This is a genomic window from Caballeronia sp. LZ033 (assembly GCF_031451265.1).
GTDB lineage: Bacteria > Pseudomonadota > Gammaproteobacteria > Burkholderiales > Burkholderiaceae > Caballeronia.
Genome location: NZ_JARUXQ010000004.1, coordinates 754,379 through 801,642, shown reverse-complemented (window position 1 = coordinate 801,642; position 47,264 = coordinate 754,379). Strand labels below are relative to the sequence as shown.

The 47,264-nt window shown below is 65.4% G+C and carries 45 protein-coding genes; 26 read left to right on the top strand and 19 right to left on the bottom strand.

What is annotated here, in order from left to right; translation table 11 throughout:
• A partial coding sequence (locus tag QCE62_RS30865; protein ID WP_309926427.1) for a filamentous hemagglutinin N-terminal domain-containing protein occupies positions 1 to 447 on the bottom strand: 447 nt, incomplete at its 3' end.
• 262 nt (positions 448 to 709) lie between these two features.
• Here QCE62_RS30865 and QCE62_RS30860 point away from each other — a divergent pair.
• Complete coding sequence (locus tag QCE62_RS30860) at positions 710 to 1,765, top strand: NAD(P)/FAD-dependent oxidoreductase (RefSeq protein ID WP_309926425.1); 1,056 nt, start codon at positions 710 to 712, stop codon at positions 1,763 to 1,765.
• Between the two features lie 7 nt (positions 1,766 to 1,772).
• Positions 1,773 to 2,483, top strand: a complete 711-nt coding sequence (locus QCE62_RS30855) for an extensin family protein (protein ID WP_309926423.1) — start codon at positions 1,773 to 1,775, stop codon at positions 2,481 to 2,483.
• Positions 2,484 to 2,492: 9 nt separating this feature from the next.
• On the opposite strand, the gene QCE62_RS30850 is transcribed toward QCE62_RS30855, so the two are convergent.
• Positions 2,493 to 3,182, bottom strand: coding sequence for an HD domain-containing protein (locus QCE62_RS30850; protein WP_309926422.1), 690 nt, complete (start codon positions 3,180 to 3,182; stop codon positions 2,493 to 2,495).
• A gap of 244 nt (positions 3,183 to 3,426) precedes the next feature.
• On the opposite strand from QCE62_RS30850, the gene QCE62_RS30845 reads away from it, so the two are divergent.
• Together QCE62_RS30845 and QCE62_RS30840 are read left to right on the top strand one after the other, a co-directional pair.
• Complete coding sequence (locus tag QCE62_RS30845) at positions 3,427 to 4,395, top strand: DJ-1/PfpI family protein (RefSeq protein ID WP_309926421.1); 969 nt, start codon at positions 3,427 to 3,429, stop codon at positions 4,393 to 4,395.
• Between the two features lie 129 nt (positions 4,396 to 4,524).
• Entirely contained in the window at positions 4,525 to 5,001 is a 477-nt protein-coding gene (locus tag QCE62_RS30840; protein WP_309926419.1) for a hypothetical protein, read from the top strand.
• Between the two features lie 20 nt (positions 5,002 to 5,021).
• Here QCE62_RS30840 and QCE62_RS30835 read toward each other — a convergent pair whose 3' ends face one another.
• Positions 5,022 to 5,303: a hypothetical protein gene (locus QCE62_RS30835; RefSeq protein ID WP_309926417.1), complete on the bottom strand. Its 282-nt coding sequence runs from the start codon at positions 5,301 to 5,303 to the stop codon at positions 5,022 to 5,024.
• A 200-nt stretch (positions 5,304 to 5,503) separates the two neighbouring features.
• On the opposite strand from QCE62_RS30835, the gene QCE62_RS30830 reads away from it, so the two are divergent.
• Positions 5,504 to 6,160 carry an OmpW/AlkL family protein gene (locus QCE62_RS30830; RefSeq protein ID WP_409017941.1) on the top strand — a complete coding sequence of 219 codons (657 nt, stop codon included), beginning with the start codon at positions 5,504 to 5,506 and terminating at the stop codon, positions 6,158 to 6,160.
• Positions 6,161 to 6,376: 216 nt separating this feature from the next.
• Positions 6,377 to 6,919, top strand: a complete 543-nt coding sequence (locus QCE62_RS30825; RefSeq protein WP_309926415.1) for a hypothetical protein — start codon at positions 6,377 to 6,379, stop codon at positions 6,917 to 6,919.
• 50 nt (positions 6,920 to 6,969) lie between these two features.
• Here the strand turns inward: QCE62_RS30825 and QCE62_RS30820 are convergent, their stop codons facing one another.
• The gene (locus tag QCE62_RS30820) at positions 6,970 to 8,757 is read right to left on the bottom strand and encodes a PQQ-binding-like beta-propeller repeat protein (protein ID WP_309926413.1); all 1,788 of its coding nucleotides are present in this window, start codon (positions 8,755 to 8,757) and stop codon (positions 6,970 to 6,972) included.
• A 330-nt stretch (positions 8,758 to 9,087) separates the two neighbouring features.
• Between QCE62_RS30820 and QCE62_RS30815 the strand changes: the two genes are divergently transcribed.
• Positions 9,088 to 9,489, top strand: a complete 402-nt coding sequence (locus QCE62_RS30815; protein ID WP_309926411.1) for a GFA family protein — start codon at positions 9,088 to 9,090, stop codon at positions 9,487 to 9,489.
• Between the two features lie 4 nt (positions 9,490 to 9,493).
• Here QCE62_RS30815 and QCE62_RS30810 read toward each other — a convergent pair whose 3' ends face one another.
• On the bottom strand, positions 9,494 to 10,504 hold the full coding sequence (locus tag QCE62_RS30810; RefSeq protein ID WP_309926409.1) for a zinc-binding alcohol dehydrogenase family protein: 1,011 nt from the start codon (positions 10,502 to 10,504) through the stop codon (positions 9,494 to 9,496).
• A gap of 125 nt (positions 10,505 to 10,629) precedes the next feature.
• On the opposite strand from QCE62_RS30810, the gene QCE62_RS30805 reads away from it, so the two are divergent.
• Positions 10,630 to 11,517 (top strand): NAD-dependent protein deacetylase, encoded by an 888-nt coding sequence (locus tag QCE62_RS30805; RefSeq protein WP_409017958.1) that lies wholly within the window; start codon positions 10,630 to 10,632, stop codon positions 11,515 to 11,517.
• Positions 11,518 to 11,528: 11 nt separating this feature from the next.
• Here the strand turns inward: QCE62_RS30805 and QCE62_RS30800 are convergent, their stop codons facing one another.
• Complete coding sequence (locus tag QCE62_RS30800; RefSeq protein ID WP_309926407.1) at positions 11,529 to 12,782, bottom strand: aminotransferase class V-fold PLP-dependent enzyme; 1,254 nt, start codon at positions 12,780 to 12,782, stop codon at positions 11,529 to 11,531.
• Between the two features lie 231 nt (positions 12,783 to 13,013).
• Between QCE62_RS30800 and QCE62_RS30795 the strand changes: the two genes are divergently transcribed.
• Positions 13,014 to 14,696 carry a methyl-accepting chemotaxis protein gene (locus tag QCE62_RS30795; RefSeq protein WP_309926405.1) on the top strand — a complete coding sequence of 561 codons (1,683 nt, stop codon included), beginning with the start codon at positions 13,014 to 13,016 and terminating at the stop codon, positions 14,694 to 14,696.
• Between the two features lie 18 nt (positions 14,697 to 14,714).
• Here the strand turns inward: QCE62_RS30795 and QCE62_RS30790 are convergent, their stop codons facing one another.
• The 8 genes from QCE62_RS30790 to QCE62_RS30755 form a co-directional block, all read right to left on the bottom strand.
• Positions 14,715 to 15,707, bottom strand: a complete 993-nt coding sequence (locus QCE62_RS30790; protein WP_309926403.1) for an MDR family oxidoreductase — start codon at positions 15,705 to 15,707, stop codon at positions 14,715 to 14,717.
• 67 nt (positions 15,708 to 15,774) lie between these two features.
• Positions 15,775 to 16,212, bottom strand: a complete 438-nt coding sequence (locus QCE62_RS30785; protein WP_309820298.1) for a PRC-barrel domain-containing protein — start codon at positions 16,210 to 16,212, stop codon at positions 15,775 to 15,777.
• A gap of 167 nt (positions 16,213 to 16,379) precedes the next feature.
• Positions 16,380 to 16,595 (bottom strand): DUF2945 domain-containing protein, encoded by a 216-nt coding sequence (locus QCE62_RS30780; protein ID WP_309926402.1) that lies wholly within the window; start codon positions 16,593 to 16,595, stop codon positions 16,380 to 16,382.
• 67 nt (positions 16,596 to 16,662) lie between these two features.
• Positions 16,663 to 17,082: a DUF1810 domain-containing protein gene (locus QCE62_RS30775; RefSeq protein ID WP_309926401.1), complete on the bottom strand. Its 420-nt coding sequence runs from the start codon at positions 17,080 to 17,082 to the stop codon at positions 16,663 to 16,665.
• 10 nt (positions 17,083 to 17,092) lie between these two features.
• On the bottom strand, positions 17,093 to 18,004 hold the full coding sequence (locus tag QCE62_RS30770) for an aldo/keto reductase (protein WP_309926399.1): 912 nt from the start codon (positions 18,002 to 18,004) through the stop codon (positions 17,093 to 17,095).
• Between the two features lie 128 nt (positions 18,005 to 18,132).
• Positions 18,133 to 19,914, bottom strand: a complete 1,782-nt coding sequence (locus QCE62_RS30765; protein ID WP_309926397.1) for a chloride channel protein — start codon at positions 19,912 to 19,914, stop codon at positions 18,133 to 18,135.
• 27 nt (positions 19,915 to 19,941) lie between these two features.
• Positions 19,942 to 20,352 carry a MarR family transcriptional regulator gene (locus tag QCE62_RS30760; protein ID WP_309926395.1) on the bottom strand — a complete coding sequence of 137 codons (411 nt, stop codon included), beginning with the start codon at positions 20,350 to 20,352 and terminating at the stop codon, positions 19,942 to 19,944.
• Between the two features lie 28 nt (positions 20,353 to 20,380).
• Positions 20,381 to 21,535, bottom strand: coding sequence for an HPP family protein (locus tag QCE62_RS30755; protein WP_309926394.1), 1,155 nt, complete (start codon positions 21,533 to 21,535; stop codon positions 20,381 to 20,383).
• A gap of 354 nt (positions 21,536 to 21,889) precedes the next feature.
• Between QCE62_RS30755 and QCE62_RS30750 the strand changes: the two genes are divergently transcribed.
• A complete protein-coding gene (locus QCE62_RS30750; protein ID WP_309927516.1) occupies positions 21,890 to 22,483 on the top strand; it encodes a DUF3857 domain-containing protein in 594 nt (197 codons plus the stop codon).
• Complete coding sequence (locus QCE62_RS30745) at positions 22,389 to 23,519, top strand: transglutaminase-like domain-containing protein (protein ID WP_309926392.1); 1,131 nt, start codon at positions 22,389 to 22,391, stop codon at positions 23,517 to 23,519. Before QCE62_RS30750 ends, QCE62_RS30745 begins: the two co-directional genes overlap by 95 nt.
• A 9-nt stretch (positions 23,520 to 23,528) precedes the next feature.
• Here the strand turns inward: QCE62_RS30745 and QCE62_RS30740 are convergent, their stop codons facing one another.
• Complete coding sequence (locus QCE62_RS30740; RefSeq protein ID WP_309926390.1) at positions 23,529 to 25,478, bottom strand: SUMF1/EgtB/PvdO family nonheme iron enzyme; 1,950 nt, start codon at positions 25,476 to 25,478, stop codon at positions 23,529 to 23,531.
• A 373-nt stretch (positions 25,479 to 25,851) separates the two neighbouring features.
• Between QCE62_RS30740 and QCE62_RS30735 the strand changes: the two genes are divergently transcribed.
• The 9 genes from QCE62_RS30735 (at position 25,852) to QCE62_RS30695 (ending at position 38,486) form a co-directional block, all read left to right on the top strand.
• A complete protein-coding gene (locus QCE62_RS30735) occupies positions 25,852 to 26,292 on the top strand; it encodes a DUF4399 domain-containing protein (RefSeq protein ID WP_309820281.1) in 441 nt (146 codons plus the stop codon).
• A 21-nt stretch (positions 26,293 to 26,313) separates the two neighbouring features.
• Complete coding sequence (locus tag QCE62_RS30730) at positions 26,314 to 26,769, top strand: DUF4399 domain-containing protein (RefSeq protein WP_309926388.1); 456 nt, start codon at positions 26,314 to 26,316, stop codon at positions 26,767 to 26,769.
• Between the two features lie 312 nt (positions 26,770 to 27,081).
• Positions 27,082 to 27,384: a hypothetical protein gene (locus QCE62_RS30725; RefSeq protein ID WP_309820278.1), complete on the top strand. Its 303-nt coding sequence runs from the start codon at positions 27,082 to 27,084 to the stop codon at positions 27,382 to 27,384.
• Positions 27,385 to 27,664: 280 nt separating this feature from the next.
• The gene (locus QCE62_RS30720) at positions 27,665 to 29,113 is read left to right on the top strand and encodes an efflux transporter outer membrane subunit (protein ID WP_309926386.1); all 1,449 of its coding nucleotides are present in this window, start codon (positions 27,665 to 27,667) and stop codon (positions 29,111 to 29,113) included.
• A gap of 254 nt (positions 29,114 to 29,367) precedes the next feature.
• Positions 29,368 to 31,929, top strand: coding sequence for an FHA domain-containing protein (locus QCE62_RS30715; protein ID WP_309927514.1), 2,562 nt, complete (start codon positions 29,368 to 29,370; stop codon positions 31,927 to 31,929).
• Complete coding sequence (locus tag QCE62_RS30710; protein ID WP_309926383.1) at positions 31,907 to 33,280, top strand: HlyD family efflux transporter periplasmic adaptor subunit; 1,374 nt, start codon at positions 31,907 to 31,909, stop codon at positions 33,278 to 33,280. The genes QCE62_RS30715 and QCE62_RS30710 overlap by 23 nt, the downstream gene beginning before the upstream one ends.
• Positions 33,281 to 33,332: 52 nt before the next feature.
• Positions 33,333 to 34,085: a peptidylprolyl isomerase gene (locus tag QCE62_RS30705; protein ID WP_309820271.1), complete on the top strand. Its 753-nt coding sequence runs from the start codon at positions 33,333 to 33,335 to the stop codon at positions 34,083 to 34,085.
• Between the two features lie 34 nt (positions 34,086 to 34,119).
• Positions 34,120 to 37,179, top strand: a complete 3,060-nt coding sequence (locus QCE62_RS30700; protein WP_309926381.1) for a peptidase domain-containing ABC transporter — start codon at positions 34,120 to 34,122, stop codon at positions 37,177 to 37,179.
• Positions 37,176 to 38,486, top strand: a complete 1,311-nt coding sequence (locus tag QCE62_RS30695; RefSeq protein ID WP_309820267.1) for a sigma-54 dependent transcriptional regulator — start codon at positions 37,176 to 37,178, stop codon at positions 38,484 to 38,486. Before QCE62_RS30700 ends, QCE62_RS30695 begins: the two co-directional genes overlap by 4 nt.
• A 53-nt stretch (positions 38,487 to 38,539) precedes the next feature.
• On the opposite strand, the gene QCE62_RS30690 is transcribed toward QCE62_RS30695, so the two are convergent.
• On the bottom strand, positions 38,540 to 39,310 hold the full coding sequence (locus tag QCE62_RS30690; protein WP_309926379.1) for a protein phosphatase 2C domain-containing protein: 771 nt from the start codon (positions 39,308 to 39,310) through the stop codon (positions 38,540 to 38,542).
• Between the two features lie 105 nt (positions 39,311 to 39,415).
• Positions 39,416 to 39,751 carry a hypothetical protein gene (locus tag QCE62_RS30685; protein ID WP_309926377.1) on the bottom strand — a complete coding sequence of 112 codons (336 nt, stop codon included), beginning with the start codon at positions 39,749 to 39,751 and terminating at the stop codon, positions 39,416 to 39,418.
• A 461-nt stretch (positions 39,752 to 40,212) separates the two neighbouring features.
• Here QCE62_RS30685 and QCE62_RS30680 point away from each other — a divergent pair, with 461 nt between their 5' ends.
• The 3 genes from QCE62_RS30680 (at position 40,213) to QCE62_RS30670 (ending at position 42,300) form a co-directional block, all read left to right on the top strand.
• Positions 40,213 to 40,704, top strand: a complete 492-nt coding sequence (locus tag QCE62_RS30680) for a lecithin retinol acyltransferase family protein (RefSeq protein WP_309926375.1) — start codon at positions 40,213 to 40,215, stop codon at positions 40,702 to 40,704.
• A 49-nt stretch (positions 40,705 to 40,753) separates the two neighbouring features.
• Complete coding sequence (locus QCE62_RS30675) at positions 40,754 to 41,002, top strand: hypothetical protein (RefSeq protein WP_309820253.1); 249 nt, start codon at positions 40,754 to 40,756, stop codon at positions 41,000 to 41,002.
• 203 nt (positions 41,003 to 41,205) lie between these two features.
• Positions 41,206 to 42,300 carry a VOC family protein gene (locus tag QCE62_RS30670; RefSeq protein ID WP_309926372.1) on the top strand — a complete coding sequence of 365 codons (1,095 nt, stop codon included), beginning with the start codon at positions 41,206 to 41,208 and terminating at the stop codon, positions 42,298 to 42,300.
• Positions 42,301 to 42,324: 24 nt separating this feature from the next.
• Here the strand turns inward: QCE62_RS30670 and QCE62_RS30665 are convergent, their stop codons facing one another.
• Positions 42,325 to 42,771, bottom strand: coding sequence for a cupredoxin family copper-binding protein (locus QCE62_RS30665; RefSeq protein WP_309926370.1), 447 nt, complete (start codon positions 42,769 to 42,771; stop codon positions 42,325 to 42,327).
• Entirely contained in the window at positions 42,768 to 43,754 is a 987-nt protein-coding gene (locus QCE62_RS30660; protein WP_309926367.1) for a metallophosphoesterase, read from the bottom strand. Before QCE62_RS30660 ends, QCE62_RS30665 begins: the two co-directional genes overlap by 4 nt.
• A gap of 317 nt (positions 43,755 to 44,071) precedes the next feature.
• Here QCE62_RS30660 and QCE62_RS30655 point away from each other — a divergent pair, with 317 nt between their 5' ends.
• The 3 genes from QCE62_RS30655 (at position 44,072) to QCE62_RS30645 (ending at position 46,936) form a co-directional block, all read left to right on the top strand.
• Positions 44,072 to 44,752 (top strand): RNA polymerase sigma factor, encoded by a 681-nt coding sequence (locus QCE62_RS30655; RefSeq protein WP_309926365.1) that lies wholly within the window; start codon positions 44,072 to 44,074, stop codon positions 44,750 to 44,752.
• Complete coding sequence (locus QCE62_RS30650) at positions 44,742 to 45,485, top strand: anti-sigma factor (protein WP_309926363.1); 744 nt, start codon at positions 44,742 to 44,744, stop codon at positions 45,483 to 45,485. Before QCE62_RS30655 ends, QCE62_RS30650 begins: the two co-directional genes overlap by 11 nt.
• 197 nt (positions 45,486 to 45,682) lie before the next feature.
• Positions 45,683 to 46,936 (top strand): hypothetical protein, encoded by a 1,254-nt coding sequence (locus QCE62_RS30645; RefSeq protein WP_309926362.1) that lies wholly within the window; start codon positions 45,683 to 45,685, stop codon positions 46,934 to 46,936.
• Positions 46,937 to 47,264: the final 328 nt, after the last annotated feature.

The following is a 47,264-nucleotide window of genomic DNA, read 5'->3' as shown; positions in this document are numbered from 1 at the left end:
TATCAATCCGTTTGGATTGGCAACAACGACCTCGGCGCGCGGCCCGGCGACTTCAACGTACCCTCGAATCGCGGAGGGTGAAGGGCTCATCACCTGATTGACGATCACACGCGCGGAGCCGCCCGGCGCGAGGTTGGCGTTGCCGTTGATCCATCCGGCCTGCTGCGTCTGCGTGATGGCGGGCGAGTTATTGAGGATCGCGCCTTGTCGCTGAACGTCGAATTGCGAGTAATGATTGACCGACACCCCCGCGCCCGAGGGCTTGGCGATGTTCACCTGTGCGAGGCCGTTCTGCGTCTGCACGACTTGCGCGCCAGAGCCCGGGACCGCGACAATCTGCGCCCACGTCGGTTCAGTCCCGGCAAGCGTGCCGATGCACAGCTTCGCTGCACCGACAAGCGGATGCCAGACGCGTTTCAACCTTGACTTGTAAAGACGCTTGTTCATGCTCTCTTCGGGAACGAGGCGGCTTGATCGTCCCGCGAGGCGTCGCGAAGGCAAGCAACTCAGGAAAGATTGTCAGCGCTCGCCCAGCGCCGCGTAAGGAGAAAGGTCCGAAAAGCGAGCATGTCCCGAGTCCCGCCGATCCAGCACCCGGCCCAATCGCCGCTCCGCGACAAGGGCCTTCATTGCCCCATCCCCATGCTTTCTGTATCGTGGCCTGAACCGTGCTGCGCAGAACCCGCAGCCGCTACAGGAATCCCACGACATGACCCCCAGCAGCGACACCATCACCACCGACGTATTGATCATTGGCGCCGGCCCTGTGGGCCTGTTTGCCGCCTTCGAGGCCGGGGTGATCGGCCTGACATGCCAGATCGTCGATACGCTCGGGCGCATCGGCGGGCAATGCATCGAGCTGTATCCCGACAAGCCGATCTACGACATCCCCGCCATCCCGTCCTGCACCGCGCGCGAACTCGTGGATCGCCTGCTCGAGCAGATCCGCCCGTTCGACGTGCCCATCCATCTCGACCAGCGCGTGCAGTCCGTCACTCAGCGCGAGACCGATCATCGCTGGACCGTGACGACCGAAAATGGCATGCGCTTCGACTGCGCCGCGATCCTGATCGCCGCGGGCAACGGCGCCTTCGTCCCGCAGCGCCTCCAGGTGCCCGAAGCGGCGGCGCTCGAAGGCACGGACGTGTATTACAGCGTGTCGCGCGCGGCAGACTTTGCGGACAAGAACGTCGTGATTGCCGGCGGCGGAGATTCGGCTCTCGACTGGGCGCTCGCATTGAAGGACATTGCCCGGTCGCTGACGCTGGTGCATCGGCGCAACGGCTTCTCGGCGGCGGCGAATTCGGTTGCGGCGATGAAGCGCGCCGTCGAAGCGGGCGAGATGACGTTCGTGGTCGGCATGATCGACTCGCTCGATGCTCCGGCAGGCCGGCTCGAACACGTGCGCGTGAAGCAGATCGAAGGCGCGACCGAACTCGCGGCGGACAAGCTCGTGGCGCTGTATGGCCTCGTCTCGGAGCTGGGTCCTATCGCGACCTGGAATCTCGACGTGCGCGGCGGCCGCATCGAAGTGGATACGTCGAACTATGAATCGTCGCGGCCGGGCATCTTCGCGGTGGGCGATATCGCCAACTATCCGAACAAGCAGAAGCTCATTTTGTCGGGCTTCCACGAGGCCTCGCTTGCGTTGCGCAAGGCTTATTCATACGCCTATCCCGACAAGAAGCGCATGCACGTGCATTCGAGCTACGACGCGAAACTCGCGGAACGCGTGAGCGCCGCGCACGCGGCCGATCATTCCTGAGCGACGCATGGCAGGCCGGATCATCGGCTGGCTGCTGCTGGCGGTGCTCGCCGGCGCGCTGGCGTTCGGCTATGGCGTGTATTCGCGGCGCATCGCGCTGCCTGAACGCTACGATCCGTTCGCGCCGCTCGACGTGCGCGCGCCGCCCGACACGTTCACGCAGTTCAAACTGTGGCGCGCGATGCACGACCCGCAGCGTTGCGACGCGGCGCTCGCGCGCTCGGGGCTGGCCTATCGCCACATGGCGAACGCAACGGGCCAGGGCGGCTGTCCGCTGAAAGACGTGGTGCGTGTCACGCAGACAGAAGACGTGCGCTTCAGTGCGCCGTTTCTCGCCACGTGTCCGCTCGCGCTCGGCCTCGCGTATTTCGAGCATCAGTATCTGCAACCCGCCGCGCGCGAAACCTTCGGCGAAGGCGTGACGCGTATCGAGCACGTAGGCAGCTATGCGTGCCGCAACGTCAATCATCAGCAGGACACGGCGCTGAGCCAGCATGCGAGCGCGAACGCCATCGACCTGACCGGCTTCGTGCTCGACGACGGCCGCCGCATCACGCTCGCCCGCTGGGACGATCCCGCGTCACCCGACGCACTCTTTCTGCGCCGGGTCCACGCGGGCGCGTGCCGTTCCTTCAACACAACGCTCGGCCCTGATTACAACGCGCTGCACAAGACCCACTTCCACGTGGACATGGGGCCGTACAACGTCTGTCGATGAGCCTCCCGCTCAACCGTGCGCGTGTGCCGGGTTGCGGCAGCTCGCGTGATCGTGCGGATGGTCGTTCCAGGCGGAGCCGAGAATGATGCTGCAGAAATTCAGGCGCCGGTAGTTCGGGTCCTTGAGCGCGAGCACGTCGGCCTTGACGTTGCCGAAGGTCGATTCCGGCTTGTTGATCGTGCCTTGCGTGAAGGCATCGATGATGCCTTCCTTGAAGTTCGCTTCGCGCGGATGGGCCGCCACCACGAGACGCCGCTGATCGTCGGTGAACTGGTCGTAGGCGAGTCCGAGCACGTCCATTTCGACGCCCGCCGTGACCAGCGCCACCACCGGCTTCTTGTGTTGCGGAATGCCCGGCGTGGTGTGCAGCGCGATCGCGTCCCACACCTGCTCGATATCGCTCTCGCCAATGCCATGCTGATGCAGGAACGTGCGCGCCGCGTTCGCGCCATCGACTTCGAAGCGGTCATGCGGGCTGCTGTAGGCCGGCGTGAGGCCCATGTCGTGGAACATCGCGCCGATGTAGAGCAACTCCGCGTCGTACTTGAGCTGCTTGCGTTCGCCGGTCAATGCGCCGAACAGGAACACGCGGCGCGAGTGGTGATAGAGCAGGTCGGGCTCGGTGTCGCGCACGAGTTGCGTGGCTTCGCGTGCGAGGCGGCTATCGGGGATCCTGATGCCTGCGATGATTTCGTTCATGACGGAGACTCCGTGAAAGTTGATGCGGCGGCGTATTCGAAACAGGCGAAACGTGAGGAACATGAAGCCTTGGATTGCTAGAATCGCAGCAGTCGCCGCCGGGCTGGATCAGTGCGTTGCGACAGTGATCAGTCTCGGCAAAACGCGCGTCCGTCTCAATCGAAACGATGCGCCGAAGCCTGCCAAGCGCACGCCGTCTTCTGCCACACGCCTCAGCCACACGCGTCTCACGGACTCTTACCCGATGCATACCGTTGCGATAGCCATCTTCCCGGGCGTGCAGGCGCTCGATGTAGCCGGTCCGCTCGATGTCTTCGCCGAAGCGAACGGCTTCGTGCCCGCCACCGAGGGCTACGCGATCACGCTGGTCGGTCCGGAGGAGGGCGTCGTGCGGGCATCGAACGGTACGCGTCTGCTGGCCGATGTCGCCTTCGACGCCCCTGGCCAGCGCTATGGCACGGCGCTCGTCGCGGGCGGACCCGCATTGCCGACGCAGCCGCCGATTCCCGCGCTGACCCACTGGCTGACCGATGTCGCCGCGCGCTGCGAACGCTATGGCTCCATCTGCACCGGCGCGTTCGCGCTGGGCCATGCGGGCCTGCTCGACGAACGCGACGTCACCACGCACTGGCAGGACGCACGCCGGCTCGCGGATGCGTTTCCGCGTGCGCGGGTGGAGCTGGACCGCATCTACATGCGCGATGGCCGTCTCGTCACGTCGGCGGGCGTGACGGCGGGCATCGACGTGGCGCTCGCGCTGGTCGCCGAAGATCACGGTCCGCAGGTGGCGCTCGCGGTGGCCAAACGCCTCGTGGTGTTCGCGCAGCGGCGCGGCGGGCAGTCGCAATTCAGCCCGTATCTCAGCGCACCCGCCGACGACACATCACCCGTCGCAAAGGTGCAGGCGTATGTGATGGAGCACATCGGCGCGCGGCTTTCGGTGGCGCAGCTTGCGGGCGTGGCCGGCATGAGCGAGCGCAACTTTGCGCGCGCCTTCGTGCAGCTCGCGCAGATGACGCCGCATGAGTTCGTCGAGCGTGCGCGTGTCGATGCCGTGCGCAACGCGCTCGAAAGCAGCGACACGCCGCTCAAGACGGTCGCGTATGAATGCGGCTTCGGCACGGCGGATCGCATGCGGCTCGTGTTTGCGCGGCGGCTGGGTGTGTCGCCGAACGATTATCGGGCGAGCTTTCGGGCGCGCTTCGCGAAATGATCCGCGCGGCGCGCCGACGCGTCACGAAGGGTTCGCTAGAATTCAGATGATCGCGGCGCATGTAAAAAGGCGGGCACAGGACGTGCATCGCATGCCGCGCCATCCACTCTCGACATATCGGAACAGCGAATGACGAAACACGAAACCGCCATGCAGGAACCCTACGAACGCCGCGCGTTGCTGCTGCATCTGGGCGACGTACTGGAGGCAGTGTTCTGCGTAAGCCAATGCGCCGACGAATATGCAAGCATCGGCGACGCGCTGAAAAGCAATGACGCGCTGCTGGGCTTCACGCTGCTCGGCTTCATCGATCCCGACATGGCGCCGCGCGAATTCATCCGCCGCGCGTCCGGCGCCTTCTTCGTCTGGCCGAAGGCATTGCTGGATGAGACGCTCAACCGGCCGATGCTTGCGAACACGGTGAAGCACGATCTCTTCGCCGGCCGCAAGGAAGGCTGGAATGCCTATGTGCAGGAGCGTCGCAAGGAGGTGTCATGGTTCGGCGAGAATCTGCCGGATGAGGCACGCAGCGCGGCGCCGGCGCATGAGGCCGCAACGCCGGAGCTGTCGCGCTATGCCACCTGGCCCTGGCCTAACGAGTCCTGACGCGGCAGTACGCCACAGTCCTATTGCTTCTTGCCCATGGTGCTGGAGCCGGCATCGAAGCCGAGTCCGTTGGGCCGTTTCGCCGCTTCCGCCTTGCCCGCCGATTCCTTGCCAGGCCGCGTCTTCAATGCGTCGCTGGCGTTTGCGGCTGCAGCGGCGGGCGGCGTCGTGTTGTGCTCCTGGTAAGCGGGCGTGCTGTCGTACTGAAGCTTGTTCGGTTGCTGTGCGTTCGCGACCATCGCCAAGGTGCCGCCCAGCAGAATCCCCGCCATGCGTCCGAGTGCGTTGAGTGTGGGTTTCATCTGCGCCTCCCTTTGTTCTGCACTTTCCTCGATTTCAGCAAGACGCGGACCCGCTCGCGCAACACTGCCCGCACTGATTGCTTGTCGATGCGCAAGCATTGCGCGCGCAAGCCTCGGGACGTGCTGCCGGCTTGATGGTGATCAAGGGCGCAGGCTCCAACCCTCGGGAAAATCCTCATTTTCAACGCGGGAAAGCGAAAATGAGAAAGGCACCAGGGGTGGTTGCAGGCGTGATTGCACTGTCATGCGTCACGCTGTTTTCGATGCCGGCATGCGCGGGCGATGACACGCCGGCAAGCGTGCCAAGCGGCGGACTTCATGCGGGCGACCTGCTCGTGCGGCTGCGCGCGATCAGCATTCAGCCGGACGTGAAGGCGGGCGGCGCGCTGGGCACGCTCGACGCAGGCGTGAACAACGCGATCGTTCCCGAACTCGACTTCACCTACATGATTCGCGACCAGATCGGCGTGGAACTGATCCTGGCGACGTCGCGGCATCAGGTGACGTCGAATGTGGGCGGGCTGGGCGGCGTCGGCGTGCTGCCGCCCACCTTGCTTCTGCAATACCACTTCAATCACGCGGGGCGCGTGCGTCCGTATGTGGGCGCGGGCGTGAACTACACGCTCTTCTACAACGACAAGCTGAAGGCCGGCGCGACGACCGTATCGATCAATCACAGCAGCTTCGGTCCGGCTTTGCAGGTGGGCGTCGACGTGCAGGTCGCCAAGAATCTCTTCGTCAATGCGGACCTGAAGAAGATCTGGATGCGCACGAGCGCGTCGGCGGATGGCGCGGACCTTGGGTCGCTGAAGATCGATCCGTGGGTGCTCGGCGTGGGCATCGGCATGAAGTTCTGAGCCTGGCGTTTTCCGGCACCTCGCGCCTTGTCTGAAAAATGGCGGAAGAAGCCGGTGCTTCTGGCGTGGACGGTTTTGCTCGCGCGGTATCCTTGACAGCAGGCCCGGCGCAGACGCGCGCCGTCCGGATGCCGGTGCGTGCGTGCACGCCTGGACCGGCCGGCGGCAAGCCGTCTGCAACGACTAATAACACCGCATCGGGGAACAGCAAGCCAAATGAGACTTTCCACTTACGCGGGAATCGCCTTGCTCGCGGCGTCAGGCGCCGCTGCCGCGCAACAGCCGCTGGCCTTGCCCGGCCGCAGTCAGAGTTCGTGGCAGCAATCGGTCGATACCGCCGCCTGCTACGCCTACGCCAACCAGAACACCAAAGTGAACATGGCGCGCGAAGCGCAGACGCCGCCGCGCGATGCGCCTCGCGAACCGCGTCCGCTCTCGCCGCCGCGTGCGGTCGAGCCGCCGTTGCCGCCGGTTGCATCGGGTGCGCTGGCGGCTTCCGCAGCGTCGTCGGCGGTGGCGGCTTCGGGGGCGTCCGCCGTCACCGTGGCAGGCGCTTCAGGCGCGCACGCAGCTTCGGCGCCGCAGGGGGCATCGGCGGCGCTGCCGGCATCGGGCATCGCGGCCGCGTCCGGTGCATCCGACGCCATCCTCAGCGGCGACATGAAGATGCCGCCTCTTCCTCCGCCCGAGCCGCCGATGGTGCGTTACTGGCGCGCCTACAGCGACTGCATGCAGAACCGCGGCTATTTCGTGCGCTGAAGCCGGGATTCGCTCGCGTCCGTTGCATCGGACGCGCGCATGCGCTGCAATTACTGCAGCAGCCCGAACACCGCGACACCCGTCGTCGTGCCGACGAAGACCTTGCCGTTCGCGACCATCGGCGTGATGAACTTGTTGCCCGCGCCCCATTGATCGCGCGTGCCCGCCTGATTGCTGTTGTACAGTTCGCGCCCGAGATTGGCCGCGTCATAGGCATGCAGCGCACCCACCGCGCCGTTCTCGAGGGCCCACACGATGCCGTTCGCCGCGCCGTTCGCCGAGATCGCGGGCGTCGTGCCGGGGTAGGGAAAGGCCGTTGCGCTGCGCGAGGCGGCGGTGGTCGCGAGCATCGCGTTGCTGATGGGCAGCGCCTTCAGGCTGTCGTTGAGTCCGCCGTAGTAGACCACGCCGTTGTAGTACGCCGACGATCCCCATATGCCCCCCGCCAGCGTGCCGACGAGCGTCTGCCAGTTGCCGTTCGCATTGGGGTCGTACTTGCCCATCGCATCGCGGTCGACGACGTAGATCTTGTTGTCCTTGCCCGCGCCGACCGCGAGGTGCTTCACGGTGCCGTCGCTCATCGTCTGGTCGGGCAGCAGCAGCGGTCCGCCGGAACCGAAGTCCTCGTCGTTGCCTGCCTGCTGCACGTTGTTCATCGTCGCGAAGTAATCGACGATCTTCAGGTCCGGCGCCAGCGACATCTTCATGAACGTGTTGGCCAGATTGCCGTCGACGGGAAAGCCTTGCGCGTTGAGCGTCGGCGTGAACGAACCGTTGCCGGCGATGAGGTACACGTAGCTGCCGTCGGAAGCCATGCCCGAGCCCGCCATCCAGATGGAGCCCTGTGCGCCGTTTGCGGTGATGTTGATGACGCCGGTCTGCGCGAGCGTATCGGCGCTGTAGGCCATGACCCAGCCGGTGTACGGGCCGGACATGCAGTGCGCGGTCCAGCCCATGTAGACGTTGCCGTTGACGAGCGTGAGCGCGACCCGTTCGGTGTGCAGCGCGGGATCGAAGGTGATCACGCCGTTCACGCTGTTGCTGCCGGTGCCGGGATAGGTCGCCGCGATCTCGCGCGGGCCGCCGGACAGTTCGGCGCCGGTTGCGAGGTCGATCGCATGCAGGCGATGATGCGCGCGGCCATTGGCGTCGGAACTCATCGCGACGGCATAGAGCACGCCGTTCGTTCCGCGCGAGCGGTCGATCACCGGTGTCGACGTGATGCCGATCTCCGGCGACAGGTCCTGGCAGGCGGTCGTCGTCGGCGTTTCGCCTGCGCCCAGCAGGGAGACTTGCCAGAGCGGTGCGCCGGTGTCGGCGTCGAACGCGTACAGGCTGCCGTGCTCCGTTGCCACGTAGACCACGTTGCGCACTGCGCCGCCGATCGACAGGCCCGTCACGTGCAGCGGCTGCGCATCGACGCGGCCGTCGGTGGTGAGCATGCGCAGCTTGCCGAAGGTCGAAGCGTTGACGTTCGCGAGCGTGAGCTTCGTTTCCGCGAGCATCTGGCCGCTGCGGGAGAGGTCGTTGTGATGCATGAGGACATCGGTCGGGGATGAGCGGGCGGTGGTGGTGCCGCTGCCGGTGCCGGTTCCGGTGTTGCCGCCTGAAGCCATGCCGCTGCCGGCGCCGGTCCCGGTGCCTGATGAGGTGCCCGATGACGTGCCGCTCCCGGAGCTGCCAGCGCTGCCGCTTCCTGACGCAGACCCGCCGCTCGAAGGCGAGCCGCCGGACGCTGTCGATGAGTCGCCTGAACCGCCTCCGCCTCCACCGCATGCCGCGATGGTCACCGCGACGATCACTTGCAGCGACCGCCTGAGCCAGCGGGCGCGGCGCATGCGCGCCGGGGAAGAATCGTGACGGGGCGAACAGGACTCGTCATTCGGCTGCTGCGCGCGCATACGAACCTCACGTGGACGGTCCCGGGTGATCGTTCTGATCGTGAATCTCGCGCGCCGGGCCAGCGCGATGACGGTCTGCCGCTTGCCGTCGAGCGCCGCCTCGTGGGAAGGTCCGCGTGAGGTTTGCAAGCGCCGCTGAACTCATGGTATCGAACGTGCAGGCGCGTCGAAAGACACTTTCAACGCCCAAAGCGCCAGCGTCACGCGGCGTCGATTGCTCGGTTCATAGGGCGAAATGCAGGCGGCGAATCCAGACGGAGACAGGCCATGAATCCTCAACCGGTCCACGAAGGACAATGCGCATGCGGCGCGGTGCGGATCCGCGTCACCGGCCAGCCGAAGGAAGTGAACCTGTGCCATTGCATGACGTGCCGGCGCATTCACGGCGCGCCGTTCGGCGTCTACGCGATCTTCGCGCGCCACGCAGTGCAGGTGTCGGGCGACACGCGTGCGTGGTCGAGTTCCGCGACGGGCCGGCGGCATCATTGCCCGTCATGCGGGTCGCCGGTCTATCTCGCGTTCGAGGGCGTGGATGAGGTGGAAGTGCCGACCGGTCTCTTCGATGAAACCGGCCTGTTTCCGCCGCGCTACGAGATCTGGTGCAAAAGCGCCGAGCCGTGGCACGACGCGCATGGACGGCCGCGCTTTGAACGCGGCGCGCCGGCATGAAGCCTCAGCACTCGACGATCGCCTTCACCACGCCCGCCTGCGGATCGAGCAGCGAAGAGAAGCGCTCGGGCACGTCGTGGAGCGCGAGGCGGTGCGTGTTGAGCGCGTCGGTGGGCACGTCGCCGCGGCGCATCGCGGCGAGCACGGTTTCGAAGTCTTCCGGCGTCGCGTTGCGGCTCGACAGCAGCGTCGCCTCGCGCTTGTGAAACTCGGGATCGGCGAACGAGAGCCGGTCCGGCACGATCGACACCAGCACGTACTTGCCGCCATGCGCGATGAATTCGAAGCCGCGTTCCATCGCGCGCGGGTTGCCGGTGGCGTCGAACACGACATCGAAGAATTCGCCGTTCGTGAGCGTCGACAACTCGTCCTTGTCGTTCGCGCCGATCTGCACGGTGGCATCCACTTTCAGCTCGCGCTGACAGAACGCGAGGCGGTCCGCGCGCGTATCGAGCGCGGTGACATGGGCGCCGCGCAGCCGCGCGAAGGTGAGCGCGGCCATGCCGATCGGTCCCGTGCCCACCACCAGCACGCGCTGGCCCGGCTGGACATCGGCGCGGCGCACGGCATGCGCGCCGATCGCGAGGAATTCGACCATCGCGGCCTGATCGAGCGTGACGCCTTCGGCCTTGTGGACGAACTGCGCGGGCAGGTTCAGATATTCGGTGAAGGCGCCGTCGCGATGCACGCCGAGCACCTGGATGTTGACGCAGCAATTGGTCTTGCCCTGACGGCAGGCGATGCACGTGCCGCAGGAGAGATAGGGCATCACGTAGACGGTGTCGCCGGCGGCGAGGCCGCTCGCCGGATCCGCTTCCTCGATCACGCCGGACAGTTCGTGGCCCATTACGCGCGGATAGGAGAGATACGGCTGATTGCCGGTGAAGATATGCAGGTCGGTGCCGCACACGCCGACGCGCTTCACGCGCAGCAGGACTTCATTGGCGCCGCGTTGCGGCTTGTCGCGCTGTTCGGCCTTGAGGGTTCCGGGCGTTTCGCAGATGACGGTCAGCATGCCGATTGTCTCGATGTGTCGTTGGAGTGGGGTGCCGACAATCTAGCGAGGGCCGCTCATTTGGTCAAGCCAATTTACCAGTCGTAAAATTGGTAAGGCCAGCAGCGCGGCCGGTTTGCCCGTATATTTTGACTCTATCGATCGATACGGACGCGTCCCCCACGCGCGTCGAAGGACGACACGTGCAGCAGCTTCATGAATTCGTCGAACGCCATCCGCGGCTGTTCGTGCTGTCGGGCGCGGGCATCAGCACCGAGTCCGGCATTCCCTGTTACCGCGACCGCGAAGGCCAGCGCACCGGCCGCTCGCCCATCCTGCTCAAGGACTTTCTCGATTCCGACCATGCGCGCCGCCGCTACTGGGCGCGCAGTCTGATCGGCTGGCCGATGGTCGAGCAGGCCCGCCCCAATGCCGCGCATCACGCGGTGCGGGCGTTGGCCGCGCGTTCGCGCGTGCATCGGCTGGTGACGCAGAACGTCGATGGCCTGCATACGCGGGCCGGCAATCCGGACGTGATCGAACTGCACGGGAACATCGGGCGGGTGCGCTGCCTGGCCTGCGGCGAGCCGCACACGCGCTCCGCCGTGCAGCGCCGGCTCGAGACGCTGAACCCGGACTTCGTGGGCCACACGGCGCCCGCCGTGCCCGATGGCGATGCGCAGATCGAGGATCTCGACTTCGCCGCCTTCGAGGTGCCCGGCTGCACCCGCTGCGGCGGCTTGCTGAAGCCGGATGTGGTGTTCTTTGGCGAAAGCGTGCCGCGTCCGCTCGTCGAGGACGCGGCGCGCTCGCTCGAGGGCGCCGATGCAATGCTGGTCGTCGGCTCGTCGCTGATGGTCTATTCCGGCTACCGCTTCTGCGAATGGGCGGCGAAGAGCGGCAAGCCGATCGCGGCGATCAATCTCGGCAAGACGCGCGCCGACGCGCTGCTCGCGCTGAAAGTGGAAGCGCCGTGCTCGGAGGCGCTGGAAGCGCTGATCGAACGGCTGGACGCACGGCCCGTCGCGGACTGAACGCGCGGGCCTCAAGCCCCGCGCGCGAGCGTCCTGATGCCGTCGAGCAGGCGCTGTGCATCCTCCATGCGCGAAAGCACGGCCGGCGTCACCCGCACGACTTCGCCCGCTTCGGGCCCCGGACGCGTCACCGTGAACACGCCGAAGCGCTCGCTCAGCGCGGCCACGAGCGAATCGCAGCCCGTCTTGCCGGCGTGGCCGCGCAGCCGGAACGCGGTGATGCCCGCGGTCATCGCGGGATCGGGCGGGGTCAGGATCTGCACGCCGTCGATCTCGCGCGCCGGCTCGGCCCACGCATCGCGCAGCGCGCGCACGCGCGCTTCCTTCGCGTGCGCGCCGATGCGCTGGTGCAACTCCAGCGCCGCCGGCACCGTGAACCACGCGGCGAAGTTGGGCGAGCCGGTGTGGACGCGCGCGCGGATGTCGTCCGCGGGCCAGCTGCGATTGCCGAGATACGGATCGATCGAAGCGACATGCCCGCGCCGCACATAAATGGCCCCGCAGCCGAGCGGCGCGCCGATCCACTTGTGCAGGTTCAGCGCGGCGAAGGGCGCATCGAGCGCGGGCACGTCGAAGTCCAGCTGGCCCCACGAATGCGCGGCATCGACGATGACATCCGCGCCTGCCCGTTCAGCCATCGCCGACAGTTCCGCCACCGGCATGACCAATCCCGTTGCGAAGCACACATGCGACAGCAGCACGAGGCGCGTGCGCGGATGCGCGCGCAGCGCTTCCGCATACGCGTCCAGAACCGCTTCGCGGGTGGCGGGCTCGGGGATCACGAGACGCACCGGCGTCACGCCGCGCCGTTCGCGCAGCCATTCCATCGCGTCCTTGCCGCAGGGGTAATCGAGGTCGCTGTACAGCACCGTGTCGCCGGGCGCGAGGCGGTTATAGCCGCTGATGAGCGCCAGCAGCGCCTCGGTGGCGTTGCGCGTCAGCTCGATCTCCTCGGGCGCGCAGCCCATCGCGGCCGCGACCCGCGTGCGCAGGCCGTCGAGCAGCGGCGTGTAGTGCCGCCGGATCAGCAGCGTCGTCTCGCGGTTCACGCGATCGGTCCAGTACTCGAACATCTGCCTGACCGGCTCGGCCATGGCGCCCCAGAAGCCGTTCTCCAGGTTGATCAGCTCATCCGATTGCTGGTACAGGCCGCGCACCGCGTTCCACCAGGACTCGTCGGTGGCAATGCCGGAAACGGGCGTCGGCGGAAGCGCGGCAAGCGCCGCATCGAATTCGGACGTACGGAAGTCGAGTAAATCGGACATGGATTGTTATCAGGAGGGATCGACGGGACAGCACGGCCGCTCAGTATCGCCGATATACACCGGCCGCCACGGTTGGACAAATCTCAGACTTATTTACTTGTCTGATCTTAAGAGCGATGGCCACAGGCCGTAATCAGTACCTGGAGCGCCGCGCCCCGCATGAGGGCAAACGTTCAATCGAACCCTATGGCGCCGACAGTCCCACAACCGGACCCTGAGAGAACCCAAACCATGAACCTCAAGAACATCACGATCAAAACCAAACTGATCGCTGGATTCGGCATCCTGGCCGTGCTGGTCGTGCTGGTGGCCGGCATGTCGCTGCGGGCGTTGTCGGTGGCGACCGACGGCTTCTCGCACTACGTGAACGGCATCAACGCCCGCGCCGATGTCGCCGCACAGATTCGCACCGCCGTCGACCGCCGCGCCATCGCTGCCCGCAATCTGGTGCTGGTCACGAAGCCCGCCGACGTGGAGATCGAGAAGGAAGCCGTCACGCGCGCGCACGAAGACGTGCAGGCGCGGCTCAAGCAGTTGCGCGACATGATCGCGAGCGCCACCGACACGAGCGAGAAGGCCCGCAGCCTGGTCGCCGAGATGGCGCGTGTGGAGACGCTGTACGGGCCGGTTGCGACGGATATCGTCGGCCTGGCGCTGGCGGGCAAACACGAGGACGCGATCGTCAAGATGGACGACCAGTGCCGTCCGCTGCTCGCCCAGCTCGTCAAGGCCACCGACGACTACGCGAGCTACACCATCGCGCGCCGCGAAGAGATCGTGCGCGACTACGACGCCAGCTACGTGTTCCAGCGCAATGTGCTGATCGCGCTGTGCGTGGCGGCGTCGCTGTTCGCGGTGATCGCGGGCATCGCCATCATCCGTTCGATCACGCGGCCGATCGGCGCGGCGGTCGACATTGCGCAGACGGTGGCGCGCGGCGATCTGACGAGCCGCATCGTCGCCGACGCGAAGGACGAAACCGGCGACCTGCTGCGCGCGCTCGCCGAGATGAATGCGCGTCTGACCGAGACCGTCAGCCGGGTGCGCGAAAGCAGCGGCGCCGTGGGCGGCGCGGCGAAGGAACTCGCGACCGGCAATACCGACTTGAGCCAGCGCACCGAGGAACAGGCCGCGTCGCTGCAGGAAACCGCGGCCAGCATGGAACAGCTCACGTCGACGGTTCGCCAGAATGCCGACAACGCCCAGCAAGCCAGCTCGCTCGCGTCGAACGCATCGCAGATCGCCAGGAAGGGCAGCGACGTGGTGGGCCGCGTCGTCGCGACGATGAACGGCATCAGCGACAGCTCGGACAAGATCGCGGAGATCACCGGGATCATTGAAGGGATTGCGTTCCAGACCAATATTCTCGCGCTCAACGCGGCGGTCGAAGCGGCGCGCGCGGGCGAACAGGGCCGCGGCTTTGCAGTTGTGGCGAGCGAAGTGCGCAGCCTTGCGCAGCGCTCGTCGAGCGCTGCGAAGGAGATCAAGGACCTGATTGCCGCGTCCGTCGACAAGGTGCGCAACGGCTCCGAACTCGCGGGCGAAGCCGGCACGACGATGGCCGAAGTCACGCAGTCGGTCGCGCGGGTGACGGACATCATGCAGGAGATCGCGGCGGCGTCGGCGGAACAGGGGCGCGGTATCGAACAGGTCAATCAGGCCATCACCCAGATGGATGAAGTCACGCAGCAGAACGCCGCGCTGGTGGAGGAAGCCGCCGCCGCCGCGACTTCGCTCGAAGAGCAGGGCCGCCGGCTCAACGAAGCCGTGGCGTTCTTCGTGGTGGAAGGCGGCGCGCCGTCTCGCCTGACTCAGGCGGTGCAAGCGCCGGCCGTCAAGCCCGCCCGGCATGTCGCGCCGGCGGCGATCACGCGCCCGGCAACAGTCAGCGCCGACGGCTGGAGCACCTTCTGACGCACCTTCTGACGTCTCTCAGGCGTTGACATCGACGATCACGCGCCCGGCCACTTCACCGCGCAGCAACCGGGCGGCGTAGTCGGGCGTATCGGCGAGTGGGATCGTGGCCGCGACGCTTTCCATGGTCGCCACCGGCACGTCTTCCTCGATGGCCCGCCACGCGGCGACTCGCCGCTCGCGCGGCACATAGACACTGTCCACGCCCAGCAGCGCCACGCCGCGCAGGATGAACGGCGCGACCGTCGCCGGCAGATCCATGCCTTGCGCGAGGCCGCACGCCGCCACCGCGCCGCCGTAGCGCAGGCTCGCGCAGACATTGGCGAGCGTATGGCTGCCGACGCAATCCACCGCCGCCGCCCAGCGTTCCTTCTGCAAGGGCTTGCCCGGCGCGGACAGCGTGGCGCGTTCGACGATATCCGCCGCGCCCAGTTCGCGCAGCCGCGCGGCTTCTTCAGGCCGTCCCGTCGAGGCAATCACGCGATAGCCGCGCCGCGCCAAAATCGCGACCGCGAAGCTGCCGACGCCGCCGTTCGCACCCGTCACCAGCACCTCGCCGTCGGCGGCGCTCACGCCGTGCCGCTCCAGCGCCTGCACGCACAGCATGGCCGTGTAACCCGCGGTGCCGACGGCCATCGCCTGGCGCGTCGTGATGCCGGTGGGCAGCGCGATCAGATGCGCGCCCGGCACGCGGGCCTTTTGCGCGAGTCCGCCCCAGTGGGTTTCACCCGCGCCCCAGCCGTTCATGACAACCGGGTCGCCGGGCTGATAGTCCGGATGCGAACTCGTCTCCACGATGCCCGCGAAGTCGATGCCCGGCACCATCGGCCAGGCGCGCACGACCGGGCCGCGGCCGGTGATCGCGAGCGCATCCTTGTAATTGAGCGTGGAGTAGTCGATCCGCACCAGCACGTCGCCGTCGCTCGATGTGGCAAGCCGGGGTTCGTCGATGGATTCGATGGCGGCAAGCGTGCGGTCGTCCTGCTTCTGGAGCATGAGGGCGTTGAACATCGGCGGGGCTCCTGTGGCTGGAAAAAGGGCGGCGCGAGGCCGCCCCGTTCATGACGCAAAGGCTGGATCAGTGATGCTCGTATTCGGCGCGCGGCTGGGGCGTGGCCTTGACCTTGTTGTACTGGAACTCAGGCAGCGCCTTGATGGCGTCCTTGGTCGCGCCCGCGAGCACGAGCTTGCCGTCCTTGACGTCGAGTTGATCGACCGGAATGGCGACGTCGTGATGCGACACGCCGAGGAACTGGTTCGCCGCGATGATGACGAACGACACCGACTTGTCCGGCGCGACGATGATGTCGTGGATCACGCCGACGCGCTGTCCCTGGTCGTTGACGACGGGCTTGTTGAGGATGGACTTCTTGACGCTCCAGCCGTTGATGATGGCAGTCGAGACCTCGACCGATACGCCGAGCGGCTGGGCGCCGGCGACCTGGGCAAACGATGCCGTGGAAGTCAGGCCAAGTGCCGACGATGCAACGAGCAGTGCCACGAGTTTCGCTTTCATTCTTCTGTTCCTCAAAGGGTTGGGCCAACCGGTTCAATGGGAAATGCGCGATTCAAGCTTGCAGCGCGATGGAAGTTTGAACGTTTCTCGTGACTTCTGCAGAAACGGTGTCCGCCCGCGCCGCGCGCACTGCATTAGTGCGAGCGTGCGGTGGTCGGAAAGGGGATTCAGCGCGCGATGCGCTTGAGCGCTTCGCCCTTGTGAACGGCGCGCTTGCCGCTCTTGTCGCTTTCGACCTCGAAATGCGGATCGTCGGACGAGGCGTTGACGGTGTGGCCGTCGACATGGGTCCGCTCGGTGATGACGCGCACGACGTGTCCCGTCGTTTCGCCCTGCGGAGTGTTCCAGCTGACGTGGTCCTTGATCTTGAAGGCATGGCTCATGAGATGAGGCTCCGTTCGGATGAGAATGCCCGCTCTCGCGCAACGGCTGTGCCCGTCGCCGGGGAGGCTAGAGGCGCGCGAGCGTCGCTTCGTCGGCGCGGCCTTCGAAGTAGCGGCGCAGCGCTTCGTCGAAGACGGCGGGATCGTCGGCGGTGCGGGCGAACAGCGTCATCGACGAATGGAATTTCAGGTCGTCCGGATAGCCGAAGATGGCGTCCACGCCGCGTCCCTGCACGCCGTTCACGAGCCGCGTGAGCTCGACGAGACGCGCGCCCAGCACCGGATGCGCGAGATACGCCCGGGCTTCGTCACGCGACGCGATGGCGTAACGCTGCGCCATCGCGCTGTGGCCGAGCCCTTCGATCTGCGGAAAGACAAACCACATCCAGTGCGTGCGCTTGCGGCCAGCGGCAAGCTCGGCGCGGACGTCTTCGATGACGCCCGATTGAGCATCGACGAAGCGCTGCAGGTCATACGGATCGCTCATGATCGGCTCCTCATGCGACGGCCGCGGCAATGCGCTGTCTCATCGCCGTGTCCGGAAAGCCGCCGCTGCCCGCGCGCGCGTTGTCGATCATGTAGTCGCGCTTGCCCGTGCCGGGAATGACGCAGGTCACGGCGGGGTTGCCCAGCACAAATTTCAGCAGAAGCTGTGCCCACGAGCCGCAGCCGAGTTCGCGCGCAAAGTCCGGTAGCGGCCGGCCGCGCAGACTGGCGAGCAGCGAGCCGCCGCCGAACGGCTGGTTCACGATCACCGCGACCCCGCGTTCCGCCGCGAGCGGCAGCAGGCGCGCTTCGGCGTCGCGATCGTTGGCGGCGTAGTTGATCTGCACGAAATCCACGCGCTCCGAGCGCAGCACCGCTTCCACTTGCGGAAACGCGCTGGAGGTGTAATGCGTGACGCCCACGTAGCGCACCTTGCCGGCGGCCTTCCATTCGCGCAGCGTCGCGAGCTGGGTGCGCCAGTCGAGCAGATTGTGGATCTGCATCAGATCGATGCGATCCGTCTGCCAGTAGCGCAGCGACTGCTCCATCTGCGCGATGCCCGCCGCGCGGCCTTCGGTCCAGACCTTGGTCGCGATGAACGCGCGCTCGCGCGTGCGCGCGTCGGCCAGCAATGCGCCCGCGACTTCTTCGGAGGAGCCGTACATCGGCGAGGAATCGATCACCGAACCGCCTGCCGCGAACAGCGCGCGCAGCACGTCGGCGAGTTCGCGGCGGCGGGCGGCGTCCGTGCCCGCATCGAAGGTGCGCCAGGTGCCGCAGCCGACGATCGGCAGCGGCTCGCCCGTCGACGGAATCGGGCGCTTGAGCATGGGTGGCGTGTCGGCGGCTCGGGTGGCTCGTCCGGCCTGCGTCACGAGCGCGGCGGCGGCCGTCCAGTGAAGAAAGGCGCGGCGCGTGGTCATGACGGTTGCACGCGCGCCAGGATGTCGCAAGGGAAAGCAAGCGGGAAAGCGGCCATCTTTTTGGCTCCTGCGAAAGCGTGGACGACTGCTTTCGGAAGCGCGATCCCGCCAGAAAGTTCCGCGCCGCCTCAGTGTTTGCGCAACGCGGGCGCGCGGCGGAAGCCCCTGAACCGCTCGCGCCGATGCTCCTCGTCGAAGTGCGCGCGCGCCGGCTTCACGAGATCGCTGCGCGCGACGATGCCGACCAGCCGCAGCGAAGCCGCGTCCGCGACCACCGGCAGGCGCTCCAGTTCGTGTACGGCAAGACGCGTGGCCGCGAGACGGCACGGTTCGCCCGGCAGCGCGAAGACCGGCGTGGCATAGCCGGCGCCGCGCAGCGCATCGCCGACACTGACGCCCGCTTCCCGCACCGACGAAGCGCCGATCAGCGTGCCCAGCAACGCCCGGTCGAGCATGCCGGCGAGCGCGCCGTCGCGCAGCACCGGATACGCGCGGTGCATCTGCTGCGGGCCGAAGTGTCTGGCGAGGACGTCGGCGAGCGGCGTGCCGGCGTCGATGGTCTGGGCATCGCGCGTCATTACTTCCTCGACGTGATGCCGCTCCAGCGGGTCCACGCCGTATTCGCGATAGATGTGATAGCCGCGCCGGGCAATCTTCTCGGTCATGATCGAGCGCTTCATGACGACGGTGGCGAAACCGTGCGCGACGAGTGTCGCCGCGAGCAGCGGCAGCAGCGCGTTGGCATCGTGCGTGAGGCCGAAGGCGAACACGATGGCGGTCAGCGGCGCGCCCAGCGTCGCGCCGAGCGTCGCGGCCATGCACACCAGCGGCCAGAGCGCCGCGTCGTGTCCGGGCAGGATCGCGCCGAGCGCGGTGCCGAGGCCGGCGCCGAGCATCAGCAGCGGCGCGAGCACGCCGCCCGAGGTGCCCGACGCAAGCGCGATGACCCAGATGATCGCCTTCACCGCGAGGATCGACAGCGCCACCTGGATGGCGATGTGCTGATGCAGCAGGTCGCCGATCACGTCATAGCCGACGCCGAGCGCGCGCGGCTCGAGATAGCCGCCGATGCCGACGAACACCGCGCCCAGCGCGGGCCACCACATCCAGTGGATGGGCAGCTTGTGGAACAGGTCTTCGAGCTTGTACAGCGACGCCGACAAGCCCGAGGCCAGCGCGCCCGAGAGCAGACCCGCGACGAGGCAGGAAAGCAGCGACAGCATGTGCGGCGGCGCGGTCTCCAGCGGAAACAGCGCGCCGGTGCCGAACACCGCGGCGCGCGCGAACCCCGCGACCGCGCATGCGAGCGCCACCGGCAGGAAGCTGCGCGGGCGCCATTCGAACAGCAGCAGTTCGACGGCCAGCAGCACGGCCGCGACCGGCGTGCCGAACACGGCGGTCATGCCGGCGGCCGCGCCTGCCACGAGCAGCGTCTTGCGTTCGGCGGCGGTCACGTCGATGCACTGCGCGATCAGCGACCCGAGCGCGCCGCCGGTCATGATGATCGGGCCTTCGGCGCCGAACGGCCCGCCGCTGCCGATCACGATGCCCGACGAGAGCGGCTTGAGGATCGCGACTTTCGGCGACATGCGGCTCTTGCCGAACAGGATCGCCTCGATGGCTTCGGGAATGCCGTGGCCGCGAATCTTCTCCGAGCCGAAACGTGCCATCAGCCCGACGATCAGCCCGCCGATCACCGGAATCGCGATCACCCAGGGGCCGAGCGTATTGAGCGCCGGCGAGTGCTCCGCGACCGAGAACGTGCCGAAGAAAAACAGGTTGGTGAACAGATGAATCAGCCCGAGCAGCACGACGGCCGCGAGCGTGCTGATCGCGCCGATGACAGCGGCCAGTCCGCAGATCGTCAGCAGGCGGTCGTTGACGGAAAAGTCGCGTTTATGCTGGTCCATGAGATGAGCTCCCGATGTCCTGATGAATCAAAGATCGATTTGCGGCACGCGGAACGCGCCCTGCAGCGACTTGAGCTCCGCGCGGTGCAGCGCGGCGAGGCGCGTCAGCACCTCTTCACCGCGCGCTTCGAGATGCACCTGCACCTGGCGACGGTCCGTCGCGCTCGGCGCGCGCCGCACGAGCCCGGCTGCCTCGCAGCGCGTGACCAGCGCGACCACGCCGTGATGGTGCGACTGCAGCCGTTCGGCCAGTTCGCCGACCGTCGCCCAGGCGCGGCCCGGATAGCCCTTGATGTGCAGCAGCAGCAGGTACTGCAACGGCGTGATGCCTTCGTCCTGCGCGGCGTGTTCGGAGAAGCGTTCGAAGCGCCGCATCTGATAGCGGAATTCGGACAACTGTTCGAAGTCCGGTTTGGCGAGCGTGCGGGGTCGAGTCATGGAGACGGTCTGCGAAAACGGAATTGGGTCAGGCCTGCTTGCGCTCGGCTGCGAATGACTGCTGGTAGAGCCCGGCGATCAGGTCGGCTTCGGTGATCATGCCGGCGAGCCGGTCGTGCGCATCGACGACCGGAATATGGTGATGGCCGAAGTGGGCGAACATCGGCACCAGTTCGGCGATGGCGGTATTCGAGGTCACGGTGCGGACTTCGGTCGTCATCAGGGCGGCGACGCGCGGCGCGTCCGCCGTAGATCCGCGCATGGCCCGCGCGAGCGCGCTGCGCAGGCCCTGGAAGCTTGCACCGCGCCGCACGGTCGCAAGGTCCGCGCGGGTCACGATGCCGCACACGCGGCGCGCCGCATCGATCACCGGCAGCGCCTTCACGCGATGGCGTCCGAGCAGTGCGAGCGCCTCCTGTGCGCTCGTCTGCGGCGTCACCGAGACGACCGTGCGCGACATGATGTCCGCGCACCGGAACTCGGTGAAGCGGCGCGCATAGGCCTGCAGCTGGGTTTCGCGCAGCAGGGTTTCGAGATCGTCCGGATCGACGTCGAGCAGTTCGCTGCGGCGCGCCAGCGCGGCTTTCAGATCCGCGCGCGTGAACGATGCGGCGTCCTGCGGCGCGGCTGCGGGTTTGGGTATGGCATGGCCGTGCGGATAGCGATGCCCCGTCAGCGCATGGAACACGATGGCCGCGCCCAGCAGCGCCGCCGACTGGATGGCCACCGGCGCGAGCACGAAGCCGTAGCCGAGCGCGTGAACCGACGGCCCGCCGAGCACGGCCGTCAGCGCGACCGCGCCCGACGGCGGATGCACGCAGCGCAGCGCGAACATCGCACAGATGGCGAGCGCGACAGCGAGCGCGGCGGCTTCGACGGGATCGTGGATCAGCAGCGCACAGCTCACGCCGACGGTCGCCGACACCAGATTGCCGCCGATGATCGACCACGGCTGCGCCAGCGGGCTCGCCGGTACCGCGAACAGCAGCACGGCGGAGGCGCCCATCGGTGCGATCAGATACGGGATGGTGGCGGCATTGCCCGGCAGCAGACGGCCGATGCCGCCCGTCAGCGCGATGCCGAGCAGCGCGCCCAGACCGCCGCGCAGGCGCTCGCTCCAGCGCAGCGCGACGGGAGCGGGGAGGAAACCATGCAGCCAGCGGAGTAAGGCGAGTCGCGACACGTGTCGGGCATTCCGGGGAAGTCAGTCAGCGGGTTACACACTGTCTGACCGGCGGAAGGTGCGAGAGCAAGCGTGCGTCGAGTCCGAAAGTATATCTCAATGTGATATAAAACGGCCGATTTCATCGAATGGGGAATTCATCTGATGGAAGCGCTCGGAGGCGGCTTGGTCGTGTAGCTTTGGTGCTTTGCATCACGAGGCGATTTCAGACATGGCCCGCTCAGTTCTTCTTCTAATAGGCACCTGTGTGCTCGCCTTCATATGTGCCGCTTCGGCAAGCGCCGCGCAGACGGACTCTCCCTCGACTCTCGTTAGCGACGTCGATATGTCGAATATGACCCGAGCCGGTCGAAGCTGGACATCCTGGAGGCCTACACGCTCGATGCAAACGGCGTGCGCCACGATGTTGCCTCCAGCCAGATCGATGACCTTCAGAAGTCACGTCCTGAGGGCGCGCCGATGTTCTTCGACGAGAAGCTGCGTCTCGTAATTTTCCCGGCGGTGACGGTGGGCTGGACGGTGCATCTGCATTACCGAATGATTCAGTCCGAAGCAGTGGTGCCCGGCGAGTTCGATGACTTTACGGTTCCGGGGCAGCAACCGGTGCTCAAGCAACAGCTCAAATACGACCTGCCCGCCGACAAGCCTCTGTACGCGGATGCGCGTGGCTACGTCGGCGAGCTGCCGGTCACGGCGAATCGCCGTACGCGCTATGTATTCGACTATCGGCGCGAGAACCTCGTGCGTGCCGAACAGGGCTCGGTCGGACGTGCGCAGTACGACGACCGCCTGATGGTCTCGACCTTCCCGGACTATGCGAGCTTTGCGGCGAGCTATCGCGAAGCCGCTGTCGATGCGACCGCGAGCGATCCAGCCATCCAAGGCACTCGCGCGCCAGCTGACTCGCAACGATCCGGACGAATGCGCAAAGGCGAGGACGCTGTATGACTGGGTGCGTCACAACATCCGCTGTGTCTTCGTGTACATCGGGGAGAATCCGGCCAATCCGCATCACGTGACGCAAGTGCTCGCTAACCGTTACGGCGACTGCAAGGATCACGTTGCGCTTTACGGCGCGCTGCTTGCAGCAGTAGGGATTCACAGCGAGCCCGCGCTGATCGGGCTCGGCACGGTGTACACGCTGCCGTCCGTGCCGGGTTACGGATCGGGCGCAATCGATCATGTGATCACCTGGCTGCCGGATCTTCAGCTCTATGCCGACACCACGGCCGATGACGTCTCGTTCGGCTTCCTGCCCACAGTCGACATGGACCGGCCGGTGTTACTGGTCGATTCCGCGGTGTTGTCGCGCACGCCCGCGACGTTGGCGTCGGAGCGCAAGGCGCGTCTGAATACCGACGTCAAGCCGGACGGCGCGGCGGACTACACCTACTGGGTCGAACATGCGGGCGTGATGACGGACATCGAGCGAACCAGGCTGGGGCGCGTCGACGCAACGGGAAGCGAACAGATCGCGCAGAACCGGTTGCGTGAGTCGAATCTGCGCGGCACGGGCGTGCTGACATCGAGCGATCTCGCGGCCACCAGCGGCCCGTTCTCGACCACCCAGCGCGGCACGCTCGACGACGTCGTCCGGTCGAACGGCGCCACGGCGCTTCCCGCGCTGACGAGTCTCTCGGGCGGCATCGCGCCGCAGGTGCGCGACTGGCTCGTCGAGCGTGCGCGCACGCAGCCCTATATCTGCGTCGGCGGGCGTTTTCTCGGAACCGCGCAGATCGTGCTGCCGGAGAACATCCATATCACGAGCATGCCGGACAACCTCGATCAGTCGAGCGGCTTCTTCAAGTACCACGCGCATTATTCGCTCGATCCCGCGACCCACACGATCAGGATCACGTGGACGCTCGGCGCCGACTTCGGCAAGCAGGCCTGCTCGCCCGGCGACTTTCAGACGGCGCTGCCGGCGCTGCGCAAGACGGAGTGGGACACGCGGCAGCAGATCATCGTCAGGATGACAAGCTGAGCGCGCGCCTCATTCCATCTCGCGCACGACGCGAAAGCCGTTCTGCGACTGCCGCACGCTCGCGCTGTACTTGAAGCGCGTCGCGGACTGCATGTAGCTCGCGCCTTCCCGCCACGATCCGCCGCGGATCACGCGCACCGAACACGACGGTTCGTCCCAGGCGCGGCCATCGGCGGGCGCGTTCTTGTAGGAACTGTGCCAGCAATCGGCTACCCATTCCCAGACGCTGCCGTTCATGTCGTGCAGGCCGTAGGGATTCGCCGCGAACGATCCGACCGGCGTCGGCGCATCCGCACGATACGGCTCGCCGCAGTCCTTGCAGTCGGCGTTGCCTTTCTTCATCTGGTCGCCCCACCAGTAGACCGTCTGCGTGCCGCCGCGCGCGGCGTATTCCCATTCGGCTTCGGTCGGCAGGCGATACGGCTTGCCGCCCGTCTTGCTCAGCCATTTGACATACACCTGCGCATCGTCCCAGCTGACGTTGCGCATCGGCGCATTGGCGGCGGGCGCGCCGCCTGTTTCGCCATCCGGTGCGATGCGCGTGCAGGCCCCGGCGTCGGCGCAGGCGTTCCATTGCTCGACCGTCACTTCGTTCTTGCCGATGGCGTACGCGTGCCCGATCGATACCTTGTGCGGCGGCTTCTCGGCGGGATCGTCGTTGTTGCTGCCCATCGTGAAGCTGCCGGGCGTGATCGCGATCAGGGCCGGGCAGGCCGGACAGTCCTTGATCTCGCCGCCCGCAGTCTTCGCGGCGGGTTTGGCTGACGCGGTGGCAGCGGCGGCTGTCGCGGCGGGCGTAGCGGGCGTAGGGGGCGTGGGGGCAGGGGCAGGCGAACGCGGCTTCTCGGGAGCCGCGGCGACGGCAGGCGCCGGCTTGGGCGCAGGCGCGGCGGGCGTGGCGGTGGCGGCGGACGGAGCCGTGGGCTGCGCAGCAGGCGCCGATACGCTCGGCTTCGCGTTGCCGGCCGCGTGCAACCGTTCGATGCGCGCTTTCGCGAGCGCCGCGAAGCGGCCGTTTGGATAGGCCTTCAAATACGCCTCATAGTCGCTCGGGAAGGTGCTGTCCTTGATCGAGTCCCAGAACGCCAGTTCGTATTGCTCGTTGCTGTCCTTGGGAAGAATGCCGCGTGTGCGAATGGGTTCGTCGATGGCGGATTCGGCTGCATGCGTGGCGGTTGAGGCAGTCACACGCATGTCGTCCGGTGTTCCTTCAATCACAAAGCCCTCTTCCAGAGACGACGCAATCCATGGCCGCTGCGACTCATGGGATTGCTGCGCGATCCGCACGGCCGCCGCGCTGAACGTCGCGGCGGACAATACATCGCGCTCGCCCAATGCATGCAGCAACGCCGTCGTGTAGCGGCCATTGCGCGGACCCTCGCCAGCCTCTTCGCCGGGCGCGGCCCCATAAGTGACGAGCGTGTGCGCAGGCAGGCGCCAGACTGCGGGCGCTGTCTTTTCGAACGGCTCTGAAAGACACATGTCCAGCACGACGAGATTCGCGCCGCCGGGTCGCGCGCGCGCCATGCGCTCGACGATCTCCCGCGCCGCCATGCCCTTTTCGACGAGCTGCGCGGGCGCGGCCGCACGCGCGTCGAGCGGCAGGAGCAGCGCATCGCCGCCCACTTGAACGCCGTGTCCCGCGAAGTAAACAAGCGCCGTATCGCGCGGACCGAGCCGGCTGGCGAAATCATCAACGGCGTGCCGCAGCGCGCCGGCATCGAGATCGATGCCGCGCGTGACCGCGAAGCCGAGCGAGGCGAGTGCCGTGCCGATATCGTCCGCATCGCGCGCGGCGCCTGGCAGCGGATGCCCTTCATAGTCCGCATTGCCGATGACCAGCGCGGCGCGATGCGGTGCGAGCGGTGCTGCGGATGCGCTCGACGCCGCCGCGTGGTCGGGCGCGAGCGCGGCGCCGATCGTTACGAACATGCTTGCGATGAGAAGAGTTCGCCACATATTCACACCCTGTGCGTCCGGCTTCGAGTTGTAGGGCGCAGCGCCGCTTGCGCGCTTCTGCGCAAAGACTGCACGGGCGAGGTCCGCGCCCGGGGCCGGTCACGTGAAGCGAAGCGCGTTTCCGTGCCAGTGCAGCAACAACAACGATAGCACTTAGTCATACGATGCTTCATCCCCCTGAAGAAGGGCTCCGCAATCAGGCATTCGGGGCCCTGCGTGCATACGTATCTTTTTTAAACGTTACGGCCTAATCTAAAAAAACCGCAGACGATGTCGAGCGCTTCAAGCATGGCCGTACATGTGCGTACGCTCGTGCAGGAAGCGATTCCCTGGCTGATCGCCATGCCCTTTCAACCCGAGAGGCGTGCATAACATGCTGAGAAGAACCGTGCTGGGCGCGCTGGCTTCCCTTGCCGCACTCGTCGCCGATTCGTCGTTTCCCGCCGCGCGTGCCCGCACGCCCGCGCCCCCCAACGCCGAGGCCTACATCATCTGGCCGCCCGACGGCGCGGTGATCAGCGGCGGCAAGCTGTGGGTGCGGATGGGCTTGCGCAACATGGGCGTGTGTCCGAAGGGCATCGACATGCCGAACGTCGGCCATCATCACTTGCTGGTCGATACCGACCTGCCGCCGCTCGATCAGGAGATTCCATCGGACCGCAATCATCTGCACTACGGTGCGGGCGAAACCGACGCGCGTCTCGAACTTCCGCCCGGCAAGCACACGCTGCAACTTCTGATGGGCGACTACAACCACGTTCCGCACGACCCGCCCGTGTACTCGAAGAAGATCACCATCACCGTGAAGGCGTGACACTTGCCGAGGGCATACGACATGAAGAAACGATCCGCTCGCGCGCCCGCTCTCCTGCTGGCGGCCACGCTTGTCACCGCGACTGCGCTTATCGCATCCACGGACACGCAGGCCGGCCCGACGCCCGCGCCGGCCAATGCATACGCGTACATCGGCTATCCGAACGACGGCCAGACCCTGCCGGCGGGCAAGCCGTTCAAGGTCTGGTTCGGTCTGCGCTTCATGGGCGTGGCGCCGCGCGGCGTCAAGTTTCCGAACACGGGACATCATCATTTGTTGATCGACGTGGACTTGCCGCCGATGGATCAGGAGATTCCATCGGACCGCAATCACTTGCACTACGGCGCTGGCGAAACCGAAACCCTGATCGAGCTTCCGCCGGGCAAGCATACGCTTCAGCTCCTGATGGGCGACGACAAGCACATACCGCATAACCCGCCGGTTTATTCCAGAAAGATCACGATCTACGTCAGGTGAATCGGGCGCCGCCGCGCGCGGCGCCTTTCCCGTCCTCAGCCGATGAAACGGCGCACGTTCCGGTGCGGCGGGAGAAATGTGTCTGTGGATCGTGAGGGTTGTTGCTGAAGGACCAACAGACGGAGTCCGAAGTGTTGGCCTCCGGCGAGCACAAGATGATGAAGCGCAGCACCGGCCGTATCGATGCAAACCAGGCCAGACAAGGCGCAGCGCAAATAAAACGATGCAGCGAAGCAACTGGCATGACCCATGCGTTTAAGCGGTACGAGCCGACACCCGCTCGAACCTGCCACCCATCCAAGGGGAACCGACATGACGAAGCTCACCATCAAGGATCTTCCCGTCAGCGAAGAACTGGATCGCCGTGCGATGAATGCCGTACGCGGCGGCAACGCTTCGCTTGCTTCAAGCTTTTTCCCGGGCCTGGATCTTTCGGCGTTCGCGATGTCGCTGACGCCGCAGCAATTCATCAACCAGACGCAGACGACGCTGAACGAAAACGGCAGCAACATCGCCTTCGCCGAAGGCCTTGCCGCACGATCGAACGTCGCGCCCAAACAGGATGCGAAGAACATCACCAACTTCAATTTCGGCGTGCCGGGCGATGTCGCCTGAGTATTTCCGGGAATGAAACAGCCGTCGCAGCAGTAACGCATCAATGCATCAATGCAGGAAAGGCGGGGCGCGGGGAGCTCTGCCGTAACACTGCCCGCAAGCGGGCTTCATGGCCGCGCGCCGTGTCGCAGAACACGCGCGCGCCATGTGACATAACCCGTATGGAGTCGCGGTGCGCCGTGTGATTTACTTGATTGACTGAATGACGTCACTTGCGGCCGGCGCCGCGCTTCTCACCTGTTCATCCGACCGTCGGTGCGCGTTCACCGGGAGTGAGATCGTGCAAGCCTTGTTGCCATCGTTGCGCGTGCGATCGGTTCGTCGCTGGTCGACGGCCGCCGGGCTCAGCGTCGCCGCGCTGCTGTCCGGTTGCATCGACGTGAAAGTGCCCACCTACCAGCGCCCCGACACGCCCGAGAAGACCGCATTCACCAAAATCGACGCACCGGCCGTCGCTGCATCCGACACCATCCAGCCCGACTGGTGGAAGCAGTTCAAGGATCCGTATCTCGATTCGCTCGTGGAGCAGGCCATCAAGGGCAACGTCGACATCAAGGTGCTCGCCGCGCGCATCCAGGTAGCGGGCGCGCAGATCGGCGAAGCGCGCGCCGGCGCCTTGCCGTCGATGGACCTCGGCGCGGGCGCGGCCTTCGAAAAGACCACCGGCCAGAAGTTCTCGAAGACCTATAACGTCGCCACGCAGGTGAACTGGGACATCGACATCTGGGGCGCGGTGGAGAAGGGCGTGCAGGCGCAGAAGGCGGAATTCCGTGCCACCGAGGCCGACTGGCGCGCCGGTTATCTCGAACTCGTCTCGTCCGTTTCGACGACCTACTTCCAGATCCTCCAGTTCGACGACCAGATCGACCAGCAGAAGAAAACCATCGCGACCAATCAGCAGATCCTGACGATCTTCGAAGGCATGGAGAAAAACGGCCTCGTGCCGCATACGCAGGTCCTGACGCAGCGCGCCGAACTCAACCGGCTGACGCGCGATCTGCTCGAAATCAAGCGCTCGCGCGATCTCGGCGACAACGCGCTCGCGACATTGATCGGCGTGCCGGCCGGCAATTTCAAGGTGCCCGAAGGCCAACTCCAGAAGCGCGTGCAGGCGCCGCCAGTGCCCTCGGGTTTGCCCTCGCAACTGCTGTCGCGCCGTCCTGATCTGATCGCGGCCGAATACCGCGTGCTGGAAGCGTACGACCTCGTCGGCCAGGCGAAGCTGGCGCAACTGCCGACCATCAGCCTGACGGGACGCGGCGGCACGGCGAGCTTCGCGCTCACGGACCTGCTCAAGACCTTCACGTTCAGCTTTTTGCCGAGCATCAACATCCCGCTGCTCGACCCTAGCGTGCGTGCCCGCGTGAAGACCACCGAAGCACAGACCACGGTGTTCGAACAGCAGTATCGAAGCACGGTGATGGGCGCGTTCGAGGAAGTGGAGAACGCGCTGGTCAATCTCGATTCGCACATGAAACAGCGTGGCGAGCTTCAGCAGGAAGTGGATCAGTTGTCGGTCGTGGCCGCGCAGATCGACGCGCAGTTGAAGGAAGGCGTGATCTCGCAGTTGCAGGTATTCGAGACCGAACGTACGTTGCTGGCCGCGCAACTGGCCTTGCTGGCGAATCATCAGCAGATCCTGTCCGATACGGTAACGCTCTACAAGGCGCTGGGCGGCGGCTGGCCGACGGTCGACGTGCAGAGCGCCAGCAAGGACGCGATGAAGTAAGCATCGCTTCGGCCCATGCGTCGTGGCGATGTTTCATATGAAGTAATCCATGCAGGATTGCTCACGACCGCTCATGATCGATTACACCGGTACCGCACGATTGACTACGACGATGCGTGACTTAAACTTTCAACAGCCGCCGGAACCCGTTGCTGCAGCCTCCGGTGCGGCTCAACTTGTCCATGTACCCGGCGTCGACGGGCGTTCCCATAACGCGTCGGCCGCAGCGGCTGGACGCAGCGTGTGACATGGACATGGCTCAAGGCTATCCCGTCGCGGAACCGCCGCCGAGTGTCGGCGAGGCGTTCGATGTCATCCTGAAGCCGCTGCCGAACCCGGAACTCGGCCGCGATGCCGACCATCTGACGGAAATCCGCATCGACGAAAACCTGTTCCCGATCGGCCGTGCCGAAGCGCCGTTCGATGCAAGTCCGCCCGAAGCCGTGGCGCAGCTGTCGCGCCGCCACGCACGCATTTTCATTGAGCAAGGCTTTGTCTATATCGCCGATCTCGGCAGCAAGAACGGCACCGCCGTCAACGGCACGCCCGTGCGCGAAACACCCGCGCGCGTTCACATTGGAGACATCGTTTCGTTCGGCAGCCGGCTGTCGTATCGCGTGCAGTTCGCCCCGCGCGCACGCGGCGCGGGCCAGGCGAGACCGGTCGGCGTCACCTTCGTGCCGCAACGCGATGATCTCGGTTTGCAGATCATCGAACTGGTGCAGTTTCCGTTTCTCGTCAGCAAGACAGACGATCACTTCGCGCGTTTCCGCGAGCGCTATCCGCATCAGGTGAACTATGTGTCGCGGCGGCACGCGCATGTGTTCATCAAGGGCGGCGCGCCGTTCGTCGAGGATCTCGGCAGCACCAACGGCACCTTCGTCAACGGCGAACGGCTCGGCGCGTCGGCGCTCGAACTGAAGGATGGCGACAGTGTCGCGTTCGGCGGCTCGCACTTCGCGTACACGGTGCGCCTGCACGGCGACGAAGGCGAATCGACGCTCACGGAAATCGCCTTGTCGACGAGCCCGCAGGCACAGGTCGCTCCCGAAGAAGCGTTCGACAGCGACAAGACGACTTTCGTCGCCTCGGCGCATTCGTTCCTCGACATCTTCTGCGTGGACCAGGCGGCCGCGCGCGAAGACGAAATCAACGTGGATGCGCAACCTGGCGTCGCTGAAGAAAAGCGCCCCGACACGCATCAGGCGAAACGGAGCAAGGCTGTGCTGTTCGTCGGGGAGCTGCGTCGGGCGCTCGCGAGCGATGACCGTTCCGCGTCGCGGCGCACGCGCATGGTGGTGGCAGGCGTACTGGCCGTGTTCGTCGCGGGCGGCGCGGCGCTGTTCTATAGCGGCTCGTCCGAGCGGCACGTCAAGTCGCTGATGGCGGAGGGCGACTACGGCGCGGCGGCCGCCGCAACGGACACGTATCTGAAGGCCCATCCGCAGGACCTGCATTACACGGCGATCAACACGGAGGCCGTACTCAAGTCGAACGTGCCGCGCTGGCTCGCTGCACTGAAGAAAGGCGATTTCAAGGACGCGGACGCGATCATCGCGCAGATGAGGACGCTCGGCGAACACAATGCGGACGTGCGTTCGCTGCTCGACGAACTGGCCTGGATCGGCAAGCTGGAGGCGTTCGTGATGGGCCGCGGCGGCGCCGATGCGCCCATCCGCATCTATGCCGACGAGCCGCGCATCGACGCGATCCTGAAGCACTGGGACGCCGATGCAAGCGGACATCAGCGCGACCTGGACCGCATCGCGGGCTATGTGCCGGAGTTCCGCGAGCCGTATGGGCTGGCGCTCAGTCACCTGCGCAAACTGCAAAGCGACGATTCCGTGTATCTCTCGGCTATCGACCGGCTGGATGCGAGCATCGTGAAGAGTCTCGGACAGGACGATCTCGATGCCATCGACGCGACGCTCAAGGACTATGCGGACAAGTATCCGCGCCTTGCGGGCCTCGATCGCGTGCGCGCCGATCTCGATGCCTTCGGCGCCGTGCGTCGCGGCCTGAACGGCGCGAGCCTTGCGCCGCTCGCGGCTGCGTTGAAGAAGGCGAATTTCTCGACGCCGCCGTTCCAGGAGAAGCTGCGCCAGATGAGCGCGGGTCAGTTGCCGCAGCAGCCGGTGCTGACGCAGTATGCCGCCTTGGCGGACGCATGGAACCAGGGCAAGAGCGCCCAGGCGATCGACGCGCTGCAACAGTTGCCGCAGGGCGCATGGTCCGCGACCGTGCAAAAGGAACTGGCCCACAAGAAGGCCGTCGCCGCACAGTTTGCCGACGTGCAGAAGGCGCGCGGCACGAAGAACTATGAAGAGGCACTGCTCTCGTTCTACGAGACGCTCGACTTCGACAGCGACGCGTACTACGTGAAGACCGTCGCGCCGGAAGTAGTCTCGCTGAAGGACCGCGCGACGGCCCGCGCACAGTCGCTCATGGCGCAGGCGCAGACGTCGTGGCAGCAGTACCGGACGAACGGCGGCATTGGCGGATCGCAGCGTCTTGAGGCCAACGTGTCCGACACCTTCCGTGCCCAGGCGAAGCTGCTGTCCGACGCGGAAGACGCCGCCACGCGCGGCATGCGCATCTTCAGGCAGGTGAAGGCCGACGCCGCAAGCGCGAAGTGGAGCACGCTGGCGCGCGAGATCGACACCGAAGCGGATTTGCAGCGCCGCTCGCTGCAGGATCTGCGCATGGTGCTCGAACCCGGATTGCTGAATACGAAGCTCGGACTGATCGGCGGCGCGCAAGGCGCCATGGCGAATTCCGGCGGAGGCGCGACCAGTGAAGCGAGACGCACACCTTAAGCCCTTGTCCGAAGCGCTCGGGGATCACGGCGTGGAAGGCATTTCGATCCTCACCGCGGAGCCGCTCAGGTTCACGCAGGCGCTGGTCTTCGCGATGGTCGCGCTGATCGGCTCCGGGCTGATCTGGTCGTTCGTCGGCCATGCGGACGTGATGGTGTCGGCGCAGGGCACGCTCGCGCCGGAATCCGAGGTGCGGCGCTTCTATGCGCCCATCGACGGGGAACTCGCCGATCTGTATATCGCGGAAGGTCAGCCGGTGCGCAAGGACGACGTGATCGCGCGTCTCAATGCCCGGGGCGCGATCGAGGCGGCCTCCAACGCGCTCGAAGCGCAACTGAAGCTCGATGACGCCGAGCGTGAATGGAAGCAGTTCCCGGAAAAGAAACTGCTGATGGAGCGGCGCATCGCGGCGCTCAAGGATCAGATGGATGTCGAGGAGCATCAGCATCAGCAGCGCGTCTCCGAAGGTACGAGCAAGCTCGCGGAAGGCCAGAAGGCGCAGTTGCAGGAAGCGCGCAGCACGCTGGAAAACGCCCGTCGCGCCCGCGATGCCGCCAAGGTCGAGCTCGACCGCTTCCAGCGCCTGTTCGCGCTGCCGGGCGGCGGCGGCATCGCGCAGACGCAGGTGGACCAGAAGCGCAATGCCTATCTCGAAGCGGACGGCGCGTATCGCGTCGAGCAATCGCGGCTCGCGGAACTCGACTTCCGTTTGAGCCACGACTTCACGCAGGCAAAGCGGCAACTGGAAACCAGCGGCCAGGAAGCGACCAGCCTGCGGCTTCAATATGAGGCGGCGATGCGCGAGGTCGCGAGTACCGAAGACAAGTTGCGTCTGCAACTACAGACCGCGCGGCTGGTGGCGGATGCCGCCGCGCGCATCAAGTTCGAGAACATCGACAAGGACAATTTCCTGCTGATCCTCGCGCCGGTGTCGGGCGTCATCACCGATGTCACGTCCACCCAGCCTGGCGACAAGATCCAGGCGAACACGCCGATAGGCGGCATCGCGCCGGCGAATGCCAAGCCGGTGCTGAAGATCGAGATCGCGGAACACGACCGGGCGTTCCTGCGCGAAGGGCAGCGCGTGAAGCTCAAGTTCAATGCGTTTCCGTATCAGCGTTACGGGGTGATCGACGGCACGCTCGCGTTCATCTCACCCGCGACGAAACCGAGTCCGACTTCCAAGCAGCCGGTGTATGAAGGACGCGTGACGCTCGACCGCGACTATTACCAGGTTGCCGATACGCGTTATCCGCTGCGCTACGGGATGACGGCGAACGCGGAGATCGTCGTGCGCGAGCGGCGCTTGATCGACCTCGGGCTCGATCCGTTCCGCAACGTGGCGGGGTAGGTGCAGGGGCAGGCTCATCACCAGATCGACACACATCCAGACGGAGAAGAACATGACGGCGATTGTGCGTATCGACGACGAAGTGGTCGACGTCGGCGAGTTTCTCAGGTCACTGAAGCTGAGCGGCCAGTTCGACGGCCTCATCGAGCAACTGGTGCGCGACAAGCTGACGGTGCGCGCGGCGCGCAAGACCGGCGTGGAAGTCAGCGACGAGGAAATCCAGAACCGCGCGGACCAGTTCCGCCGCATTCGCGGACTGCATCGCGCGGCGGACATGAACAACTATCTCGATGCGCTGCATGTGAGCCTCGACGAGTTCGAGGTGTTCATCACGGACTCGCTTTATCAGGAAAAGATGCTGGACCGCGTGGGCACCGCGCGTGAGGTCGAGGAATACTTCCAGTTGAATTCGCCGCGCTTCGACAGCATCGAAGTGAGTCACATCCTGCTGGACACCGAAGGCAGCGCGAAGGAGATGATCTCCTATCTCAACGACGATCCCGACAGCTTCGCCGAGATGGCGCGCGAGCATTCGCTGGCCGATACGCGCGACGAAGGCGGGCGGGTCGGCCGCGTGATGCGCGGGCAGTTGAAGCCGGAGATCGAGGCGAAGGTGTTCAACGCCGAAGTCGGCGATCTGCTTGGGCCGTTCGTCTCCGCCGACGGCACCTCATATGAAATCTTCGCGGTGACCGCCAAGTATTCCGCGCAGCTCGACGACGACGTGACCGCTGAAATCCGCCGCCTGCTGCGCGAGGAATGGATGTCGCTGCGGGCGCAGGAACATGTGATCGAAGCACGCTGAAGACCTCCGAAGCCCACCGAGCAAGCGACACGACATGGACGCGCCATCGAGCCTCGATTCACCCGCCGAGTTCCTCTCGTCGGTGGAGATACTCTCGCCGTTTTCGCGCGAAGAAATCGACGAACTCGCCGCTCAGGCGAGCTCGCGCCGCTTCGGTTTCGGCGAGACCGTGTGCAATGCCGGCGACGCCGCCAATGGCCTCTATATTGTCAAGGCGGGCTCGGTGCGCATCTTCACCGAGGAGCATGGCAAGGAAATCAGCATGGGGGTCAGGAAGGAGCGCGAGACCTTCGCCGATATCGCGATGCTGCGCGACTACCGCCATGAATCGTCGGTGCGCTCGTCGGGCAAGACCGAGTTGCTGTTCATTCCGCGCGCCGCGATCGAAGTGGTCATCGCGAAGAATCCCGCCGCGCTCGCCTTCGTGACGAGTTATGTCGCGATCAATTCGGCGGGCGGCTTCGTCGCCAAGCTGTTCGACTTGCGCACCAAGCTCAACAAGGCCGAACTGGAAGAGTGCGTGCGCAGCGTGGGCGTCAAGCGCGTGGCCGAAGGCAAGGAAATCCTCAAGCAGGATTCGCGCGACGACCGGCGGCTCTATGTCGTGCGTCAGGGCGAAGTGCGCATCGTGCGCGAGGAAGGCGGCCAGCAGCATGTGCTCGCGACGCTCGGTCCAGGCGAGATCTTCGGCGAGAAAGCCTGCGTGATGCGCCAGGAGCAGATGGCTTCGGCGATCGCGAGCACCGATACCCGCCTGCTCGTGATTCCCGAGAAGACGGTGCATTTCATCATCGAGCGCAATGTGAAGCTGCGCGAGGTGCTGGAGGAACGCATCCGCTTCACCGAGCGCGAAATGCAGCGGCAGAAGAAGATGGCCGAACGCCGCCGCCTGCCCGCGATGCTCGACCTGCACACGCGCCCCGAAATGGGCGAACGCGTCCTCAAGCGCTTCGCGTGGGTGGAACAGGCGGAGGAGATGGATTGCGGCGCGGCGTGTCTCGCGATGATCTGCCGCCACTACGGCATCAACATGACGCTCGGCAAGCTGCGTGAACTCGCCAATGTGACGACCTCCGGCGCGACGCTCGATTCGCTCGCGCGCGCCGGGGAATCGCTCGGCTTCACGGCGCGCGGCGTGCAATGCACGTTCGAATCGCTGCGCGGCTTCGAGATGCCGTTCATCGCGCACTGGGAGGGCTATCACTACATCATCATCTACGGCGTCTCCAAGGACAACGTGTGGGTCGCGGATCCGGCGCTCGGCTTCAGGAAGATGACGGTAGGCGAGTTCGAGCGCGGCTGGAGCGGTACCTGCCTGCTCTTCACGCCGGGACAGGATCTCGCGCAGAAGGCGGTGTCGCGTTCTCCGTGGCTGCGCTTCGTCGGCTATCTGAAGCCCTACAAGAAGATTCTGCTGCACCTGTTTCTCGCCACCTTCGTGATCCAGGTGCTGGGCGTGATTCCGCCGCTCATCATCCAGAACATTCTCGACGGCGTGATCGTGCATCAGAACGTCGGGCTGCTGCATGTGCTGATTGCCGGGCTCATCATCTCCAGTCTGTTCACGCAGCTGATGTCCACCATCCGCGCCTATCTCGCGAACTTCATGGTGCGCAACATGGACTTCGCGATGATGTCGCAGTTCTTCAAGCATACGTTCTCGCTGCCCTTCGGCTTCTTTGCCAAGCGCAAGACCGGCGATGTGTTCGCGCGCTTTCAGGAGAACCTGACCATCCGCGCGTTCCTCACGGAATCCACGGTCACGACCGTGCTGAACCTGCTGATGATCTTCATCTACTTCACGATCATGTTCCTCTACAACGTGAAGCTGACCTTGCTGCTGATCGCATTCGTGATCCCGATGACAGCGCTCACCGTGCTCGCCACGCCGCGCATCAAGCAGAACGCGCGCGAGACCTTTTCGGCAGGCACCGACGCGCGTTCCTATCTGATGGAAGCGCTCGGCGGGGTCGAGACCGTGAAGGGGATGGGGATCGAGCGCGCAGTGCGGCTCAAGTGGGAGAAGAAGTACGCGAAGTCGCTGGAAGTGCAGTACAGGTCGCAGCGTTTCAATATCGCCGTGGGGCTGTGCAGCCAGTTGCTGAACGCGGCAACGACCATCGGCGTGCTGTGGGTGGGCGCGAACCTGGTGCTGGCGCGCGAGCTGACCATTGGCCAGCTGATTGCGTTCAACGCGTTCATGGGCAGCGTGCTCGCGCCGCTGATGGGGCTCATCAACCTGTGGAGCCTGCTCAACGATGCCGGCGTCGCCATGGAACGGCTGGGCGATGTGCTCGACATCGAGCCGGAGCAGAAGCCCGAGGACATGCAGCAGCGCGTGATGCTGCCCGACCTGCAGGGCGACATCAGCTTCAAGGGCGTGTACTTCCGTTATGGCGACGGCGAGACGCCCTACGTGTTGGAGAACATCAGCTTCGACATCAAGCCGGGCGAGCTGATTGCGGTGGTCGGGCGCAGCGGCTCGGGCAAGACGACGCTCGCGAAACTGCTGGTCGGCTTCTACGGGCCGAGCGAAGGCAAGATGACGGTGGACGGCTACGACATCAATGTGGTCGACAAGGGTTTCTATCGCGCGCAGATCGGCTATGTGATGCAGAGCAACCTGCTGTTCTCGGGAACGATTGCCGACAACATCGCGAGCGGCGATGAAGCGCCGGACCGCAGGCGCATCGAGGAAGTCGCGAAGATGGCCGATGCTCACGCGTTCATCGTGAAGATGCCGCTCGGTTACGAGCAGGTGGTGGGCGAGCGCGGCGTGGGGCTTTCGGGCGGACAGATTCAGCGGCTGTGCATCGCGCGGGCGCTGTATCACGACCCGCGCCTGCTGGTGTTCGATGAAGCCACGTCCGCGCTCGATACGCAGTCGGAGAGCAACATCCTCGGCAACATGCAGGAGATATTGAAAGGGCGCACGGCGGTCATCATCGCGCACCGGCTGTCCACCATCATGCGTGCCGACAAGATTCTCGTGCTGTACGAAGGCGGCATCGTCGAGCAGGGCAGGCACGACGAACTCGTGGCGAGAAAAGGCATGTACTACCAACTCGTGCAGAAGCAACTGAGCGCAGCATGAAAATACTCGACCAACCGGAAAGCGAAGCCAGCGCGCCGACCTCGGCGATCTCGTATGCGGGACTGATCGAGAAGATCGAGATCCTGCGCTCGACATTGCGCTGGACCTCGCGTCTCGAACGCCCTGAAATCGAAAAGCTGCTGCGCCAGGCGAGCGCCCTGCGCGACGAAGTCATGCAGATGTCGCACAAGGAGCGCTTCGTGCAGGCCGCTGCAGCGGAGCCGAAGCGGGATCTATCGCCGGGTGCGCGGAGGCGGGCCTTGCTGGAACGCAGCTTCATCTTCGAAGGGACCTTCGGTGACAATCCGAAGCTGCTCGAAGCGCTGGAGATTGCCGAGAAGGCCGCGCCCACGGATCTGCCGGTCCTGATCGACGGCGAGAGCGGCACCGGCAAGGAACTGATGGCGAAGGTGATTCACGCGAACGGCGGGCGCGCCGACAAGCCTTATATCTCGGTCAACTGCGGCGCGATTCCGGACAATCTGCTGGAGTCCGAGTTGTTCGGGCATCGCAAGGGCGCGTTTACCGGCGCGACCAACGATCGCAAGGGCAAGTTCGAGAGCGCGCATACCGGCACCATCTTTCTCGATGAAATCGGCGAGTTGCCGCTCACGGGCCAGGTCAAGCTGCTGCGCGTGCTGGAGGCGCATGAGATTCAGCGCGTCGGGTCGGACGAACCCATTGCGGTGGATACGCGCATCGTCGCGGCGACCAATCGCAACCTGCGACAGTTCTGCGACGAAGGGCGTTTTCGCGAGGACCTGTTCTACCGTCTGAGCGTGATTCACCTGACCTTGCCTGCGTTGCGCGAACGGCGCGACGAGATTGCCTTGCTGTTGCAGTACTTCGGCGATGAAGCGGCGGCGACGCTCAAGCGCCGGCCGGTGCGCATGTCGCCACGGCTGCGGGATTTCCTGCGCAACTACGATTACCCCGGCAACATCCGCGAGCTGCGCAACGTGGTGTACCGGCTGACGTGCCTCGCCACCGACATGGCGGACCTCGAACATCTGCCGGTGGATATCCGGCCGAAGTCGTCGCTTTCGCTGGCCATGAACGATGCCTCGGCGAACGGCAACGGCATCGTGACGGCGAGTTCGCTCGCGGAAGCGAAACGCGTGGCGAGCGATGAAGCCGAGCGTGCGTTTCTCGAACGCGGTTTGAAGGAGACCGGCGGGACAGTGGCGGAACTGGCGCGGCGCTATGAGATGAACCGCTCGCATCTGCAGATGCTGCTGAAGAAGCACGGGCTGCATTCGAAGGAGTTCCGGCTGGCGGCGCAGAAGAGCCGGGAGGCGGAGGGGTGAAGGGCGGGGTGATCGGATGCGGAGCGCATGGACCTCGGCGCCACCCCTATCAATCAAACCCCCGGATTCACCTGCGTCTTGTCCGACGCCATCAGATCCTCGGCATGCGCGACCACCACGGAGATGTTGTCGCGCCCGCCGCGTGACAACGCGATCTCGAGCAGCCTTTGCGCCGCCCTATCGCAATCGCCGGGAGCCAGCTCGCTCGCCATTTCCGCTTCGCTCACCTCGTTCGACAGACCATCGCTGCATAGCAGGAAGGTGTCGCCGTCGCGCAGTTCGAGCGTGTTCTCGTCGAGCTCCAGCACGTCCAGCGCGCCCACCGCGCGCGTGATCAGATGCTGCGCCGGATGGTGCAGCGCTTCCTCGGCCGTCAATTGCCCGCGCGCCTTCAGTTCTTCCACATGGCTGTGGTCGCGCGTCAGCTGCACGAGATTGCCCCGCCGCAGCAGATAGATCCGGCTGTCGCCGGCCCACAGGTAGCCGCAGGCGCGATCGCGTGCGATCAGCAAGACCACCGTGCTGCCGATTCGCGAGACCTGTCGCCGCGCCGCCTCCGCCCGCAGTTGTTCGTTCACGCGCAGAAGCCTCGCGCGTGCATCGGCCAGCACGCTAGTGAGGCCGCTTGCGCCTTTCACCTTCGCCAGACTCTCGATGACCATGCGGCTCGCGAGATCGCCGACCGCATGGCCGCCCATGCCGTCGGCGACGGCCCACACGCCGCGCGGCGGGGCATCGAGCAGAGCGTCCTCGTTGATCTGCCGCACGCAGCCGGTGTCGCTGCGGGCGGCGGAAGTCCATCGAAACTCGCTGGGGAAGGTCATGGCAACCTCCGAAATTCGGGGTGGCGCGGCGGCGGGCGGAGACTGCGAGCGATCGCGGTCATTGTCTCCCAACATGCGCCGCAGCGAACGGCGGATGTGCACCGCTCAGCCCGCGCGATTCCCGGCGACCGAGTCGGGATTGACCGTCAGCGTCGCCCCGTTGCCCGTGTTGCTGACGGTGGTGCTCTGGAACTGGTTGACCATCTGGCCGACGTTCGTCGTGTTGTTGGTGACGTTGTTCGTCACCTCGTAGATGTTGTTCGTGACATCGAAGACATTCACGGTCGCGCCGCCCACTCCGCCGCCGCCGCCCGATCCCCGGTCCACGTACGGCGTGATCCAGCCGTAGACCCAGGGAGCACCGCCGCCGCTGATGGCCGACATCGCCGCCTGATCGAGTTCCTTGTCGTAGGCGAGATCGGTGATGGTGAGGATGCCCATGGCAGTTCTCCGGAATGGCCTGAAGGGACGCGCGAGATCAATGCAAAGGCCGTGCCGGAATGCGCGCCATAGCCGTTCGAAAAATGGGTCGCCATAACGGGCGGGCGTGAGCGGCTGGGTCCCTGACAACTTCTGCTTCGCAGACTCAGGCGAACAGTCGGCACGGCGCCAACACCGTGTACAGACTCGACTGTATCTCGCCAACACCTTCTCCGACGCGCGCTCGATACGCTCCAAAGCGCTTCACGAAGCAGGCGAGCAAATGGCACTACGGACCCGACAGACACGCCTGAGAACTGTTGGCCTCGATCCTACATCCGCCGACCGTCACATGGGGTAAAACTGGCGGAACCATTTGAAAATCAACGACATAGAAACACTGGCAAGGAAGATGCAAAAGAGCTGGCAACCCGGCGTCACACAAACACATGACGCCAAGCCGAACAGCCTCGGAGCCAGCCATGTCAACCCAAGAACAAATCGAAGTGAATCAGGCGCAAGCCTTCGCGCAGGAAGACGAACCCGCTCTGGGCACCGAACTCGTCACACGGCGTTCCGGCTACGACCATCACGGCATCTATGCCGGCAACGGCATGGTCATCCACTACGCCGGCTTCGCCAAGTCGCTGCATCGCGGGCCGGTCGAGGAAGTGACCGTCGAACAGTTCGCAGCCGGCCATGAAGTCACGATGCGCCAGAACCCGGCCGCCACCTTCGTCGGCATGGAAGCGGTGCGCCGCGCGCGCAGCCGCATCGGCGAAGACCGCTATCACCTGCTGACCAACAACTGCGAGCACTTCGTCACGTGGTGCCTCGACGGCCGCGCGCGCAGCCGTCAGGTGCAGGCCTGCCTCGCACATCCGCGCGCGGCGGTCCGTGCCGTGAGCGGACTGTGCCGCGCCTATATCGCCGCCCGACGCATCCGCCGCATGGATGCGGCGCTCGCCGCCTGATTGGCGCTCGACGCGCCGAATGCTGATCCTTGAACCCGAGGAGACCGTCATGCAAACCGCCGCCAACTCGCTGCACTGGGCCGTCGACAAGTGGCTCGCACCGACTTCCGCGCATCCGGCACGGGTCGTGCGCCTGTGCCGTTCGCAGGCGACCGGCGCGCGCTATGTCTGCATCGAGGCGCAGCATCCGGGCGGCCCGCTCGCGATCATCTTCTTCCGTCACGACGACGGCACCTGGAACGTGTTCCCGCCGCAAACACGGCGCCCGTCGATGAGCGCGCAGCGTCTCGCCGCCTGAAAACGACGACCGCGACGGCGACGGACAGCCGGGCAGGGCCGGAGCGCGTCGGGCGGCTCCGGCTTTGACACGGCGAACCCGCTGCCGCTACTCTAGGCGCAAGCATTCCGGCCCGGCGGGGACATCGCCGGGTCGCGCGGAGGCGGCCGGTCGTGGTAGCTTTGCGTCGGTGAACCAGATCGTACAATTTTGAGGTAATGCTGATGACACAGCCCGACTCCGTTTCTCCCGCCCGCGCGACGTCCGAATCCCGTCCGGACGACAATCCGCTCGGCATTGCGGGACTGGAGTTCGTCGAGTTTTCGAGCCCTGATCCGGAGGGGCTCGCCGCGCTGTTCGGCCGGCTCGGCTTCGTGCCCGTGGCGCGGCATGTCAGCAAGGCGGTGACGCTGTTTCGCCAGGGCAGCATGAACTTCCTGCTGAACGCCGAACCGGATTCGTTCGCCTCGCGCTTCGCGGAATCGCACGGAGTGGGCATTGCCGCCATTGGTATTCGCGTGCTGGATGCGCAGGTCGCGCACGAGCGCGCGCTGGAATACGGCGCGTGGGACTTCGAGGGCGAGAAGATCGGCCCGAACGAACTGGCGATTCCAGCCATTCAGGGCATCGGCGACTCGCATATCTACTTCGTGGACCACTGGCCGGGCAAGAACAGCGGCGAGAGTTCCATCTACGACATCGACTTCCGGCCGATTCCGGACGCAAGCCCCGCCGCGGACAGCACCGGCCTGCTCGACGTCGATCACTTCACCCAGACAGTCGGTGCGGGGCGCATTCAGGAATGGCTCGACTTCTATCGCGAAGTGCTGCACTTCGCGGAAATCCATCAGGTGCATCCGGACTGGCACGTCTCGCAGGACTCGGCCGTGATCGTGTCGCCGTGCGGCTCGATCCGCATTCCGGTGTATGAGGAAGGCACCTATCGCACGGACCTGATGCAGCAGTACCTGCCGGACCACGAAGGCGAGGGCGTGCAGCATATCGCGCTGGCATCGGCGGACATTTTCGCCTCCGTCGACAGCCTGCTCGCGCGCGGCGTGCGTTTCCTCCAGCCGCCGCCGCGCTATTACGACGAGATCGACGAACGTCTGCCCGGTCATGGCCTCGACATCGAGGCGTTGCGTTCGCGCGGCATCCTCGTCGATGGCGAGATCCTTGCCGACGGCACGCCGCATCTGTTCCTGCAGACCTTCGCCGAGCGCCGGCCCGGCGACATGTTCTTCGAGATCGTCGAGCGGCGCGGCCATCACGGTTTCGGCGAGGGCAACCTGAGCGCGATTGCGAAGGCGCGCGGTTGAACAGGCACACCTTCGCATCGGCGCTCATTGCACGACGACCGTCCCCGTCATGTGCGGATGCAGCGAGCAGAAGTACTTGTAGATGCCGGGCTTGTCGAATACGTGCGAGAAGTGTTCGCCGCTGTCGAGCGGATCCGACTTGAAAGTCTTGCCCTCGTCCGCGACGGTATGCAGCATGTCGTCGTGATTCACCCAGGTGACCGTGGTCCCGACCGGCACCGTGATGCTGGGCTGGCTGAACGCGAAGTTGTCGATGGAAATGGTCGGCGCGGCGGCTATCGCTACCTGTTGCGCGGGCGCGGGCATCGGCTTCTGCGCCGGTTCCGCGGCACAGGCTGTAGGCACCATGCCGATCAGGCCCTTCACGACCAGCGCGAAAGCCGCTTTGCGCAGGCACTTGCTGGCGAGCGGCCGGAGCGTGGCCGGCGAAACATACGGCGACACATAGTTCGCGAGCGTCGTGGAGATCATGACTGCACCCCCGCGAGCGACGTATCCGTGACCGCAAGCTGGGTTCGTCCGGCGACATGGGTGACTTCACGCAGACCAAGCATGCTGCGCAACTGATCCGTCGGTACCTTCATCGGTCCGGGTCCCGACGGCGCGCCGGGCGCGGGTTGCGGAAAGGCGGTCGACATCGCCGAATAGAAGCGCATCTCTCCTTCCACCTTCTGTGCGACCTGATGCACGTGGCCGTTCAGCACGGTCACCGAGCCGAAGCGCTTGAGCAGCGCGAGCGCCTGCGCGCTGTCGTCGGTGCCCCAGCCCCATTCCGGATAGAGCGCCCACAGCGGGATGTGCGCGAACACGACGATCGGCGTGCTGCTCGACTTGCCCTGCAGATCCGCCTTGAGCCAGGCGAGTTGCGCATCGCCGAGAAAGCCGAGGCCGCCGCCCTTCAGGTCGATCACGTTAGTCAAGCCGATGAAATGCACGCCGCCCTGGTCGAAGCTGTACCAGTGACGGTTGCTGCCGCGGCCGTATTGCGCCGAGAAGCGGTCGAAGAACGGATTGCCGTCTTCGACCAATACGTCGTGTTCGCCGGGCACATAGTGCACATCCATGCCGGCGGCGCCGATGATCTGCGTCGCCGTATCGAATTGCGCGGGCTTCGACAGATGCGTGATGTCGCCGGTATGGATCATGAAGGCCGGCTGTTTCTTCATGGCGCTCACGCGCTTCACGGCTTCTTCGAGCGTGCTGGTCGGCTCGGTGTTCGGATCCTTGTTGAAGCCGATATGGCTGTCGCTGATCTGCACGAAACTGAAGCCGCTGGTCGTCTCGGCGGCTTGCGCGGACGAGATCAGGCGCGAAACGGGCACGCCGCCGCTCACGGTCCAGATCACGCCGGCGCCCGCCCATGCCATGCACGACAGGGCGGTGCGGCGGTGCTTGCCGTGATCGTCGAGTTCTTCGTGTGGGTGCTGATCCTGAGCGAAGCTATCCGTTTTCATGGCGGTTCCTTGGTGTCGATGTGGGTCGTGGTTCCTGGGGGCAGGTGCGTTCCCTTTGTGGGATCGCGTGCCCCTGGCGGCCCGGTGCAGGGGACGAGGCCTGAGCGTGGCGCCCGGTGTGCGGACGTTGCTGCGGCATCCGTCCATCGAACCGGCGTGGATGGCCTGTTATTCCCGCTTTATTTTTTGGGGAAGCGGGTTGAAGACGGGAATAAAACCCGGACGGCATGCGTAACGGTGAGGGAGGGCGCGGGAAGCAGTCTGGCCGCGCCGCCTGGGGCAGTTTCCCGAACGTGGCAGCGAAAGGAGACCGCGCGATGTGGCAAGGCAGGTCGAGACAGGACAAGGCCGGACGCGGCGAGCACGCGGACCCGCAGGCTGCGGTGGCCATGCGGGCGCGTTTCGAGGCGACCGTGATGCCGCATCTGGATGCGGCCTACAACCTCGCGCGCTGGTTGTCCGGCAATGCAAGCGATGCCGACGACGTGGTGCAGGAAGCGTATCTCCGCGCCTTTCGTTTCTTTGGCGGATTCGACGGCGGCGTCGAGGCGAACGCGCGTGCGTGGCTGCTGGCGATCGTGCGCAATACCTGGTTCACGGAGTGGCGTCGACGGGTGCAGACGGCCGACGCGACGCCTTACGACGAAGAACTGGGCGGCGACGAGGCGTTGCCGGGCTGGTCGGAGGAAGGGGGCGCCGATCCCGAGACGCTGGCCGTGCGCCGCGACGAGATTCACCTGGTGCACCGCGCGCTGGAGGCGCTGCCGGTGGCCTTTCGCGAGGTGCTGGTGTTACGGGAACTGGAAGACATGAGTTACAAGGAAGTCGCATCTGTGACGGGCGTGCCGATCGGCACGGTGATGTCGCGGCTCGCGCGCGGCCGCAAGATGCTGGCGGGGGCGGTACGCGCGGCCCAGGGTGGGCAAGACCGGCCGAGCGTGCGGCTCGTGCGCCGTGCCGGACCGGGTCAATCAGAGGAGTCGGGAAATGGAAAATAACGACACCGCCTCGCTGGGTACGAGGCTCGCCGACGGTTCGCTGTACCAGCGCGCACCGGTGCATTTGCGCACGCAGGTGCTGGCGCGGGTGCGGGAAGAGGCTTTCGAGGCAGAGCGTGAACGCGCGCCCGTGCATCGGGCGAGCCGGGGCTGGTTCGGCAATGCGTTCGCCGCGCCCTGGCCGTTCTTCGGCGGCGCGTTCGCCGGCGCGACGCTCTCGGCGCTCGTGCTCGGCGCGATGCTGTGGTTCCAGGCGTTGCCGCTGATGACGGGCGTCGCGACCGGATCGCCGATGGCGCAGGAGATCGTGTCGAGCCACGTGCGCGCGCTGATGTCGGATCGTCCTATCGACGTGCTGTCCAGCGACAAGCACACGGTGAAGCCGTGGTTCAACGGGCGTATCGACTACGCGCCGCCGGTGATCGATCCGGCCGGACCGGGATTCGCGCTGGTCGGCGGCAGGCTGGATTACATCGATCATCGTCCGGTGGCGGTGGTGGTGTACCGGTATCTGAAGCATCCGATCGACGTGTATGTGTTTCCCGAGCACAAGGGCGATGGCAAGAGCAAGACCGCCGACAAGGACTTCCAGCCGGTCGTCACGCAGTCCGACGATGGCTATGCGCTCGCACGCTGGAGTCACGACGGGATGACGTTCTGGGCGGTGACGGATGCATCGGGCGGGGTGCTGCGGCAGTTTGTCCACGCGATCGAGACGGGCGCGCCGCGTTAAGCGAGAGCAGCGGTCGCACCAGGGTGCAAGGTTGCGCGCGGTGCTCTTCGGGATACCGCGCGTTTTTTTATGCGCGCGGGTGGCTGCAAGACCGCGACATCCGGACACGCATGCCCATGCTTTTGGCACATTGGTCTATGTGCGCAACCCCACGCACGGTGCGCTGCGACATCGAATGGAAGGGCGATGCAGCGCTCGTGCTCGATGCGGGTCATGGCGTGACCATCAACCGTGGCGCGACGATCGCGAACCAGGGCGGTTCGGGCGATCTCACACTGCGTGCGGACATGCATGGCGTCGATAACGGCGGCAGCGTGAACAACGCGGGCAAGATCGACTGGTCGAAGAGCACAGGGCTGGTCAGCGCGCAGTACGACATGAACGGCAGCTATACGCCGGGCACGTTGCTATCGAACGCACAATGGACCCCGCAGCGCTACAGCGGCGATGTGACGCACATCACGGCGTACAAGCTCGTGAACAACACAGCGGACTTGCGGAAGGTATCGAGCGATGTGTCGGGTAACCATGCGCTCGGCAAAGACTTCTCGGCCGGCACGATCAGTCCGATCGCCTCTGATCAAACGCCGTTTACAGGGCAGTTCGACGGCTTCGGTCATTCGGTGAACGTCGATGCGGTGAGCACGGTTATCTCGCCTGTCTGCCAGTGCGTGTTCGGCGGGTTGTTCGCTGTGATCGGCACGAATGGCGTGGTGCGGAACGTCAACGTGTCCGGCTCATCCACCAATGCAAGCTCAACCGATGCTGCCCTGGGCATGCTCGCCGGTGAAAATTTCGGCACGATCGCTTACGCAACGTCGAGCGGTCGCGTCGGGGGAAGCAATTACAACGAGAACGGCGGCCTTGCGGGCGTCAATCTTGGTCTGATCGAACGCTCGTCAAGCAGTGCCGATGTGGGAGATGCAGGTAACTCGGGCGGTCTTGCGGTGTCGAACTACGGCACCATCGTGCAGTCGTTGTCTACGGGCACCGTGACGGGTTATTCGGCTGGCGGCCTTGTCCAATACAGCGGTGGCTCGATCCTCCAGTCGTATTCCACTGCGGCCGTCAGCGGCGCTTTCGGCGGCGTTAATGCTCCCGGCGCGGGCGGTCTGGTGAACGGCAATGGTCCGAGCGGCGTCATCAGCGAGTCCTTCGCGACCGGCGCAGTGATTCCCGTTGGAACGGTGGGCGCACGGACTGCCGGGATCGCGGCCTCCAACGAGGGCGCGATTGCAGCGAACGTGTATTGGGACGCGCAAGGGACACAGCAAGCGAATGGCGTGTTCACGAACACGGGCACTCCGGTGTCGAATGCCAACGGCCTGACCACGGCGCAGATGAGTCTACCGGGCAGTCTCAGCGGGTATGACTTCAGCTTGGGCGGCGCGTGGGCGTTGCCGGTTGGCGCTACGCATCCGGTCCTCAACTGGCAATTGACTGGGCAGTGACGAGCGCATGGTCGAAAGCGAAACGGCGGCGATGCCGCCGTTTCGCTGTTTCAAGATCAAGATGCGCGGGTATCGATGATGGCGTGATTCATGACATGACGGCATTGCCAACTTTGCTGCGGCATCAAATGTCACGGCTAAATAAAAATGTCCGATGTCACGGCTAAATACAAATGTCCGATGTCTGGCTCATTAGAAATGTCAGGGTTTAAGCCTTGCCAATTTCTTTAGATCATTATCTCCCCACCGCGGCTGCCCGCTCTTCGGCGCAACCCAACACAGCCGCGTTGAGTCGCTCCAGGGTCAGTTCGCGCTGCGTGCGCGTGCC

Coding starts and splice junctions, on each gene's coding strand:
- QCE62_RS30685 (WP_309926377.1), bottom strand. CDS start 39,751: ATGGGCATCCTCACCATCACCGATCTCGCCTACGACAAGGAACTCGAT.
- QCE62_RS30715 (WP_309927514.1), top strand. CDS start 29,368: ATGGCTCAAGGCTATCCCGTCGCGGAACCGCCGCCGAGTGTCGGCGAG.
- QCE62_RS30765 (WP_309926397.1), bottom strand. CDS start 19,914: ATGGACCAGCATAAACGCGACTTTTCCGTCAACGACCGCCTGCTGACG.
- QCE62_RS30730 (WP_309926388.1), top strand. CDS start 26,314: ATGAAGAAACGATCCGCTCGCGCGCCCGCTCTCCTGCTGGCGGCCACG.
- QCE62_RS30650 (WP_309926363.1), top strand. CDS start 44,742: ATGGAAAATAACGACACCGCCTCGCTGGGTACGAGGCTCGCCGACGGT.
- QCE62_RS30670 (WP_309926372.1), top strand. CDS start 41,206: ATGACACAGCCCGACTCCGTTTCTCCCGCCCGCGCGACGTCCGAATCC.
- QCE62_RS30790 (WP_309926403.1), bottom strand. CDS start 15,707: ATGTTCAACGCCCTCATGCTCCAGAAGCAGGACGACCGCACGCTTGCC.
- QCE62_RS30780 (WP_309926402.1), bottom strand. CDS start 16,595: ATGAGCCATGCCTTCAAGATCAAGGACCACGTCAGCTGGAACACTCCG.
- QCE62_RS30760 (WP_309926395.1), bottom strand. CDS start 20,352: ATGACTCGACCCCGCACGCTCGCCAAACCGGACTTCGAACAGTTGTCC.
- QCE62_RS30665 (WP_309926370.1), bottom strand. CDS start 42,771: ATGATCTCCACGACGCTCGCGAACTATGTGTCGCCGTATGTTTCGCCG.
- QCE62_RS30770 (WP_309926399.1), bottom strand. CDS start 18,004: ATGACCACGCGCCGCGCCTTTCTTCACTGGACGGCCGCCGCCGCGCTC.
- QCE62_RS30705 (WP_309820271.1), top strand. CDS start 33,333: ATGACGGCGATTGTGCGTATCGACGACGAAGTGGTCGACGTCGGCGAG.
- QCE62_RS30700 (WP_309926381.1), top strand. CDS start 34,120: ATGGACGCGCCATCGAGCCTCGATTCACCCGCCGAGTTCCTCTCGTCG.
- QCE62_RS30845 (WP_309926421.1), top strand. CDS start 3,427: ATGCATACCGTTGCGATAGCCATCTTCCCGGGCGTGCAGGCGCTCGAT.
- QCE62_RS30785 (WP_309820298.1), bottom strand. CDS start 16,212: ATGAAAGCGAAACTCGTGGCACTGCTCGTTGCATCGTCGGCACTTGGC.
- QCE62_RS30655 (WP_309926365.1), top strand. CDS start 44,072: ATGTGGCAAGGCAGGTCGAGACAGGACAAGGCCGGACGCGGCGAGCAC.
- QCE62_RS30735 (WP_309820281.1), top strand. CDS start 25,852: ATGCTGAGAAGAACCGTGCTGGGCGCGCTGGCTTCCCTTGCCGCACTC.
- QCE62_RS30855 (WP_309926423.1), top strand. CDS start 1,773: ATGGCAGGCCGGATCATCGGCTGGCTGCTGCTGGCGGTGCTCGCCGGC.
- QCE62_RS30675 (WP_309820253.1), top strand. CDS start 40,754: ATGCAAACCGCCGCCAACTCGCTGCACTGGGCCGTCGACAAGTGGCTC.
- QCE62_RS30810 (WP_309926409.1), bottom strand. CDS start 10,504: ATGCTGACCGTCATCTGCGAAACGCCCGGAACCCTCAAGGCCGAACAG.
- QCE62_RS30830 (WP_409017941.1), top strand. CDS start 5,504: ATGAGAAAGGCACCAGGGGTGGTTGCAGGCGTGATTGCACTGTCATGC.
- QCE62_RS30835 (WP_309926417.1), bottom strand. CDS start 5,303: ATGAAACCCACACTCAACGCACTCGGACGCATGGCGGGGATTCTGCTG.
- QCE62_RS30740 (WP_309926390.1), bottom strand. CDS start 25,478: ATGTGGCGAACTCTTCTCATCGCAAGCATGTTCGTAACGATCGGCGCC.
- QCE62_RS30795 (WP_309926405.1), top strand. CDS start 13,014: ATGAACCTCAAGAACATCACGATCAAAACCAAACTGATCGCTGGATTC.
- QCE62_RS30660 (WP_309926367.1), bottom strand. CDS start 43,754: ATGAAAACGGATAGCTTCGCTCAGGATCAGCACCCACACGAAGAACTC.
- QCE62_RS30725 (WP_309820278.1), top strand. CDS start 27,082: ATGACGAAGCTCACCATCAAGGATCTTCCCGTCAGCGAAGAACTGGAT.
- QCE62_RS30680 (WP_309926375.1), top strand. CDS start 40,213: ATGTCAACCCAAGAACAAATCGAAGTGAATCAGGCGCAAGCCTTCGCG.
- QCE62_RS30850 (WP_309926422.1), bottom strand. CDS start 3,182: ATGAACGAAATCATCGCAGGCATCAGGATCCCCGATAGCCGCCTCGCA.
- QCE62_RS30860 (WP_309926425.1), top strand. CDS start 710: ATGACCCCCAGCAGCGACACCATCACCACCGACGTATTGATCATTGGC.
- QCE62_RS30820 (WP_309926413.1), bottom strand. CDS start 8,757: ATGCGCCGCGCCCGCTGGCTCAGGCGGTCGCTGCAAGTGATCGTCGCG.
- QCE62_RS30775 (WP_309926401.1), bottom strand. CDS start 17,082: ATGAGCGATCCGTATGACCTGCAGCGCTTCGTCGATGCTCAATCGGGC.
- QCE62_RS30815 (WP_309926411.1), top strand. CDS start 9,088: ATGAATCCTCAACCGGTCCACGAAGGACAATGCGCATGCGGCGCGGTG.
- QCE62_RS30690 (WP_309926379.1), bottom strand. CDS start 39,310: ATGACCTTCCCCAGCGAGTTTCGATGGACTTCCGCCGCCCGCAGCGAC.
- QCE62_RS30695 (WP_309820267.1), top strand. CDS start 37,176: ATGAAAATACTCGACCAACCGGAAAGCGAAGCCAGCGCGCCGACCTCG.
- QCE62_RS30840 (WP_309926419.1), top strand. CDS start 4,525: ATGACGAAACACGAAACCGCCATGCAGGAACCCTACGAACGCCGCGCG.
- QCE62_RS30825 (WP_309926415.1), top strand. CDS start 6,377: ATGAGACTTTCCACTTACGCGGGAATCGCCTTGCTCGCGGCGTCAGGC.
- QCE62_RS30745 (WP_309926392.1), top strand. CDS start 22,389: ATGCGACCGCGAGCGATCCAGCCATCCAAGGCACTCGCGCGCCAGCTG.
- QCE62_RS30800 (WP_309926407.1), bottom strand. CDS start 12,782: ATGTCCGATTTACTCGACTTCCGTACGTCCGAATTCGATGCGGCGCTT.